This is a genomic window from Streptomyces sp. NPDC046881, from assembly GCF_040645015.1.
Lineage (GTDB): Bacteria > Actinomycetota > Actinomycetes > Streptomycetales > Streptomycetaceae > Streptomyces.
This window is the reverse complement of the sequence record NZ_JBEYXJ010000048.1, coordinates 1-55,547: the sequence shown is the minus strand read 5'-3', so window position 1 is coordinate 55,547 and position 55,547 is coordinate 1. Positions and strand designations below refer to the sequence as shown.

The 55,547-nt window shown below is 72.8% G+C and carries 51 protein-coding genes, 1 pseudogene and 1 riboswitch (1 of these 53 running past the window's edge); of the genes and pseudogenes, 12 read left to right on the top strand and 40 right to left on the bottom strand.

Going from position 1 to position 55,547, the window contains the following annotated elements; all coding sequences use genetic code 11:
• The 9 genes and pseudogenes from ABZ923_RS22840 to ABZ923_RS22800 all read right to left on the bottom strand — a co-directional run.
• Positions 1 to 120 carry the start of an XRE family transcriptional regulator gene (locus ABZ923_RS22840; protein ID WP_361474777.1) on the bottom strand. Its footprint begins 447 nt before the window's first position, so only the first 120 of its 567 coding nucleotides appear in the window; its start codon is at positions 118 to 120; its stop codon lies beyond the left edge, outside the window.
• A 46-nt stretch (positions 121 to 166) separates the two neighbouring features.
• A complete protein-coding gene (locus tag ABZ923_RS22835) occupies positions 167 to 1,069 on the bottom strand; it encodes a LysR family transcriptional regulator (RefSeq protein WP_361474775.1) in 903 nt (300 codons plus the stop codon).
• 30 nt (positions 1,070 to 1,099) lie between these two features.
• Entirely contained in the window at positions 1,100 to 2,293 is a 1,194-nt protein-coding gene (locus ABZ923_RS22830; RefSeq protein ID WP_361474773.1) for a glycine C-acetyltransferase, read from the bottom strand.
• Between the two features lie 36 nt (positions 2,294 to 2,329).
• Complete coding sequence (gene tdh, locus ABZ923_RS22825) at positions 2,330 to 3,358, bottom strand: L-threonine 3-dehydrogenase (protein WP_361474771.1); 1,029 nt, start codon at positions 3,356 to 3,358, stop codon at positions 2,330 to 2,332.
• Between the two features lie 164 nt (positions 3,359 to 3,522).
• Positions 3,523 to 4,098 carry a GAF domain-containing protein gene (locus ABZ923_RS22820; RefSeq protein WP_361474769.1) on the bottom strand — a complete coding sequence of 192 codons (576 nt, stop codon included), beginning with the start codon at positions 4,096 to 4,098 and terminating at the stop codon, positions 3,523 to 3,525.
• A 61-nt stretch (positions 4,099 to 4,159) separates the two neighbouring features.
• Positions 4,160 to 4,759 (bottom strand): ATP/GTP-binding protein, encoded by a 600-nt coding sequence (locus tag ABZ923_RS22815; RefSeq protein ID WP_361474767.1) that lies wholly within the window; start codon positions 4,757 to 4,759, stop codon positions 4,160 to 4,162.
• Positions 4,737 to 5,108, bottom strand: coding sequence for a DUF742 domain-containing protein (locus tag ABZ923_RS22810; protein ID WP_361474795.1), 372 nt, complete (start codon positions 5,106 to 5,108; stop codon positions 4,737 to 4,739). The genes ABZ923_RS22815 and ABZ923_RS22810 overlap by 23 nt, the downstream gene beginning before the upstream one ends.
• A 2-nt stretch (positions 5,109 to 5,110) precedes the next feature.
• Positions 5,111 to 5,545, bottom strand: a complete 435-nt coding sequence (locus ABZ923_RS22805; RefSeq protein WP_361474765.1) for a roadblock/LC7 domain-containing protein — start codon at positions 5,543 to 5,545, stop codon at positions 5,111 to 5,113.
• A gap of 1,154 nt (positions 5,546 to 6,699) precedes the next feature.
• Positions 6,700 to 8,499 (bottom strand): annotated as a pseudogene (locus ABZ923_RS22800) (ATP-binding protein); the annotation flags it as partial.
• 617 nt (positions 8,500 to 9,116) lie between these two features.
• Here ABZ923_RS22800 and ABZ923_RS22795 point away from each other — a divergent pair.
• From ABZ923_RS22795 to ABZ923_RS22785, 3 genes are read left to right on the top strand one after another with little or no spacing between them, the layout of a single operon-like run.
• Positions 9,117 to 9,317 carry an ABC transporter permease gene (locus ABZ923_RS22795; protein ID WP_361474763.1) on the top strand — a complete coding sequence of 67 codons (201 nt, stop codon included), beginning with the start codon at positions 9,117 to 9,119 and terminating at the stop codon, positions 9,315 to 9,317.
• Positions 9,318 to 9,350: 33 nt separating this feature from the next.
• Positions 9,351 to 10,109, top strand: a complete 759-nt coding sequence (locus ABZ923_RS22790) for a hypothetical protein (protein ID WP_361474761.1) — start codon at positions 9,351 to 9,353, stop codon at positions 10,107 to 10,109.
• Positions 10,110 to 10,115: 6 nt separating this feature from the next.
• Positions 10,116 to 11,510, top strand: coding sequence for a hypothetical protein (locus ABZ923_RS22785; protein WP_361474759.1), 1,395 nt, complete (start codon positions 10,116 to 10,118; stop codon positions 11,508 to 11,510).
• A gap of 88 nt (positions 11,511 to 11,598) precedes the next feature.
• On the opposite strand, the gene ABZ923_RS22780 is transcribed toward ABZ923_RS22785, so the two are convergent.
• The 3 genes from ABZ923_RS22780 to ABZ923_RS22770 form a co-directional block, all read right to left on the bottom strand.
• Positions 11,599 to 12,672 carry a M14 family metallopeptidase gene (locus ABZ923_RS22780; RefSeq protein WP_361474757.1) on the bottom strand — a complete coding sequence of 358 codons (1,074 nt, stop codon included), beginning with the start codon at positions 12,670 to 12,672 and terminating at the stop codon, positions 11,599 to 11,601.
• An 18-nt stretch (positions 12,673 to 12,690) separates the two neighbouring features.
• Positions 12,691 to 12,999, bottom strand: coding sequence for a hypothetical protein (locus ABZ923_RS22775; protein ID WP_361474755.1), 309 nt, complete (start codon positions 12,997 to 12,999; stop codon positions 12,691 to 12,693).
• A gap of 113 nt (positions 13,000 to 13,112) precedes the next feature.
• Positions 13,113 to 13,856, bottom strand: coding sequence for a TetR/AcrR family transcriptional regulator C-terminal domain-containing protein (locus ABZ923_RS22770; RefSeq protein WP_361474753.1), 744 nt, complete (start codon positions 13,854 to 13,856; stop codon positions 13,113 to 13,115).
• Positions 13,857 to 14,020: 164 nt separating this feature from the next.
• Between ABZ923_RS22770 and ABZ923_RS22765 the strand changes: the two genes are divergently transcribed.
• Together ABZ923_RS22765 and ABZ923_RS22760 are read left to right on the top strand one after the other, a co-directional pair.
• A complete protein-coding gene (locus tag ABZ923_RS22765; protein WP_361474751.1) occupies positions 14,021 to 14,560 on the top strand; it encodes a winged helix-turn-helix domain-containing protein in 540 nt (179 codons plus the stop codon).
• A complete protein-coding gene (locus ABZ923_RS22760; RefSeq protein ID WP_361474749.1) occupies positions 14,557 to 15,852 on the top strand; it encodes an MFS transporter in 1,296 nt (431 codons plus the stop codon). The genes ABZ923_RS22765 and ABZ923_RS22760 overlap by 4 nt, the downstream gene beginning before the upstream one ends.
• A gap of 97 nt (positions 15,853 to 15,949) precedes the next feature.
• On the opposite strand, the gene ABZ923_RS22755 is transcribed toward ABZ923_RS22760, so the two are convergent.
• Positions 15,950 to 17,134, bottom strand: a complete 1,185-nt coding sequence (locus tag ABZ923_RS22755) for an MBL fold metallo-hydrolase (protein WP_361474747.1) — start codon at positions 17,132 to 17,134, stop codon at positions 15,950 to 15,952.
• 229 nt (positions 17,135 to 17,363) lie between these two features.
• Between ABZ923_RS22755 and ABZ923_RS22750 the strand changes: the two genes are divergently transcribed.
• Entirely contained in the window at positions 17,364 to 17,984 is a 621-nt protein-coding gene (locus ABZ923_RS22750) for a TetR family transcriptional regulator C-terminal domain-containing protein (protein ID WP_361474745.1), read from the top strand.
• 94 nt (positions 17,985 to 18,078) lie between these two features.
• Here ABZ923_RS22750 and ABZ923_RS22745 read toward each other — a convergent pair whose 3' ends face one another.
• From ABZ923_RS22745 to ABZ923_RS22735, 3 genes are all read right to left on the bottom strand, one after another.
• A complete protein-coding gene (locus ABZ923_RS22745; RefSeq protein ID WP_361474793.1) occupies positions 18,079 to 18,864 on the bottom strand; it encodes an SGNH/GDSL hydrolase family protein in 786 nt (261 codons plus the stop codon).
• 172 nt (positions 18,865 to 19,036) lie between these two features.
• Entirely contained in the window at positions 19,037 to 19,918 is an 882-nt protein-coding gene (locus tag ABZ923_RS22740) for a LysM peptidoglycan-binding domain-containing M23 family metallopeptidase (protein WP_361474743.1), read from the bottom strand.
• A gap of 5 nt (positions 19,919 to 19,923) precedes the next feature.
• Positions 19,924 to 20,081, bottom strand: a riboswitch (cyclic di-AMP (ydaO/yuaA leader).
• 303 nt (positions 20,082 to 20,384) lie between these two features.
• On the bottom strand, positions 20,385 to 22,457 hold the full coding sequence (locus ABZ923_RS22735) for an alpha-galactosidase (RefSeq protein WP_361474741.1): 2,073 nt from the start codon (positions 22,455 to 22,457) through the stop codon (positions 20,385 to 20,387).
• 171 nt (positions 22,458 to 22,628) lie between these two features.
• On the opposite strand from ABZ923_RS22735, the gene ABZ923_RS22730 reads away from it, so the two are divergent.
• Entirely contained in the window at positions 22,629 to 23,426 is a 798-nt protein-coding gene (locus ABZ923_RS22730; RefSeq protein ID WP_361474739.1) for a tyrosine-protein phosphatase, read from the top strand.
• 14 nt (positions 23,427 to 23,440) lie between these two features.
• Here ABZ923_RS22730 and ABZ923_RS22725 read toward each other — a convergent pair whose 3' ends face one another.
• The 20 genes from ABZ923_RS22725 to ABZ923_RS22630 form a co-directional block, all read right to left on the bottom strand.
• The gene (locus ABZ923_RS22725) at positions 23,441 to 23,563 is read right to left on the bottom strand and encodes a DUF6126 family protein (RefSeq protein ID WP_361474737.1); all 123 of its coding nucleotides are present in this window, start codon (positions 23,561 to 23,563) and stop codon (positions 23,441 to 23,443) included.
• On the bottom strand, positions 23,560 to 24,186 hold the full coding sequence (locus ABZ923_RS22720; RefSeq protein ID WP_361474735.1) for an XRE family transcriptional regulator: 627 nt from the start codon (positions 24,184 to 24,186) through the stop codon (positions 23,560 to 23,562). The genes ABZ923_RS22725 and ABZ923_RS22720 overlap by 4 nt, the downstream gene beginning before the upstream one ends.
• Positions 24,187 to 24,256: 70 nt before the next feature.
• Positions 24,257 to 25,642: an aspartate aminotransferase family protein gene (locus ABZ923_RS22715; protein WP_361474733.1), complete on the bottom strand. Its 1,386-nt coding sequence runs from the start codon at positions 25,640 to 25,642 to the stop codon at positions 24,257 to 24,259.
• A complete protein-coding gene (dxs, locus tag ABZ923_RS22710; RefSeq protein ID WP_361474731.1) occupies positions 25,639 to 27,537 on the bottom strand; it encodes a 1-deoxy-D-xylulose-5-phosphate synthase in 1,899 nt (632 codons plus the stop codon). The genes ABZ923_RS22715 and dxs overlap by 4 nt, the downstream gene beginning before the upstream one ends.
• A 36-nt stretch (positions 27,538 to 27,573) precedes the next feature.
• Positions 27,574 to 28,701, bottom strand: coding sequence for a flavodoxin-dependent (E)-4-hydroxy-3-methylbut-2-enyl-diphosphate synthase (gene ispG / locus ABZ923_RS22705; protein ID WP_361474729.1), 1,128 nt, complete (start codon positions 28,699 to 28,701; stop codon positions 27,574 to 27,576).
• Between the two features lie 4 nt (positions 28,702 to 28,705).
• Entirely contained in the window at positions 28,706 to 29,728 is a 1,023-nt protein-coding gene (gene hpnH, locus ABZ923_RS22700; RefSeq protein WP_361474727.1) for an adenosyl-hopene transferase HpnH, read from the bottom strand.
• Between the two features lie 5 nt (positions 29,729 to 29,733).
• The gene (locus ABZ923_RS22695) at positions 29,734 to 30,375 is read right to left on the bottom strand and encodes a 1-hydroxy-2-methyl-2-butenyl 4-diphosphate reductase (protein WP_361474725.1); all 642 of its coding nucleotides are present in this window, start codon (positions 30,373 to 30,375) and stop codon (positions 29,734 to 29,736) included.
• 2 nt (positions 30,376 to 30,377) lie between these two features.
• Positions 30,378 to 32,402: a squalene--hopene cyclase gene (gene shc, locus ABZ923_RS22690; protein ID WP_361474723.1), complete on the bottom strand. Its 2,025-nt coding sequence runs from the start codon at positions 32,400 to 32,402 to the stop codon at positions 30,378 to 30,380.
• Between the two features lie 116 nt (positions 32,403 to 32,518).
• On the bottom strand, positions 32,519 to 33,652 hold the full coding sequence (locus ABZ923_RS22685) for a polyprenyl synthetase family protein (RefSeq protein WP_361474721.1): 1,134 nt from the start codon (positions 33,650 to 33,652) through the stop codon (positions 32,519 to 32,521).
• A complete protein-coding gene (gene hpnE / locus ABZ923_RS22680) occupies positions 33,652 to 35,079 on the bottom strand; it encodes a hydroxysqualene dehydroxylase HpnE (RefSeq protein WP_361474719.1) in 1,428 nt (475 codons plus the stop codon). The genes ABZ923_RS22685 and hpnE overlap by 1 nt, the downstream gene beginning before the upstream one ends.
• Positions 35,076 to 35,270 carry a DUF6380 family protein gene (locus tag ABZ923_RS22675; RefSeq protein ID WP_361474717.1) on the bottom strand — a complete coding sequence of 65 codons (195 nt, stop codon included), beginning with the start codon at positions 35,268 to 35,270 and terminating at the stop codon, positions 35,076 to 35,078. Before ABZ923_RS22675 ends, hpnE begins: the two co-directional genes overlap by 4 nt.
• Positions 35,271 to 35,308: 38 nt before the next feature.
• Positions 35,309 to 36,271, bottom strand: coding sequence for a presqualene diphosphate synthase HpnD (hpnD, locus tag ABZ923_RS22670; RefSeq protein ID WP_361474715.1), 963 nt, complete (start codon positions 36,269 to 36,271; stop codon positions 35,309 to 35,311).
• Positions 36,268 to 37,164 (bottom strand): squalene synthase HpnC, encoded by an 897-nt coding sequence (hpnC, locus tag ABZ923_RS22665; protein ID WP_361474713.1) that lies wholly within the window; start codon positions 37,162 to 37,164, stop codon positions 36,268 to 36,270. Before hpnC ends, hpnD begins: the two co-directional genes overlap by 4 nt.
• Positions 37,165 to 37,524: 360 nt before the next feature.
• Entirely contained in the window at positions 37,525 to 38,313 is a 789-nt protein-coding gene (locus ABZ923_RS22660) for an ABC transporter ATP-binding protein (RefSeq protein ID WP_361474711.1), read from the bottom strand.
• Positions 38,306 to 39,235 carry an ABC transporter permease gene (locus ABZ923_RS22655; protein ID WP_361474709.1) on the bottom strand — a complete coding sequence of 310 codons (930 nt, stop codon included), beginning with the start codon at positions 39,233 to 39,235 and terminating at the stop codon, positions 38,306 to 38,308. Before ABZ923_RS22655 ends, ABZ923_RS22660 begins: the two co-directional genes overlap by 8 nt.
• An 83-nt stretch (positions 39,236 to 39,318) precedes the next feature.
• Entirely contained in the window at positions 39,319 to 40,191 is an 873-nt protein-coding gene (locus tag ABZ923_RS22650; protein WP_361474791.1) for a glycosyltransferase, read from the bottom strand.
• 8 nt (positions 40,192 to 40,199) lie between these two features.
• On the bottom strand, positions 40,200 to 40,979 hold the full coding sequence (locus ABZ923_RS22645) for a CDP-alcohol phosphatidyltransferase family protein (RefSeq protein ID WP_361474707.1): 780 nt from the start codon (positions 40,977 to 40,979) through the stop codon (positions 40,200 to 40,202).
• The gene (locus tag ABZ923_RS22640) at positions 40,957 to 42,018 is read right to left on the bottom strand and encodes an iron-containing alcohol dehydrogenase family protein (RefSeq protein ID WP_361474705.1); all 1,062 of its coding nucleotides are present in this window, start codon (positions 42,016 to 42,018) and stop codon (positions 40,957 to 40,959) included. Before ABZ923_RS22640 ends, ABZ923_RS22645 begins: the two co-directional genes overlap by 23 nt.
• A complete protein-coding gene (locus tag ABZ923_RS22635) occupies positions 42,006 to 42,758 on the bottom strand; it encodes a phosphocholine cytidylyltransferase family protein (protein WP_361474703.1) in 753 nt (250 codons plus the stop codon). The genes ABZ923_RS22640 and ABZ923_RS22635 overlap by 13 nt, the downstream gene beginning before the upstream one ends.
• The gene (locus tag ABZ923_RS22630; RefSeq protein WP_361474701.1) at positions 42,755 to 44,575 is read right to left on the bottom strand and encodes a DUF5941 domain-containing protein; all 1,821 of its coding nucleotides are present in this window, start codon (positions 44,573 to 44,575) and stop codon (positions 42,755 to 42,757) included. Before ABZ923_RS22630 ends, ABZ923_RS22635 begins: the two co-directional genes overlap by 4 nt.
• A gap of 265 nt (positions 44,576 to 44,840) precedes the next feature.
• Here ABZ923_RS22630 and galE point away from each other — a divergent pair, with 265 nt between their 5' ends.
• The 3 genes from galE to idi all read left to right on the top strand — a co-directional run bounded on the left by galE (position 44,841) and on the right by idi (position 47,656).
• The gene (gene galE / locus ABZ923_RS22625) at positions 44,841 to 45,812 is read left to right on the top strand and encodes a UDP-glucose 4-epimerase GalE (protein ID WP_361474699.1); all 972 of its coding nucleotides are present in this window, start codon (positions 44,841 to 44,843) and stop codon (positions 45,810 to 45,812) included.
• Between the two features lie 133 nt (positions 45,813 to 45,945).
• A complete protein-coding gene (locus ABZ923_RS22620; protein ID WP_361474697.1) occupies positions 45,946 to 46,887 on the top strand; it encodes a cation diffusion facilitator family transporter in 942 nt (313 codons plus the stop codon).
• A gap of 175 nt (positions 46,888 to 47,062) precedes the next feature.
• Positions 47,063 to 47,656, top strand: coding sequence for an isopentenyl-diphosphate Delta-isomerase (gene idi / locus ABZ923_RS22615; protein ID WP_361474695.1), 594 nt, complete (start codon positions 47,063 to 47,065; stop codon positions 47,654 to 47,656).
• Between the two features lie 3 nt (positions 47,657 to 47,659).
• Here the strand turns inward: idi and ABZ923_RS22610 are convergent, their stop codons facing one another.
• The gene (locus ABZ923_RS22610; protein WP_361474789.1) at positions 47,660 to 48,157 is read right to left on the bottom strand and encodes an ATP-binding protein; all 498 of its coding nucleotides are present in this window, start codon (positions 48,155 to 48,157) and stop codon (positions 47,660 to 47,662) included.
• A gap of 212 nt (positions 48,158 to 48,369) precedes the next feature.
• Between ABZ923_RS22610 and ABZ923_RS22605 the strand changes: the two genes are divergently transcribed.
• Entirely contained in the window at positions 48,370 to 49,125 is a 756-nt protein-coding gene (locus ABZ923_RS22605; RefSeq protein WP_361474693.1) for an enoyl-CoA hydratase/isomerase family protein, read from the top strand.
• Here the strand turns inward: ABZ923_RS22605 and ABZ923_RS22600 are convergent.
• Entirely contained in the window at positions 49,112 to 49,747 is a 636-nt protein-coding gene (locus tag ABZ923_RS22600; RefSeq protein WP_361474691.1) for a DJ-1/PfpI family protein, read from the bottom strand. The two genes, ABZ923_RS22605 and ABZ923_RS22600, sit on opposite strands and share 14 nt — an antisense overlap.
• A 10-nt stretch (positions 49,748 to 49,757) precedes the next feature.
• Positions 49,758 to 50,717: a GlxA family transcriptional regulator gene (locus ABZ923_RS22595; protein WP_361474689.1), complete on the bottom strand. Its 960-nt coding sequence runs from the start codon at positions 50,715 to 50,717 to the stop codon at positions 49,758 to 49,760.
• Positions 50,718 to 50,910: 193 nt separating this feature from the next.
• Here ABZ923_RS22595 and ABZ923_RS22590 point away from each other — a divergent pair, with 193 nt between their 5' ends.
• Complete coding sequence (locus ABZ923_RS22590) at positions 50,911 to 53,292, top strand: Tex family protein (protein ID WP_361474687.1); 2,382 nt, start codon at positions 50,911 to 50,913, stop codon at positions 53,290 to 53,292.
• 145 nt (positions 53,293 to 53,437) lie between these two features.
• Here ABZ923_RS22590 and ABZ923_RS22585 read toward each other — a convergent pair whose 3' ends face one another.
• Positions 53,438 to 55,459 (bottom strand): tetratricopeptide repeat protein, encoded by a 2,022-nt coding sequence (locus tag ABZ923_RS22585; protein ID WP_361474685.1) that lies wholly within the window; start codon positions 55,457 to 55,459, stop codon positions 53,438 to 53,440.
• Between the last annotated feature and the right edge of the window lie 88 nt (positions 55,460 to 55,547).

Here is a 55,547-nt window from a genome sequence, read left to right as displayed (position 1 = left end):
CAGGGTGGAGCGGCTGACCCCGCTGCGCTCCGCCAGCTCGCCGAGGGACCAGCCGTGCTGGGCGCGCAGTTCGGCCAGCCGGGTGCCGATGAGGACGTCTACGTGCTCCTCGTTTCTCATGTCCGGGACGCTATCCCGGATATGAGACGGCAGGGTTACGGAAGCCTCACGCCTGCGCCGCCTCGCCGAGCGCCTCCAGCACCGGGCGGATCAGCGGGTGCCCCTCGGCGCCCCGGCGGACGGCGGCGAAGACCCGGCGGGTCGGGGCGACGCCGTCGACGGGCCGCACGACCACACCGGCGAGGTCCATGCCGCGCAGCGCGGAGCGCGGGACGAGCGCCACCCCGGCGTCGGCCGAGGCCAGGGCGACGACGGCACGGAAGTCGTCGGAGGAGTGTTCGAGGCGCGGCTGGAAGCCGGCGCTCTCGCAGGCCAGGACGACCACGTCGTGGCAGGGGTTGCCGGGGTACGGGCCGATCCAGGGGTCCTTGGCCAGCTCGGCGAGGGGCACCTCGGGGGCGTCCGCCAGGCGGTGCCCCACCGGTACGACGGCGTCGAACGGCTCGGCGTAGAGCGGCACGTGGGTCAGGCGGGGGTCGTCGGCGGGCGGCGCGCCCCGGTACTCGACGGCGACCGCGACGTCGACCTGCCGGTCCAGCACCATGGGCAGGCTGGCGTCGCCCTCCGCGTCCTGCACACGGATCCTTATGCCGGGCGCGGAGTGGGCGAGGCGGGCCACGGCCGGGGCCACGACCTGGGCGATACCGGTCGCGAAGGCCGCCACGGTGACCGTGCCCGCCTCGCCGGATCCGTAGGCGGCCAGCTCGGCCTCGGCCCGCTCCAGCTGGGCGAGGACCGCGTTGGTGTGGCTGAGCAGGATCTCGCCGGCCGGGGTGAGCCGGACGCCCTTGGCGCCGCGCTCCACCAGGCGGTGGCCGGTCTCCTGCTCCAGGGCCGTCAACTGCTGGGAGACGGCGGAGGGGGTGAGGTAGAGCGCGGCGGCTGCCGCGGTGACCGTGCGGTGGTCGGCCACCGCACGGAGGATGTGGAGCCGCCGTGCTTCGATCATGACCTCAATTATCCCAGGTCACCCGGCCGGTCAGGCCGCCAGCGCGGCGCGCGCCGCGATGAACGCGTCGACCGCGCGGTTGACGTCGTCCGTGGAGTGCGCGGCGGACAGCTGGACGCGGATGCGGGCCTGGCCCTGCGGCACGACCGGGTAGGAGAAGCCGATCACGTAGACCCCGCGCTCCAGCAGCAGCTCGGCCATGCGGGCCGCCTCGGCCGCGTCGCCGATCATGACGGGGGCGATGGCGTGGTCGCCGGGGAGGACGTCGAAGCCCTCCTCGGTCATCCGGCGGCGGAACAGGGCCGTGTTCTCGGCGAGGCGCACGCGCAGGTCGTCGGCCGACTCCAGCAGGTCCAGGACCTTGAGGGAGGCGGCGGCGATGACCGGGGCGAGCGTGTTGGAGAACAGGTACGGGCGGGAGCGCTGGCGCAGCAGGGCGACGATCTCGGCGCGGGCCGCGACATAGCCGCCGGAGGCGCCGCCGAGGGCCTTGCCGAGGGTGCCGGTGATGATGTCGACCCGGTCCATGACGCCGTGCAGTTCGGGCGTGCCCCGGCCGGTGGGGCCGACGAAGCCGACGGCGTGCGAGTCGTCGACCATGACCATCGCGTCGTAGCGGTCGGCGAGGTCGCAGATCTCCGCCAGGGGCGCCACATAGCCGTCCATGGAGAAGACGCCGTCGGTGACGATCAGGCGGCGCCGGGCGTCGGACGCCTCCTTGAGCTTCGCCTCCAGGTCCGCCAGGTCACGGTTGGCGTAGCGGAAGCGGCGCGCCTTGGACAGCCGGATGCCGTCGATGATGGAGGCGTGGTTGAGGGCGTCGGAGATCACCGCGTCCTCCTCGCCGAGCAGGGTCTCGAAGACACCGCCGTTGGCGTCGAAGCAGGAGGAGTACAGGATCGTGTCCTCCTGGCCGAGGAACGCCGACAGCCGGGCCTCCAGCTCCTTGTGGACCTCCTGGGTGCCGCAGATGAAGCGGACGGAGGCCATGCCGTAGCCCCAGCGGTCCAGGGCGGCGTGGGCGGCGGCGACGACCTCGGGGTGGTCGGCGAGGCCGAGGTAGTTGTTGGCGCAGAAGTTGAGGACCTCGCCGGGGCGGCCGCCGGCCGAGACGTTGACGGTCGCGGACTGCGGGGTGTCGATGACCCGCTCGGGCTTGTGCAGGCCGGCGGCGCGGATCTCGTCGAGGGTGGCGCGCAGGTCCTCACGGACGGTTTCGAACATGGGGGCTCTCCTGAAGGTGCTTGCGGATGAAGGGGGTCACGCGGTCCAGTCGAGGATGACCTTGCCGCCGGTGCCGCTCGCCGCGTCGGCGAAGGCCGCCTCGAAGTCGCGGTAGCCGTACCGGCCGGTGATCACCGGGGCGAGGTCCAGGCCGCCCTCCAGCAGCACCGACATCGCGTACCAGGTCTCGAACATCTCACGGCCGTAGATGCCCTTGATGGTGATCATCGAGGTGACGATCCGGGCCCAGTCGACGGGGAACTCCTGGGCGGGCAGCCCGAGCATGGCGATCCGGCCGCCGTGCGTCATGTTGGCGATCATGTCCCGCATGGCCTCGCCGCGGCCGGACATCTCCAGGCCGATGTCGAAGCCCTCGCGCAGCCCCAGCTCGCGCTGGCCGTCGGCGATCGTCGTCTCGGCGACGTTCAGGGCGAGGCTGACCCCTATCTTGCGGGCCAGCTCCAGGCGGTCCTCGCTGACGTCGGTGATGACGACGTGGCGGGCGCCCGCGTGCCGGGCCACTGCGGCGGCCATCAGGCCGATCGGGCCGGCTCCGGTGATCAGCACGTCCTCGCCGACCAGCGGGAAGGAGAGCGCGGTGTGCACGGCGTTGCCGAACGGGTCGAAGATCGCGGCGACGTCGAGGTCGACGGGGACCCGGTGCACCCAGACGTTGGACGCGGGCAGCGCGACGTACTCGGCGAACGCGCCGTCGCGGCCGACGCCGAGGCCGACGGTGGCCCGGCACAGGTGGCGGCGGCCGGCCAGGCAGTTGCGGCACTTGCCGCACACCAGGTGGCCCTCGCCGCTGACCCGGTCGCCGATGCGGATGTCGGCCACGTCCCGGCCGACCTCGACGACCTGCCCGACGAACTCGTGGCCGAGCACGAGGGGCGTGCTGATCGTCTGCCGGGCCCAGCCGTCCCAGGCCCGGATGTGCAGGTCGGTGCCGCAGATACCGGTCCGCATGACCTTGATCAGAACATCACCGGGGCCGATGGCGGGCTCCGGGACGTCCGTCAGCCAGAGTCCCGGCTCCGCCTTCTCCTTGACGAGCGCCTTCAACGCTAGGGCTCCTGTGAGTGAGGCCCGGCCCACGGGCATGCCGAAGGAGCCCGCACCGGGTCAGAGGGGTGGAATCACCCTGCAATCTGCCGTATGCGCGGGCCGGGGTCCATCGAGCTTTTCTTAACCGGCGCCTCAGCTTTCCTACACGCTCTTTCCGCGTGTCAGATCGGCAGACCGTCCTCGGCGCCGCGTTCCAGGCGTACGACGAGTTCGGCGGCGAGCGCCTTGATGGTCTCCAGGCCCGGCCTGCCCCAGGCCCGGGGCGCTGTGTCGGCGGCGCACACGGTGCCGAGCGTCATGCCGGAGCTGTCGATGAGCGGCGCGCCGAGATAGGACCGGATGCCGTACTCGTCGACGACCGGGTTGCCCGCGAACCGGGGGTAGTCGCGGACGTCCTCCAGGACAAGAGCCTTTCGGCGGACGACCACATGGGGGCAGAAACCGTGGTCGCGGGGCAGCACCCGGCCGATCTCGGCCCTGCTGCCGTCGTCCCGGACGACCGGGGCGGTGGCGGGGGCGCTCAGACCCGCGAAGAACTGGTGGTCCTCGCCGATGAAGTTGACCATGGCGTAGAGCGCGCCGGTGAGCTGGGCGAGGTGGCCGGCGAAGGCGTCGAGCACGGGATCGGGCCGGTCCGCCAGGCCGAGCCGGCGCAGCCGGTGGACCCGGGCGGGGGCCTCCTTGTCCTCGGGGGTGAGCAGCAGACCCCGGACCGGCCGGGGCGGCTCGTAGCTCATGGCCGGGCTCCGGCGCGGTGGGCGTACCTCATATAGCGGCTCCGTGGGCGGTAGTACGGGATCACATGTGGGCGCCGTGGCTGGGCGCGGGCGCCGGGGCGTGGGCGAGGAGGTGACGGACGAGGACGAGCAGGGTCTGGACGCCGGAGCTGGAGATCCGGGCGTCGCAGCGCACCACCGGGATCTCCGGGTCGAGGTCGATGGCGGCCCGCACCTCCTCGGGGTCGTAGCGGTGGGCGCCGTCGAACTCGTTGACGGCGACGATGAAGGCGAGCCCGCGCTCCTCGAAGAAGTCCACGGCGGCGAAGCAGTCCTGCAGGCGCCGGGTGTCGGCGAGGATCACCGCGCCGAGCGCGCCCTCGGACAGCTCGTCCCACATGAACCAGAACCGCTCCTGCCCGGGCGTGCCGAACAGGTACAGCACGTGTTCCGGATCGAGGGTGATCCGGCCGAAGTCCATGGCGACCGTGGTCTCCATCTTGTTCTCGACGCCGTCGAGACTGTCCGTGCCGACGCTGACCGTGGTGAGCAGCTCCTCCGTGCTGAGCGGCGCGATCTCGCTGACCGCGCCCACGAAGGTGGTCTTGCCGGCCCCGAACCCGCCCGCGACCAGGATCTTCAGCGCGGTCGGGAACGGGTCAGAGCTGTCGTCGTAGTCCATCGAGCACTGCCTCCAGCAGGGACCGGTCAGTGGGTGTGTGGTGGTAGACGGGCGGCTTGGTGGTCAGCGCACCGCAGTCGACCAGGTCCGACAGGAGCACCTTGGTGACCACGGCGGGCAGTTTCAGCTGGGCGGCGACCTCGGCGACCGAGACGGGCGCGCGGCACAGGTCGAGTGCCTGGGCGTGTTCGGGCCCGAGGTAGCCGAGCGGGGTGACGCCGGTGGCCATCACCTGCGACATCAGGTCGAGGGCGATGCTGGGCCTGGTTCGGCCGTTGCTGACCGTGAACGGTCGCACCAGCCGCCCCGCCGCGTCGTCCAGCCAGGGCCCGTCGCCGGCTGCGGGCACGCTCAAGGCCTCGTCGCCGTGGATTCGACGGCGTGCTGCCGGGGAGCGGTCACCAGGTACGGGCGGACGCTCTTGACCAGCATCGCCATCTCGTAGCCGAGCACCGCCGCGTCGGCCTCGCGGCCGGCCAGCACGGCGAGGCAGGTGCCGGAGCCGGCCGTGGTCACGAACAGCAGCGTCGAGTCGAGCTCGACGACGACCTGGCGGACCTCTCCGCCGTCGCCGAACCGGACGCCCGCGCTGCGGCCGAGGGAGTACAGGCCGGAGGCCAGGGCCGCCATGTGGTCGGCGCTGTCGGCGTCCAGGCCGTGCACGGACTTCACCAGCCCGTCGCAGGACAGGAGCACCGCGCTGGAGGTGTGCGGTACGCGCTGCACGAGGCCGCTCAGCAGCCAGTCGAGGTCGGATGCGGGAACGGTCGGCGCGTCGCTCGCCATGGTGGATCGACTCCTTGGGGTACGAAGATCTGCGGGAGCGCTGGGGGTGGGGGTACGGCGTGGAGGTGCGGGGGCGGTCATCCGGCCGGGGCGCTCCCCTCGGACCGGCCGGCACCGCGGCCACCGTCGCCTGCGGGCGCGGGGGCGTGCGCTGGAGATATGGGGGCCGCGGACACGTCGTCCCGGGACAGGGGGGCCGGGGACGTGTGCGGCGGGGCCAGGTGCCCTGGCGGCGTGTGGAAGGGGGTTGTGGTGGGCCGGGCCATGTGGTGGGACGCCGTGTGGTCGGGGGACGTGTTGGGTTGAGCCACGTGCTCTGACGCCGTGTGGAGCGGGGCCGTGTGGGGTTGAGCCACTTGCCCTGACGCCGTGTGGAGCGGGGCCGTGTCGGGCCGGGCCATGTGCTCCGGCGCCGTGTGGTCCGGGGTCGTGGTGTGGGCGACGTGGCGTTGGGTCGCGTCACGCTGGGCCAGTTGACCCGGAGCTGTGGGGGCGGGGCCCGGGTAGTCCATGACCGTGGGACCCGTGTCCGTGTAGACCATGGGCGTCTGACCGGAGTCCGGGTGGCCCGACTCCGTGTTGCCCGAGTTCGTGTAGAGCACGCCCGTGTGACCGGAGTCTGTCTGGCCCGAGCCCATGTGGTTAGAGCCCATGTGGCCCGAGCCCGTGTAGCCCGAGCCCATGTGGCCGGAGGCCATGTGGGTGGGCCCCACGCGGTCGGACCCCTCACGGTCGAACCCCACGTGGTCGGACCCCTCACGGTCGGACCCAGCGCGGTCGGACCCCACGTACGGCGACCCCATGTGTTCGGACCCCATGTGCTGGGACCCCATATGTTCGGACCCCACGTGTTCGGGCCCCCTGGGGTCCGAGCCCCCGTGGTACGGGCCGCTGTGTGGGGCGCCCATGGGTTCCAGGCCGCCGTCGTGGTCGGGACGCACGCGGGCGGGCTCGGCGGAGTGGGGCGCGGGGGTCGGGAGGTGCGCATCGGTCATGGGCGCGTCCTCCATGGGAGCCGAGCCCAGGTGTCCGTGCCCCGGCTTCCCGTCCACCGGCGACGCCGCGTACTCCGGCCCCCGGTAGTCGGACGACACCCCGTTGCCCGGACCCTGGGGCTCCGGCGACACGCCGTACTCCGGCCCCCGGTGCTCCGGCTCCAGGCTCTGCTGGGTCTCGGCGAGGCCGATGCCGCGTTGGAAGGCGGCCATCAGGCCGGGGTCGTGGCCGGCGACGGTGTCGGAGTCCTGGCGGGGCGCCGGGCCGCCGCGCAGCTGGGGCACGATGTGCTCCTGAGCGCGCCGGCGGGGCAGTTGGGGCTTGTCCATGGTGCCGCGCACCGGGCCGACGCGCGGGGTGGGCAGCACGCCCGAGTGGGCCTCGACCGCCGCCCGGTCGTCGGCACTGATGCCGGGCACGGCCTCGGCGGGGGTGGGCCGCGTCTCCTGGGCGCCGCGCACGGGCAGCGGGGCGGGGGCGGCTCCGTGCCGCCCGTGCGCACCGCTGTCGGTCCCGCGCCGCCCGGAGCCGCGCTGGGCGTGCCGCCGTCGCCCGGAGCCCGCCCCGGCCTCGGCACCGGCCCCGCCTCCGGGAGCGTTCCCGGCTCCGGACGGGCCCCCGCCCCGCGGTGCCTGCGCGGGCACCGGCACGACCGCCCCTGCCTGGCGCGACGCCCCGGTGTCCGCCGCGGGCCGGCCCTGCGGCTGCGGCTGCGGTACGGCCGTCCCGGCATCCGTGCCCGGCACCCCGCGCGCGTTGCCCAGGAGGGCCTGCGGGACGACGAGCACGGCCTGCACACCGCCGTAGATGTTGGTCTGCAGCCGCACATGGATGTGGTGCCGGCGGGCGAGCTGGGAGACGACGTAGAGGCCGATGCGGCCGTCGGCCAGCAGGCTGGCCACGTTGACCTGGTCGGGGTCGGCGAGCAGGGCGTTCATCCGGCTCTGCTCGCCGACGGGCATGCCCAGTCCGCGGTCCTCGACCTCCACGGCGAGCCCGGAGGTGACGAGGTTGGCGCGCAGCAGGACCTGGGTGTGCGGGGCGGAGAAGACGGTGGCGTTCTCGATGAGTTCGGCGAGCAGGTGGATGACGTCGGCGACGGCGTGGCCGCGCAGTTCGCCGTCGATGGGGGGCACGAGCTTGACCCGGGAGTACTGCTCGACCTCGGCGATGGCGGAGCGCAGCACCTCGGTCATGCTGACCGGGTTGCTCCACTGCCGGCGGGAGACCGCGCCGCCGAGCACGGCGAGGTTCTCGGCGTGCCGCCGGATCCGGGTGGCCAGGTGGTCCACGTGGAACAGGCCCTTGAGCAGGTCGGGGTCCTCGATCTCGTTCTCGAGGTCGTCGAGGATCGAGATCTCCCGGTGGACGAGCGACTGGAGCCGGCGCGCGAGGTTGACGAACACCTCCAGCTTCTGTTCGCTGCCGGCCCGGCTGGAGAGCTGGGCGGCCCGGACGACGGCGGTGACGGCGCCGTCGTACGCGCGGGCCAGGTCGGCGGCGAGCAGTTCGAAGTCGTCGGCGTCCGCGGGCGGCCGGCGGCGCGGGCCGGGCTGCTGCGGGGTCTCGCCCTGGCGGAGCGCGTCGACCAGCGCGTGCAGGTCGGCCTCGCCGCGCGCGGCGGTGCGGCGCAGGGCGTCGACGCGGTCGGCGACCGAGCGGGCGGCGCGGTCGGCGGCCACGGCGGCGATGAGGATCGCGGCGACGGCCACGGTGACCGCTCCGGCGAGCACGGCCCACAGGAGGGGGCCGGTGCGGGTGCCGGCGGAGCGGATGCCGAAGAGGACCGCGGCGGTGGCGCTGAGCGCGACCGCGAGGGGCGGCAGGACGGCGAGCCGCATGAGCTGGGGCCGTATGTGGGTTTCGGGCAGTGCGGGAGCGGGTCGGGCGACCGGCCGCCCGTGCCGGCCGCCCTCGCGGCGGTCGGCGCGGGTGGCCGGTGCTCGGAGGTGAGACATCTGCGTCCTCGTACTGTCCGTCGGGCCTGTGTCCTCGTGCGGTGCGCCGCGGGCATGTGTCGATGCGGGCGTGCGTCATCACGGCGTCGGCCGACGGCACCGGCGGACCGGCCGCGCGTCGCCCGACGGCCACTCACAGTAGTTGCCTGAGCCTCATGTGCGGTGGGCAGTTGACAAAGTCCCCCGAGGAGCGTCCCGCTCTGGTATGAGCTGTCGTACGAAAGTCCGATGACCCGTCGAGGGCGTGCGATCGAACCTTCGACGGATCTGATCAGCCCTGCTCAGAAGTGGTCTTGAACGGAACGGGCGACGGAGCGCCCCGCGCTTCCGACCGACCCACCCGCACGGCCTCCCCCGGTGACGGATCACCGCCGGACCACCCCCGGGGCCCGTCTCCGACGCCGCTCCCCCACGGCCGATCGTCACGGAGTGTGCTCGCTTTGGCCTTGACCGGGGTGGGCGCCGAGCGGAGACTGGTGTACGGAGTACGTGTGCCCCGTAGGTGTCCCGCGGGCGCTCCGCCGGCAAGAGGGGAGGCATCCCCATGGCCTTTCACGCGCTGCACGCATCGGGCTCCCTCCGGACGCGTTTCTGGGCGGAAGCGGGCCTGGGCACCCTTGTCCGCACTGCTCTTCCTCGCCACGCTGATCCGGCCCGACTGGATCGAACTCGCCTTCGGCGTCGATCCGGACGCCGGCAGCGGGGCGGTGGAATGGCTGATCGTGGCCGCCGCCGCACTGGTCACCGCCCTGTGCGTGCTGGGCGCGCGCCTGGAGTGGCGCCGCGCCCACCCGGCCGCCGCGCATTCCCCGCGCTAGCGGCATCAGGCTGAGGCGAGCAGGGAGGACACCATGCCTGAAGACCTCGGCGAACTCGTCCGGAAGACCCCTCTGAGCTTCCTCGGCACGGTCGTGCGGCTCGGTGACTCGCGCGTGGCGAGCGTCCCGGCCGACGACCGTACGGCCGTGGTCCGGGTCTCCGAAGTACTGCACGCGCCCGACGCGTTGCGACGACTCGGCGGCAGCGAGGTCACCGTACAGCTGTCCGGCGACCTCGACCCGCCGGCCGTCGGCGACGCGGCGGCGTTCTTCACCGACGACGCGGTCTACGGCGAGGGCCTCGCCGTCAGGGAGGTCGGGCGGCTCTCCGCCGACTCCGTACAGCCGCACGTCTCCCGCGCGGCCCGCACCGCCGACGCCATGCCGTTCTCGGCGGTGGAACGCGACCTGCAGGACGCCGACATGGTCGCGCACGCCGACGGGGCGGACGCGGTCGTGGTCGGGGTCGTGGTGGGCCTGCGCCAGGCGGACACCGGGCCCGCCGCGGACGAGCGGGTCTCGGAGCACGCCCCCGACTGGTGGCTCGCGGAACTCGACGTGGGCCACGTGGAGCAGGGGGACGTGACCCCGGGGCCGCTCACCGTGCTCTACCCCAACAGCCGGGACTTCCGCTGGTACGACGCCCCGAAGCCGGAGGCCGCGCAGCAGGGCATGTGGTTCCTGCACGCGACCGAGGGCGAACCGGCCCGGTGGGCGCCCTTCCAGATCCTCCACCCGGACGACTACCAGCCGGTGCAGAGGCTCGAGACTCTGCAGGCAGCACGGAGGTGACCGGGCATGGCCACGCTCACAGTCGTCGACATCACCCCCGTCGCCCTGAGCGGGGACCGCACCCAGGACGCCGAGCCCAGCCTCGCCGTCAACCCCGAGCACCCCGAGCAGATCGTGGCGACCGCGTTCACCCCCGACCCGATGGGCGGCTCGCTCGCCCCCGTCTACGTGTCGACCGACGGCGGGCACACGTGGGTGATGCGCAGCATCGTCCCGGGCGGGACCGCGGACCTGGGCACCGGTGACATCTCGGTCGGCTTCGCCTCCGAGGGAGGTGCCCTGTACGCGGGCATCCTCAACGCCCAGGCCTCGCAGCACCGCATCCTGCGCATGCAGATCCTGCGCTCCGCGGACATCGCCTCCTCGGCAGCCATGGAGGTCCTGGTCAGCCGGGACGAGGTCGACCAGCCGTGGGTCCAGGCCGGCAGCGTCCGGGTGAACGGCACCGCCCGCGACCGCGTCTACGTCTCCAACAACGACCTGGGGCAGCAGCCCAGGTCCGCCGCCGTGGACGTGTCCGGCGACGCCCGCACGGACCCGGCGCCCGCCGGCTTCCGGCGCACCACCGTCGAACAGCGCACGACCTCCGGCCAGGACGGACCGCCCGTGCGCACCGCGCTGCACCCGGACGGCACGGTGTACGCGGCCTTCGAGAGCTGGTCGGACGCGGCCTCCGGCGGGGGCGGCATCGTGAACGTCACGTTCGACGTCGTCGTCACCCGCGACGACGGCGGCGGCGTCGGCGCGAACGCCTTCCAGGACCTGAAGGACGCCGACGACTCGGGCATCGGCCAGCGGGTGGCGGCCGAGCGGACCGAGCGGTTCAACGGGTTCATGGGCCAGGAGCGCCTCGGCGGCGACCTGTCGATCGCGGTCGACCCGACGGACGCGGCGAGCGTCTGGGTGGCCTGGTGCGACCGCGTCGGCAGCCAGACGGGCTGCACCCTGCACGTACGCCACTCGACCGACCGCGGGCAGACCTGGTCGCAGGACGTGCGTACCGTCACCGACGCCAAGAACCCGGCACTGGCCGTCAGCACCGACTCCCTGCTCGGGCTCGCCTGCCAGCAGTTCAAGCAGGGGCAGTGGGTGACCTCGCTGGAACTGACGTCCGACGACTGGGGGACGACGCCGGAGCGGCACGTGCTCCACCAGGCGCCGGCCAACGTGCCCGCCGCGCGGTTCCTGCCGTACCTGGGCGACTACATGCGGCTGCTCACCGTGGGCCGGGACTTCTACGGCGTGTTCTCCGGCAACAACACGCCCGACCTGGCCAACTTCCCGGAGGGAGTGACCTACCAGCGCCACGCCGACTTCGTGCACCACCAGTTGCTCGACCTGGACAACGTGACGCGGGTGCCGACGTCCATCGACCCGTTCTTCTACCACCGGACCGCGTAGCACACCGGACCGCGTAGCAGCCGAGAGCATCCCCCTGCCGGATCCGGCAGGGGGATGCTCAGGTGGTCGGGTGGTCGGGCCCGGGTGGTCAGGTGAGTGCCGTGAGGCAGAACCGGACGAGTCCGGCGTCGACGTCCAGGACGATCCGCTTCATCTCGTCCCAGGGCGGGTGGAAGCCGCCGGGCGCGTCGCCCCACTCGACGGTGAAGCCGAGGATCTTGCCCTGCTGCTCGTCGACGATGTGCCGTGAGTAGGCGTAGTCGTCGCTGGTGCCGCTGGTGGGGTACAGGTGGTAGCCGGACATCGGACGGTAGGTACGGCCGCGCACGCCGTGCAGCGCCGCGCAGAACTGCTCGGCGAGCACCACGGCGTCGTCGGCGTCGGCCTTGGCGAGATACTCCGCGTAGGAGTCCGCGCCGCGGCCGCGCCGGTGGTCGTAGTCCCTGTTGAGGAAGTTCTGGGAGGGGTCGTCGGACTGGTTCTCGTCGTCGCCCCAGACGGTCAGCATGTCCTCGGAGTAGCTGTGCACGTCGACGAACCAGCGGGTGCGCGGATACGTGTCGAACAGCCAGCGGACGTTGCGGGTCTCCGGTTCGGAGAAGGGCCGGGGTCCCTGGTAGACGAGGTCGCCCGGGTCGGTGGAGACGCGCGGTGCCGCGGCGGGGTCGAAGGCGGTCTCGAAGTCGAACAGGAAGTCGTAGTTGCGGTTGATGTCGACGCCGATGCGGTCCGGATCGCCGCCGGACTGCGCCGGGTTGCGGTTCTTGCGCCACATCGGCTCGACCGTCTGGCTGTAGTGCCGGCCGTCGGGATTGACCAGCGGGAAGACGACGAGGTCCAGTTCCCGCAGGAGCGTGCGGACGTCGTCGGCGGTGAAGGTGGTGCCGCCGTAGGCGAGTCCGGTGCCGGCGTCGTACGCCTCGAGCAGGTCGGCGGCGAGACCGACCAGGATCTCGCAGCTGCCCCATTCACGGGCGTGCACTCCGCCGATCAGCACGGCGCAGTCGTGGGTGCCGGCCGGTCCGGCTCCGATCCGCAGGGCGTGGCAGGCGCGGCCCTCGACCGAGGGCTCGGGCAGGTCGATGAGCGTGCTCGTGTCCGGGAAGGCGGTGGCCAGGCTGGTCACGGCGGACTCGACCTCGGTGACGTTCAGGTACGGCATGGTCTTCCTCCCGGCGCCCTAGACCTTGTCGGCCAGCCCGTGGGGCACCGCGTCGGCCGGGGCGAAACGGTCGCCGTGGCCGACCTCGGCCTGGCGGTCGTGTCCCACGGCCGTGGCGTCCTCGAGCCGGGTGACCGACACGCCCTCGCGCGCGAGGGCTTCGGCCTGCTCGGGGGACACATAGGCCTCGATGGTGCAGCTGCCGTCGTCGGCGCGGCGGGCGAGCCCTCCGACGTCGGGACGGACGTCGCGCAGGAGCGCGCGCAGGGTTTCGACGTCCCGGGTGGTGACACGCACGCGCAGGACGGTCTGGGGGGTGCTGGACATGACGGCTTCTTCCGCGCGGGAGACACGCGCCCGCCGGGCGCCCGGTTTTCCTCGCGGGACGGCGGGCGACTGACGGCTTCCACGGCTGCATGCCGGATATGTACGGTGTATCTTCAGGGTGCTCCGCGGTCGTAGAAGGCGTCAAGAGGGGCCTCGGGCATGCGGCTCAGCAGACTGTCCAGACCCTCCGTCAGCTCGCGTTCGTCGTCGTAGTCGGCGAAGTGCGGGACGAGGGCGCGCAGCCGTGGGTAGTCGGCGGCGGACAGCCGGTGCAGCCCCAGGCGCAGCACCGGGTCCGGCTCCTCGGGGTTGTCCACGACCTGGCGCTTGTCCACGAGCAGGCAGCCGAGGGTCCAGGCGACGAAGGTGCGGTAGATCGTGAGCGCGGTGGGGTCGTCGAATCCGGCGCGGGCGAGGACGGCGAACATGTGCTCGGTGAGCTGGAGCCAGGGCTCGGGCCGCCGGGCCACGGGCACGGCGAGCGGACGGACGGCCACTACGGGCAGCACTTCGGGATGGGCGTGCACGGCGCCCGCGAACGCCCGCGCGATGCGCCGCAGTTCGGTCCGCCAGGGCGGTTCGGCGGAGGCGGTGGCCGTGTCGGCGCGTACCTGCTCGACCGAGGTCCGCAGGCGTTCGTTGACCTCGGCGAAGAAGGCCTCCACCAGGCCGTCGAGCAGTCCTTCCTTGCCGTCGGTGTACCGGTAGAGGGCCATCGGCTCCACGCCCAGGTCCGCCGCCAGGCGGCGCATGGTCAGGGCCGCCAGCCCCTCCCGGTCCACCAGGGCGACGGCCGCGGCGAGCACCGCGGGGCGGCTCAGGCGCCGCCGCCTGTCGGGTTTGTTGCGCTCCACCATGACCGCACTCCGCACTCCGCGTACAGCGTACATTTCATTCACAATCGTACGTTTTATCCGCGGAAGGGTGTGGCGATGAGGCCCTGGAGGCTGCGGCAGCTGATTCCGGACGTCCGCGCGAAATTCCCTTGCCCAATGGTCAAGAATCGTTGACCATTGCTCGCATGCCTACCGATGATCTTCCCGAGACGTTCCACGTCACCACCGACGAGCAGCTACGCGCCGTTTCCAACCTCACGCGTCACCGGATCATGGCCGTGCTCCGCTTCGAGCCGGCGACGATCACGCAGATCGCCGAGCGAGTGGGCCTGGCGAAGGGGAGTTCCAGTTACCACGTACGGATGCTCGAACGGGCCGGCCTGGTGAAGGTGGTGCGAACGCGGAAGGTCCGGGGGGTCACCGAGCGGTACTACGCCATGGCCGCGCGGGCGATCGTGCTGCCTGATCCAGGCGAGGGAGGCCCCGATGTGCTGATGCGGCATGCGGTGGCGGACCTGGAGGCAGCGCCGGCGGACGGCGAGCGGTACGTGCGGATGGCGCATCTGCGGCTCACCGACGAGCAGTTCGCGGAGCTGGGTGCGCGGCTGCAGGCACTGGCGGACGAGTACCGGGAGCTGTCCGATCCGTCGCTGCCGGACGCGTCACTCGTCTTCGCGCTGTTTCACCCGGCATCGCGCGAGCGGGCCGAAGGGGACGCCAAGTGACCTCAGTCCTTCGGAAGCTGCCGGCCGGGTTCGGACGGCTGTGGACCGCGCAGACGATCTCCTCGCTCGGTGACGGGGTGACGCATGCCGCGCTGCCGCTGCTCGCGCTGACGTTGACGCGGGATCCGATGGCGCTCGCCGTCGTCACGGCCGCCGGAACACTGCCATGGCTGCTCTTCGGAGTGCTCGGCGGTGCGCTGGTGGACCGCTGGGACCGCCGGCGCACGATGTGGGTCACGGACGCGGCGCGTGCGGTGCTGCTCGCGATACCCGCGGCGGCAGCCGCGCTCGACGTGCTGAGCATTCCCCTGCTCGCGGCCGTCGCCTTCCTCCTGGGCCTCGGCGGACTCTTCTTCGACACGGCCGCCACGGCCTATCTACCGGATCTGCTCGGCCGCGACCCCGCACTCCTGGAGCGCGCCAACTCCCGCCTGCGCGGCGCCCAGACCGCCATGTCCGGCTTCGCGGGGCCGCCTGCGGGCAGTGCCCTGCTCGCGCTCGGGCGGGCGGTTCCACTGCTCGCCGACGCGGTCTCGTTCATGCTCTCCGCACTGCTCGTACGTACGCTGCCCGCCATGCCCCGGCCCGTGCCGGAGGTCCGCGAAGGGCTGCTTCGGCAGGCGCGGGCCGGGGCCTCGTACGTCTTCCGGGACCGGGTGCTCCTCGGGCTCGCGCTCCGCCCGGCGGTCGGGAACGTCGCCTTCCTCGCTGTGGAGACCGTCCTCGCCCTCTTCGCGCACGACCGCCTCGGCATCGACACCTACGGCTTCGGCCTGCTCCTCACGGCGGAGGCCACCGGCGGTCTGCTCGGTGCAGGCATCGCCTCCTTCCTCGGCCGACGACTCGGCACCGGCACCGCACTGACCTGCACAGCCGCAGTCGAAGGGCTTGCCGTCCTGGGCCTGGCCGCTGCCCCGAACCCGTACGTGGCCGGGCTGGCGCTCGCCGTCTGCGGGGCCGGCATGGGCGCCACCATGGTGCTCGCGCCCTCCCTCCGGCAGGCCATCGTCCCGGCCCACCTGATGGGCCGGGTGGCCTCCACCTCCCGCATGCTGGCCATGTGCGCCGCTCCCGTCGGGGCCTTCCTCGGCGGCTGGCTGGCCACCACCTACGACATCCGCACCCCGCTCTACGCCGCCGCCGTCCTCCTCCTGGCGATGACGGCCGTCACGGCATCCATGACCAGCAACCGCCGGGTCGAAGCGGCGCTGCGTGCAGCCGCCCCGGCCGGCGGTCCAGATCACCCGGCATCCGAAGATCCCGCCCGGGAGAGTGCGCCCGACTTGTTGTGACGCCTGCCGCGAAGGCGTCAGGCGAACCTCCTGGCCAGGGGGTTGAGCACTCAACGGGGCTCAGGGCACCTCACGGGATGTCGCGCATGCGGCGGGGTCAGTCCGCGCGGTCGCCGGTGGCGCGGGTGGGCGGCTCCGCGACGAAGGCGCCGACCGAGCGCCAGGTGCGCCGCACGTCCCCCGACACGCCGCGCCACCACGCCTCGGCGGGCAGCTTGCCGGCCGGTTCGAAGGGCTCGCCCGGCCGGGGCAGGGCCACCGCCTGGCCGGCCTCCTCGGCGGCTTCCTTGGTCCACTCCCCCGGCTCGGCCCACGGGTGCGGGGCGAGGTTGAAGGTGCCCCAGTGGATCGGCAGCAGCACGCCGTGCGGCGCCCCGCCCTGCAGGTCGAGGTGGGCGCGCAGGCCCTCCTCGGGGGTCATGTGGATGTCGGGCCAGAACTCGCTGTACGCGCCGATCTGGATCATCGTGGCGTCGAAGGGGCCGTGCGCGGCGCCGATGTCCTTGAAGCCGTCGAAGTAGCCGGTGTCACCGCTGTGGTAGATCCGGTGTTCGTCGCCGGCGACGGTCCAGGACGCCCAGAGGGTGTGCTGGGTGTTGCGCAGGCCGCGGCCGCAGAAGTGCCGGGCCGGGGTGGCCGTGAGGGTCAGTCCGCCGATCCTGGTGGACTCGTGCCAGTCCAGTTCGCGCAGCCGGTCCGCGGGGACGCCCCAGTGCTCCAGGTGGGCGCCGACGCCGAGCGGCACGGCGAACACGGTGTCCGTGTCCGCCAGCGCCTTGATGCTGGGCAGGTCCAGGTGGTCGTAGTGGTCGTGGGAGATGACGACGACGTCGACCGGGCCGAGCGCGGCCAACGGCAGCGGCACCGGGTGCAGCCGCTTGGGCCCGGCGAAGGGGAACGGGGAGCAGCGCTCGCCCCAGACGGGGTCGAACAGGACCCGGTGGCCGTCGATCTCGGCGAGCACGCTGGAGTGGCCCATCCAGGTCAGCCGCAGTCCCGTGGCGGGCGGTCCGGCCAGGTCGGCGAAGGTGGTGGGGTGCACCGGGACGGTGCCCCTGGGGGCGCGCAACGGCCGGGTGTCCTTGTCCAGGAACACCTTCGCCAGGTCCACGGTGGAGCCGGAGGGGCGGGTGCGGGCGGGGCCGCCGGGGTTCTGGAAGACACCGTTCCTGAAGTGGGGCGAGCGGCGGATGCGTGCCAGGCGCTCACCGCCCGGGTCCGCGCCGAAGGCCGCGGGCCGCAGCGCGCGGAGCCCGGAGCTCGGAGAACGCAAACCGGTCACGGTACCTCCCGGTGGAGTGGGTGAGGCCCTCCATTATGGTCGGCCTCTCCGGCAGTCCGGGCAGGCAGGGGCCGCGCGGGCCGTCGGGGGCCTGGGGCGGGGGGCAACTTCGGGACGGGCGGCTGGTGATGGTGGGCCGGGTTCGGCGGCCTCGGCGGGGAGGCCGAGGGGCGGGATCGTTTGCGACCGATGACGCTCACTTGCGATCGACTACGACTAGGGTGAGCGCGTGGCAAGAGTGCGGTTGAGCGTGGCCGAGCGGCGGGAGGAGCTGCTGCGGGCAGCCATCGGGCAGATCGAGGCGCGGGGTGTGGCGGCGGTGCGGATCGCCGACGTGGCCGCGGCCCTCGGGGTGAGCAACGCGCTGGTGCTGTACCACTTCTCCACGAAGGAGAAGCTGGTCGCCGCCGCGTTCGCGTACGCGGCCGAGGACGACCTGGCGCACCTGCGCAAGGTGGTGGGCCGGCGGACCACCGCACTGCGCCGGCTGCGGGCCGCGGTGCGCTGGTACGCGCCGACCGGGCAGGCCAAGGGCTGGCGGCTGTGGATCGAGGGCTGGGCCGTGGCCCTGCGCGAGCCGGCGCTGCGGGAGGTCACCCGGGAGCTGGACAAGGAGTGGAAGGCGGCGATCGCGGAGGTCATCGCCGAGGGTGTCGCGGCCGGTGAGTTCGCGTGCGCGGACCCGGCCGGCACGGCACTGCGGCTGACCGCGCTGCTGGACGGCCTGGCGGTGCAGCTGACGTCGTACCCGGGCGCGGTGGCGCGCTCCCGCGCACAGGAGTGGGTGGACGACGCCCTCGCCCGGGAACTGGGCCTGGACCGGGGGATGTTGACCGAACGGGCACGGTGACCACCGAACGGGCACGGTGAGCGCGGCGGCCGAACCGCGGTCACCGGGCCGCGCCCCGCCCGCCCACGGGGGCGGCAGGGCGCGGTCCGCCGGGTCAGGCCACCGAGGCGATGCGCATCTTGATGTCGTCCGGGGAGAGGGCGCCCTTGGCGGTGACGTGGTCGCCGGAGGACTCGCCGCGCAGGCGGCGGCCGATCCAGGGGACGAGGTACTCGCGGGCCCACTGGACGTCGTCGCGGCGGACGTCCAGGGTGCCCCGGGGCGGCAGCGGCGGCCACGGCTGCTCCGGGTCGGCCGGGACGTCCAGGCCGAGGACCTGTCCGGCGCGCAGCGCCACGCGCGTGTGGCCCTCGGGCGAGAGGTGCAGCCGGTCGTTGTCCCAGGCCCTGCGGTCCTGCACGGACTTCAGGGACCACAGGTCGAGGACGGGACAGCCGTACCGGTCGGCGATGGCCCGGACGTGCCCGTTGTAGGTGGCGATCTTGCCGCGCAGGTGCTTGAGCACGGGCACGCGCCGGGTGTCGAAGCCGGTCGTCACCATGACGGTGCCGACGGCCTCGGTCAGCCGGGCCACCGCGCTCTCGAAGCGCTCGGCGACCTCGTCGGGGTCGGTGCCGGGGCGGATGATGTCGTTGCCGCCCGCGCAGAAGGAGACCAGGTCGGGGGCGAGTTCGACGGCCCGGGGGAGCTGGTCGGCCACGATCTGGTCCAGCAGCTTCCCGCGCACGGCGAGGTTGGTGTACTGGAAGTCCCCCTCGGGGCGCCGGTCGGCGAGCAGTACCGCGAAGCGGTCGGCCCAGCCCACGAACGCCCCGTCGGGGCCGGGGTCGCCGACGCCCTCGGTGAAGCTGTCCCCCACCGCCACGTACGACCCGATCACTGATGCGTTGTCATTCTTCGAATCGTCTGCCACGTCGGACCATGATTCACCTTTCGATGTGGCCTACGCGACCGTAGGCGGGGGTTGACGAACGGTGAGATGAGCCACTCTTAAAACTCTTAAATAATGTGCCAAGTCAGGAATAGGCGGCGCCGGGCAGTGGGGGCGGGTGTCAGCCGACGGGGACGCCGTGCGCGCGGAGGTAGGCGACCGGGTCCAGGTCCGAGCCGTAGTCCGGCGTGGTGCGGATCTCGAAGTGCAGGTGCGGTCCGGTCACGTTGCCGGTGGCGCCGGACAGGCCGACCTGCCGGCCCGCGGTCACGGTCTGGCCGGCCGAGACGGAGAGCTGCGAGAGGTGGGCGTACTGGGCGTAGCGGCCGTCGTCCAGCCTGAGGACGACCTGGTTGCCGTACGCGCCGCCCCAGCCGGCGGAGACGACGGTGCCCGCGGCGACGGCCTTGACGGGGGTGCCGGTCGGGACGACGAAGTCGACGCCGGTGTGGTAGCCGCTGGACCACATGCTGCCGGCGACGTGGTAGCCGGTGCCGACGGTGGCGCCGGCCACCGGCAGGGTGTAGCCGGCGGAGGCGGTGGGCGCGGCGTCGGACCCGGCCGGCCGGGCGGGCTTCGGGGCGGCCGGGCGGGCCGGCTGGGCGGCGGACTCGGTGCGGGCCGGCGCGGCCTGCCCGCCGAGGCGGAGCTTCAGGCCCGGGCGGATGAGCGCCGGATCGGCGCCGACGGCCTGCCGGTTGTCGTCGTAGAGCCGCTGCCAGCCGCCGCTGACGTGCTGCTCCTCGGCGATCTTCGCGAGGCAGTCGCCACCGCGCACGGTGTAGGTGCGCACGCCCGCTTCCTGCTGGGCGGCGGTCTTCGCAGCGGTCTGCGGAAGGGACTGCACGGCCGCTTCGGACACGGGCTGTGCGGGGGTCGCGGCATGCGCTCCGGCGGCCCCGACGAGCGGGAGCGCGAGGGCGGCGCCGCCGGTTCCGGCGGCGGCGAGGGAGCGGGAGAGACGCGGGGTCTTGGGGCGTCGGTGCTTACCCTTTGCGGGCATGGCGCTGTTCCTCTCCGGCGCCTGCGAGGTCAGCTGTCGGGTTCGGGCTGGAGCTGCCCGGCCGTGCGCGCACGGCTGCACCCCTAGCCTGTCGCGGAGACCGGGACAGGCGGTCGTACCTGGTGGGTCCCCCGCTCCTGCCGAGACCGGTCATGTGTGGGCAGTCCGGACGGCGGCAGGATTCGGCGTTCCGTCCGGTTGGGTGGCGAACGTAAGCGAGCGGGACGCGTGAAACAAGCAGCCGATTCCGGCTGTTCGCGTTTTGGGTGATCCGACGCGGGAATCCACGGTCACCCTCGGTGAATTCCCGGCCCTTCGTTCCCTCAGTTTCCCTCGTGGCGACGGGTATTACGCGGACATGACGCGCGACGCTCGGTCACGGCTATGACGCTCCTCACGCGGTTCGGTCCTCTGCCCCCGCATTCCGCAGCGAGTTGGAACAAAGGGGGTAATCCGTACAGAGCGCTCAGATACGGCGGAGCCGGATGACCGTCGCATCCAGGTCGCCCTTCAGCCCGGTGTGCAGCCCGTGGTGCAGCAGTACGGCACCCCGGTGCACTTCGCCCGTTTCACGGCATTCGTACGATGCTGCCGGGTCGAGCCCGCGCAGCCGCACCGCCGGGACCGGCTCGCCGTGGCTCTGCGCCTGGAGCCAGGCGAGGACGACCGCCTCCTCGTCCCGGAGGTACTGCACGGCGCTCAGGCCGCCCGTGGGGGGCCGCAGCCGGTACAGCTCGCCGTGCTGCACGACCGGGCGGATCTCCTTGTACAGCTCCACCCACCGCCGGGCCTCGGCCAGCTCCTCCGCGCTCCACTCCGTCAGGTCCCCGCCCACCCCGAGCACGCCCGCCATGGCGCTGACGAACCGGAACCGCAGCGAGCTGACCCGCCCGTTGAGCTGGGTGTTGGGGCTGTCGGTGACCCAGGCCGCCATCACGCGCGCGGGATGGATCTGGGTGAAGCCGTGCTGGATGGCGAGCCGGTCCAGCGGGTCGGTGTTGTCGGAGGTCCACACCTGGTCGGTGCGGCCGAGCACACCGAGGTCGATCCGGCCGCCGCCGCCCGAGCAGGACTCGAAGGCGACACCGGGATGGGCCGCCCGCAGCCGGTCCAGCAGGGCGTACAGGGCGCGGACGTGGTCCACCCACAGGCGCTGCGGGTACGGTTCCCCGGGCCAGCCGGCGTCGGTGAAGCAGCGGTTGAAGTCCCACTTCACATAGTCGACCGGGGCGCTGGAGAGCAGGGTGTCCAGCCGCTCCCAGAGGTACTCCTGGACGTCCTCGCGCGCGAGGTTGAGAACGAGCTGGTTGCGCAGTTCCGTCCGCCGGCGTCCCGGCTGGTGCTGCACCCAGTCGGGATGGGCGCGGTACAGGTCGCTGTCGGGGTTGACCATCTCGGGCTCGACCCAGATGCCGAACTGCATGCCGAGGCCGTGCACCTGGTCGGCGAGGGGCTTCAGGCCGTGCGGGAAGCGGTCGGGGTTGGGGGTCCAGTCGCCGAGGCCGGCGCGGTCGCCGGTGCGGGTGCCGAACCAGCCGTCGTCGACGACGAACAGCTCGATCCCGATCTCGGCGGCCCGGCGGGCGAGCGCGAGCTGCTGCTCCTCGGAGATGTCGAAGAAGGTGGCCTCCCAGGAGTTGAACAGCACGGGCCGGTCCCGGTCGGCGTCCGGAACGACGTACGCGCGCTGGTAGGCGTGCCAGGCGCGGCTCGCGCCGCCGAAGCCGCCGTCGCTCCACAGGCCCGCGAAGACCGGGGTGGTGTACGACTCCCCGGGCGCGAGGAGCAGCAGGCCCGAGTCGTCGTAGCCGGCGCCGCCGGTGATCTGCACGCGCGCGTCCGGCAGCTGGGCGACCGCGATGCGCCAGGAGCCGGACCAGCCGAGCGCGCAGCCGTAGACCTCGCCGTGCTCCTCGGTGGCGTCGCTGTCGAGGGCGACCCAGGGCAGGTGCTGGTGGCCGGTGTGGCCGCGGCGGCTGCCGATGACCTTCTCGCCGTAGGTGAGGGGGGCGGCGGTGAGCCGGGACTCGGCGGCCCAGCGGCCGTGCAGCTGGGACAGGTGCCAGCCCTCGCGGTCGGGCAGCGTCCAGGTGGCCGCGTCGGCCCGCAGCAGCTCCACGCGCGCGTGGCCGCCGTTGACGACGGTCACCCAGCGCTCGACCACGTCGCCGCGCATCCGGTAGTGCAGCGTGATCCCCACGCCGTCGTCGTCGAAGCGCAGCCGCAGCTCGTCGCCCTCCGTGGCGCAGGCGACGAAGCGCCACTCGGTGCCACGCCGCTCCTCGGTGCGGACGGACAGGGCGGGGCGGACGAACCGGGGTCCGCCCTCGACGGGGTACTCCTCACGGCCGTCCAGCGGGGACTCGAAGGGCCGGTAGCCGGGCAGCGGGCGCACCGCGAGCGCCTCGGCGTCGGCGAGGGAGATCCGCGGCCCCCAGTGCAGGTGCAGCAGCTCGTCCGCGTCGGTGAGATGCAGGGCGTAGCTGCTGTGGGGCCCCGAAAGGAGCCACGTACGACCGTTTTCCGCGATGTCCACCATCGAGACCTCACAAGGGCCAACAGATCCGCTCAAGTCCCAACATCATCGGGGGCGCGCACCCCTCTGGCAATGCCTGTGGACAACTCATTGCCCGAGGAAATCGATGCCGTATGGTCGACGCAGCGCCCGCCGCCGAGCCGCGACGGCGGCGACCGACCGGGAGGAGCCCCCGTGACGCAGCAGGTCCCGTCGACCGAGCCGGAGCTGACCGGAGTGCGCAATTTCCGCGATGTGGGCGGGCTGCCGACCGTGGACGGACGACGGGTGCGTCACGGAGTGCTCTACCGCAGCGGCCACCTCGCGCACGCGACGCAGGAGGACGCGGCCTTCCTCGCCTCCCTGGGCCTGCACACGGTCTTCGACTTCCGCAACGCGGCCGACCAGAAGCTGGAGGGCCCCGACGTCGAGCTGCCCGGCGTGCGGAACGTGAACCTGCCGCTGAGCGACCCGGCGGACGGCGCCGAGTTCTGGAAGATGGTCCGCGAGGGCGACCTCGACCAGCTGCGCGCGATCCTGGACGACGGCAAGGGCGCGGCCCGCATGATCGCCTCCTACCGGAAGATCGTCGTCGAGCGCACCGCCGAGCACTCCCGGGTGCTGCACGCGCTCGCCGACGACAGCGTGCCCGCGCTGATGCACTGCGCGGCCGGCAAGGACCGCGCCGGCATCTCGATCGCGGTGACGCTGCTCGCCCTGGGGGTCGAGCGGGACGCGATCGTCGCCGACTACCTGGAGTCGGCCGCCGGGCACCGGCGCTACAAGGTCCGCCGCAGCGGCAGCGCGGACACCGCCTACACCCCCGAGGTGATGGAGCTGCTCGACCCGCTCTTCGACGCCCGCACCGAGTACCTGGAGGCGGCCTTCGCGAGCATCGAGCGGACCTGGGGCGACGTGGACACGTACCTCGCGCAGGGCCTGGGCCTGTCGGCCGAGTCCCGCGAGCGGCTGCGCGAGCGTCTGCTGGACTGACCCGGGTACCGGCGTCAGCCCTTGCCGCCCACCGCGAACAGCAGGTAGAGGAACGCGGCCAGGACGTGCCCGAGGGCGATGTAGATGATCAGCCGGACCCACAGGGAACGGGGGAACTTGGTCTCGTAGTTGCTCATGGCAGCTCTCCGGTCGGCGGACCCAGGCACAGCGTGGCCGTGGGGCTCTGCAGCAGGGTGTGGACGAACAGCAGCTCCACGCCGTCGTGGTCCTCGGCGGCGAGGCGGTGCGGGGTGAGCGAGTCGAAGTGCGCGCTGTCGCCGGGACCGAGCAGGTGCGCGGTGTCGCCGAGCCGCAGCCGCAGGCGTCCGGTGAGGACGTAGAGCCACTCCTCACCGGGGTGGACGCGCACGATGTCGCCCTGCGAGCCGTACGGCACCCGCACCCGCAGGGCCTGCATGCCGCGGCCGGGCGCGCCGGCCTGGACGTACGTCCAGCCGCCCGCCCGGGTCGGCTCCATGTCGGCGGCCCGCACGATCGCGTCCCGGTCGGCGACCGTCTCGCCGAGCAGCCCGGAGACGGTCGTACCGTAGATACGGGCGAGCGCGAGGAGCATCGGCAGCGACGGCTGGCGGTGTCCGGTCTCCAGCCGGGACAGATGGGCCGGCGAGAGGCCCGCGGCGCGGGCCGCGGCCTCCAGCGTGAGACCGGCGCGCCGGCGCAGGGCGCGCAGCTGCGGCGCGACGGCGGGCAGGCCGTCGTCCGGAGCCGGGCCCGCCGGCGCGGCGTCGGAGGTGTTCATGCCTCCATTGAGCCCCAGGCTTGCCTGTGAGGCAATTTTCTTGCCTCTCAGGCAAAAGCCGGCGCCGCCGTCAGCGGTTGGCCACCGCCTGCTTGATCAGCGTCTTGCCGAAGTCCCACATCAGGCCGCCGCCGCTGTGCGCCTCGTCCATCACCGCGGCGAAGGCGTCCACGAACCGTTCCACGTCCGCCTCGTCGACGACCAGCGGCGGGATCAGCTTGATCACCTCCAGGTGGTCGCCGGAGACCTGGGTGAGGATCCGGTGCTTCTGCAGCAGCGGTACGACGACCATCTGCGCGAACAGGCCCTTGCGGGCCGCCTGGAGCATGGTCCACCGGCTGCGCAGCTTCAGGGAGGACGGCTTGCCGAACTCGATGCCGATCATCAGGCCCCGGCCGCGGACGTCGGCGAGCAGCTCGTACCGGTCGATCAGCGCCGTGAGCCGGGACTTCAGCAGCTCGCCCGTCCGGCGCACACCGGCGACGATCTGCTCGTTCTCCATGACCGACAGCACGGCGAGCCCGCAGGCCATCGCCTGGGCGTTGGAGCCGAAGCTCGCCGAGTGCACCAGCACCCGGTCCATGGACGAGTAGACCTTCTTGAAGATCCACTCCCTGCCGAGGGTGGCGCCGACGGGCACGTAGCCGCCGGACAGGGCCTTGGCCACGCACACCAGGTCGGGTTCGACGCCGTCCTCGTGCTGGTAGGCGTAGAAGTCGCCGGTGCGGCCCAGACCGGTCTGCACCTCGTCGGCGATGAGCAGCGCCTTGTGCCGGTGCAGCAGTTCCTGCGCGGCCCGCAGATAGCCGGGCGGCGCCTCGTGCACGCCCTTGCCCTGGATCGGCTCCACGATCAGCGCGGCGACGTCGCCCTTCTTCAGCTCCCGGGCCAGGGCGTCGAGATCGCCGAGCGGTACGGCGGTGTCGGGCAGCAGCGGGGCGAACCCGTCGCGGAAGCCGCGCTCGCCGTTGACCGACAGGGAGCCGGTGGTCAGGCCGTGGAAGGCGTGGTCGCAGTAGAGGACGCGGGGCCTGCCGGTGGCGTACCGGGCGAACTTCAGGGCCGTCTCGACCGCCTCGGTGCCGCTGTTGCCGAAGAACACCCGGTCCAGGTGCGGGCTGTGGGCCAGCAGCCGCTCGGCGAGCAGGCCCGGCAGCGGCTGGCAGTCGAACCGGGTGAGGTCGGCGAGGTCCAGGTCCAGGACGTCGTGCAGCGCCTTGCGGACGACCGGGTGGTGGCGGCCCAGGCCCATCACCCCGAACCCGGCGAGCATGTCCAGGTAGTCGTTGCCCTCCGCGTCGAAGAAGTGGGCGCCCTCGGCACGCTCGTAGACCTTGTCGAAGCCGATGGTGTGCAGCATGCGCGGGAGCTGCGGGTTGAGGTGCCTCGCGTGCAGCTCGTAGCGCTCGGCTCCGCGCTCGGCGAGCAGGGCGCCGAGGTCGAACTCGGTGGTCATTCACTCTCCTTGACGGTGCCGCCCGCGTCCCTGACGGCCAGACTCCCACTGATCCGCCCGGCGATCTCCACCGGCGTGAGGCCGATGTCGGCCAGCACCTCGCCGCGCTTGGCGTGCGCGAGGAACTGCTCCGGGATCCCGAACCGCCGTACCGGCACGTCCACGTCGGCGTCCCCCAGGGCCAGCGCCACCGCCGAACCGACGCCCGCGGACCGGCTGTTGTCCTCGACCACGGCGACCAGGCGGTGCTCGGCCGCGAGGCCCGGCAGCGCGGGGTCGACGGGCTTGACCCAGCGCGGGTCCACCACCGTGCAGCCGATCCCGCGGGCCTGGAGCAGCTCGGCGGCCTGCAGGCACACGGAGGCCATCACGCCGACGGCCACCAGCAGCACCTCGGGGCGGCCGGCGCGGTGCAGCACGTCCATGCCGCCGACCCGGTCGAGCGCCGGGATGTTCGGGCCGGCCGACTCCTTCGGGAAGCGGACCAGGGTGGGCGCGTCGTCCACGGCGACCGCCTCGCGCAGCTGGGCGCGCAGCTGGTCGGCGTCGCGCGGGGCGGCGATCCTCAGTCCCGGGACGACCTGGAGCACGGACATGTCCCACATGCCGTTGTGCGAGGGTCCGTCGGTGCCGGTCACGCCGGCCCGGTCCAGGACGAAGGTGACCCCGCAGCGGTGCAGGGCGACGTCCATCAGCACCTGGTCGAAGGCGCGGTTGAGGAAGGTGGCGTAGACGGCGACGACCGGGTGCAGCCCGCCGGTGGCGAGGCCGGCCGCGGAGACGGCCGCGTGCTGCTCGGCGATGCCCACGTCCCACACCCGGTCCGGGAAGCGTTCGGCGAACGCGCCGAGACCGACCGGGTGCAGCATGGCCGCCGTGATCGCGACGACGTCCTCGCGCTCCTCCCCGATCTTCACGATCTCCTCGCCGAACACCGAGGTCCAGGAGGGCCCCTTGGACGGTGCGAGCGGCGCGCAGGTCAGCGGGTCCATCACGCCGACGGAGTGGAAGTGGTCCTCCTCGTGCGCGAGGGCGGGCTCGTAGCCGCGGCCCTTCTCGGTGAGGCAGTGCACCAGGACGGGGCCGTGGAAGCGTTTCGCCCGGCGCAGCGCGGACTCGACGGCCTGGATGTCGTGGCCGTCGATCGGGCCGAGGTACTTCAGCCCCAGGTCCTCGAACATGCCCTGCGGGGCGAAGGCGTCCTTGAAGCCCTTCTTCGCGCCGTGCAGGGACTCGTAGAGGGTGGTGCCGACGACCGGGGTGCGCTGGAGCACCTCCTTGCCCCAGGCGAGGACCCTCTCGTAGCCGTCGGTGGTGCGCAGGGTGGCCAGGTGGTTGGCGAGACCGCCGATGGTCGGGGCGTAGGACCGCTCGTTGTCGTTGACGACGATGATCAGCGGCCGGTCCCTGGCCGCGGCGATGTTGTTGAGCGCCTCCCAGGCCATGCCGCCGGTCAGCGCGCCGTCGCCGATGACCGCGACCACATGGCCCCTCTCCCCCCGCACCTGGCGGGCCTTGGCGAGGCCGTCGGCCCAGCCGAGCGCGGTGGAGGCGTGGCTGTTCTCGATGACGTCGTGCTCGGACTCCTCGCGCGAGGGGTAGCCGGACAGTCCGCCCTTGCCGCGCAGTTTCGAGAAGTCCTGACGGCCGGTCAGCAGCTTGTGCACATAGCTCTGGTGGCCGGTGTCCCACAGGATCCGGTCGACCGGTGACTCGAAGACCCGGTGCAGGGCGACGGTCAGTTCCACCACGCCCAGGTTGGGTCCGAGGTGACCGCCGGTTCTCGACACCGCGTGCACCAGGAACTCGCGTATCTCCTCGGACAGTTCGCCGAGTTCCGCCTCGGACAGCGCCTTCAGGTCGCGTGGTCCCCGGATGTTCTCCAGAATGGTCACGCTCGGGCCCCCTCTCGGTCCGTGCCTTGCCTCAACTCAACTGTCTGCGGGGCTCGTCCGCTCGGCGAGCTTCATGGCCTCCTCGATGAGGGTCTCCACGATCTTCGACTCGGGGACGGTCTTGACGACCTCGCCCTTGACGAAGATCTGCCCCTTGCCGTTGCCCGAGGCAACCCCGAGGTCGGCCTCCCGGGCCTCCCCCGGACCGTTGACCACGCATCCCATCACCGCGACCCGCAGCGGCACTTCCATGCCGTCCAGGCCCGCGGTGACCTCCTCGGCGAGCTTGTACACGTCCACCTGGGCCCGGCCGCAGGACGGGCAGGAGACGATCTCCAGGCGCCGCTGCCTGAGCCCCAGCGATTCCAGGATCTGGATGCCGACCTTGACCTCCTCGGCGGGCGGCGCGCTCAGGGACACCCGGATGGTGTCCCCGATGCCCCGGGACAGCAACGCCCCGAAGGCGACGGCCGACTTGATCGTGCCCTGGAAGGCGGGACCGGCCTCCGTGACGCCCAGGTGCAGCGGGTAGTCGCACTCCTCGGCGAGCTGCCGGTACGCCTCGATCATCACGACCGGGTCGTTGTGCTTGACGGAGATCTTGATGTCGCGGAAGTCGTGCTCCTCGAAGAGCGACGCCTCCCACAGCGCCGACTCGACCAGGGCCTCCGGGGTGGCCTTGCCGTACTTCTGGAGCAGGCGCCGGTCCAGCGAGCCGGCGTTGACGCCAATGCGGATCGGGGTGCCGTGCTCCTTGGCGGCCCGCGCGATCTCCTTCACCTGGTCGTCGAACTTCTTGATGTTGCCGGGGTTCACGCGGACCGCGGCGCAGCCGGCCTCGATGGCCGCGAACACGTACTTCGGCTGGAAGTGGATGTCCGCGATCACCGGGATCTGCGACTTGCGGGCGATGGTCGCGAGGGCGTCCGCGTCGTCCTGCGTGGGGCAGGCGACGCGGACGATCTGGCAGCCGGACGCGGTGAGTTCCGCGATCTGCTGCAGGGTGGCGCCGATGTCGGACGTGCGGGTCGTCGTCATCGACTGCACCGACACCGGGGCTCCGCCCCCGACCGCCACCGGCCCGACCTGGATCTGCCGCGACAGGCGCCGCTGCGCGACCGGACGGGCCGGTACCCCGGGAACGCCCAAGGGGACGGCGGTCATCGCGTCACTCCCGGTTCCCGGAGACGGTCTCGCGCATCGCCCGCAGCGACTCCTTCAGGGAGCCCATGGTGGCGAGGACGGCGGTGGGCTCGTAGCCGCAGTGCGCCATGCAGTTGGCGCAGCGCGGGTCCTTGCCGCGGCCGTACTTGTCCCAGTCGGTCTCCTCGATGAGTTCGCGGTACGTCGGCACGTACCCGTCGCTCATCAGGTAGCAGGGGCGCTGCCAGCCGAAGAGGGAGTAGTTGGGGATCGCCCACGCGGTGCACGGGAAGTCGACCTTGCCCTCCAGGAAGTCCAGGAAGAGCGGGGAGTGGTTGAGCCGCCACTTCCTGCGGTTGCCGCCCGCGAAGGCCTTCTTGAACAGCTCGCGGGTCTGCTCGACGCCGAGGAAGTGCTCCTGGTCGGGGGCCTTCTCGTAGGCGTAGGCGGGCGAGATCATCATCTCGTCGACCTTGAGGTCGTCGTTGAGGAAGTTGAGCACCTCGATGATGGTCTGCGGGGTGTCGGTGTTGAAGAAGGTGGAGTTGGTGGTCACCCGGAAGCCGCGCCGCTTGGCCTCCTTGATGGCGGCCACCGCCTCGTCGAACACGCCCTCCTTCGCAACGGACTCGTCGTGCCGCTCGCGCAGGCCGTCGATGTGCACGGCGAAGGCGAAGTAGGGCGAGGGCGTGAACTTGTCCATCTTCTTGCGCAGCAGCATCGCGTTGGTGCACAGGAAGACGTACTTCCGTTTCGCCACCAACTGCCGCACGATCTCGTCGATCTGAGGGTGCATCAGCGGCTCGCCGCCGGCGATGGAGACCATCGGCGCACCGGACTCCAGCACCGCGCCCACCGCCTGGGCGACCGGCATGCGCTGCTTGAGCACACCGGCCGGGTGCTGGATCTTGCCGCAGCCCTCGCACTTCAGATTGCAGGCGAACAGGGGTTCCAGCTCGACGATGAGCGGAAACTTGTCCCGCCTGCGGAGCTTCTGTTCAGCCAGGTACGTAGCGACCTTGATGGACTGGCGCAACGGCATGGCCATCTGGCTCACCTCCGGGGGAGCAGCAAGGAACGGTGCCATTCGAAAAATGCGGGAAGGATGGAACGGAGAACGCGGAAAGCGGATATTCCGCCGCGCACCGTGCCGATCCGGACGAGTTCGTGTTCGGGAGTGTCCACGACCACCCGGACGGCCGCGACCGGGCGCTCGCCCGTGCGGACGGCGGCCAGCAGCGTGGCGGCCGACTCCATGTCGACCGCGATCGCGCCGGTGGCGAGCAGGTCGGACCGCTCGGGTCCCCGGACGACGTGGTCGGAGCCGGTGAGTGGGCCGGTGTGGACCGTGCGTCCGGGCAGCAGGCGCACGAGTTCCTTGACCAGCAGTTCGGTGCCCACGCACGGGACGGTCCCGTGCGGGTCCCGGGTCTCCTCGGCGACGACCAGGTCGCCGGGGTGCATGCCGGGAGCGAGCCCGGCACAGAAGCCGGTGGCCAGCGCGGCCGTGCCGGCCGCCGCCGGACCGGCCAGGTGCCGGGTGACGGAGCGTTCCGCCGCACGGGGGCCCATGCCCGTGCGGACGAGGGTGACCGGCCCGCCGGCACCGCCGTGGTCGCCGGTGCGCAGGGCGAGGTGCTCGATGCCGAGCGCGCAGGCGATCAGCAGCGGGGCCGGGGCGGGCTGGTGGCTCACCTTCAGCCCGCCTTGGTCCCGGGCAGGGGCTTCCTGGCGAGCAGCTTGCGCTCGAAGGGGTCGCCGTGCAGGTACCGGCCGAGCGCGGTGAGCGGGAACACCTGCCGGTACAGGTGGTAGTTGATGGAGAAGTCCCAGGGGAAGCCGGTGCCGGTGAAGTACGGCTCGTCCCAGGTGCCGTCCTCCCGCTGGGTGTCGGCCAGCCACCGGACGCCGCGCTCGACGGCCTTGGACTCCTTCTCCCCCGCCGCGAGCAGCGCCATCAGCGCCCACGCGGTCTGCGAGGCGGTGGAGGCGCCCCGGCCGCTCCACTCCTTGGCGTACTTGTAGGAGCGCAGGTCCTCGCCCCAGCCGCCGTCGTCGTTCTGGACGCTCTCCAGCCAGGCCACGGCCCGCCGGACCGCCGGGTGCGAGCCGGGCAGACCGGCCGCCGTCAGGGCGGGCACCACGGACCCGGTGCCGTAGATGTAGTTCACCCCCCAGCGGCCGAACCACGAGCCGTTGGGTTCCTGTTCGGCGAGCAGCCAGTCGATGCCGCGCCGGGTGCGCGGGTCGTGGGCCAGGCCCTCGGCGGCGAGCATCTCCACGACGTGCGCGGTGACGTCCGCGGACGGCGGGTCGATGACCTCGCCGAAGTCGCAGAACGGCAGCCGGTTGGGGAACGGGCTGGTGTTGTCGACGTCGAAGGCGCCCCAGGCGCCGTTCTTCGACTGCATGCCGAGGTTCCAGCGCACCGCCCGCCCGATGGCCTTGTCCACGCGCTCCGGGTCGTGGTGGCGGACCCGGCGCAGTGCGAGGGCGACCTCGGCGGTGTCGTCGATGTCCGGGTAGTTGTCGTTGTGGAACTCGAACGCCCAGCCGCCCGGCGGGAGTTGCGGGCGGCGTACGGCCCAGTCGCCGGGCCGGACGATCTCCTCGCCGAGCATCCAGTCGGCCGCCTTGACCAGTTGCGGATGGTCGACCGGGAGCCCGGCGTCGACCAGGGCGATGGTGGCCAGGCAGGTGTCCCACACCGGGGACTGGCAGGCCTCGATCATCCGGGCGCCGTCCTCGCGCCAGACGGCGAAGCGGTCCAGCGAGGCGAGGCCCTCGCGCAGCACCGGGTGCTCCAGGTCGTAGCCGAGCAGGTGCAGGGCGATGACCGAGTACACGGCCGGGGGCTGGATGCCGCCCCAGCAGCCGTCGTTCTCCTGGCGTTCGATGATCCAGCGGGCCGCCGAGTTCATCGCGGCCCTGCGGAGTCTGCGGACGGCGACCCTGCGGTAGCCGCGGACCACCTTGTCGAGCCGCTGGAAGACGCCGTCCCAGCTCGCCACGGGGGCCAGCGGCTGCGGCGGGTTCGGGTTCGCCGGGTCGGTGTGCAGCTCGTCCAGGGCGAAGGGGGCCGGGCGGACGGGGCGCTTGGCGGAGACGATGGTCAGCGGCACGATGGTCTGCCGCGCCCAGCACCCGAAGTTGTAGATGTTGAGCGGGAACCAGGTGGGGAAGTAGATCAGTTCCGGGGGGAGTTCGGGCAGGTCCTCCCACTTCCACCAGCCGAACAGGGCGAGCCAGATCCGGGTGAAGACCCGGGCGGCCGCGATGCCCCCGCGCTCGCGGATCCAGGCGGAGGCCTTCGCCATGTGCGGGGCGTCGGGCGCGTCGCCGGCCAGGCGCAGGGCCACGTACGCCTCGACGGTGGTGGACAGTTCGCCGGGCCCGCCGTAGAAGGTGGCCCAGGTGCCGTCCTCGCGCTGCTCGCCGCGGATGAACTTCGCGGCGGCCTGCACGGTCTTCTCGTCCAGGATGCCCAGGAACTGACGGAGCAGCAGGTCCTCGGCGTCCATGGTGACGTTGGTCTCCAGGTCGCCCTTCCACCAGCCCTGGGCGTCCTGCGTGGCGAGCAGGAAGTCGGTGGCCCGGCGGGCGGCGCCGGCGGCGGCTTCGTGTACCCCGGCCGTCTCGGGGGTGGTGAGGGTGGTGTCGCTGGCCGCGGCAGCGCGGGACGGCAAGGTCGCCCCGGTGCTTCCGTCGGTCGTCGCTGTCATGGCTTCCCCTTCGTGCAGTCGTGCGAGTCGTGCTGCTGTGGGTCCGCCGTCGGCCGGTGCCCTGGACCCTTCGGCACCGGCCGGCGACTACGCGAGGCTTATCCAGCCAATACTGATCATCTCTTTCGTACGACGACGAAGTCCGCGAGCGCCGCGAAGGAGTCCCGCACCCGGTCGGGCATGTCGACGGCGTCGAGGGCCTCGATGGCGATGGCGTGCTGGCGGCGCGCTTCCTCGGCCGTCCAGGCACGGCCGCCGGCCTCCTCGATGAGCGCGGCGCGGGCCGCGAACTCCTCCTCGGAGAAGTTCTCGAAGTCGCTGCTCTTGGCGTCGGCGGCGAGGATCTCGCCGAGCTGCTCGGAGGCGGGGCCGCCGGCCGCGAGGGCGGCCACCACCGGCAGGGACTTCTTGCGCTGGCGCAGGTCGCTCCAGGTCTGCTTGCCGGTGGCCTCCGGGTCGCCCCAGATGCCGAGCAGGTCGTCCACGGCCTGGAAGGCGAGGCCGAGGTGGTAGCCGTACCGTTCCAGCGCGTCGGCGGTGGCGTCGTCCGCGCCGCCGAGGACCGCGCCGATGGAGGAGGCGCAGGCGAGCAGGGCGCCGGTCTTGTTGCCCTCCATCTCCAGGCACTCCTCGACGCTGACCCGGTCGCGGTGCTCGTAGGAGATGTCCTGGGCCTGGCCGTCGATCAGGGCACGGGTGGCGGTGGTCAGGCGGCGGGTGGCGCGGCCGGCCTCGACGGTGCCGAGTTCCAGCAGGACCTCGCCGGCGAGGGCGAACAGCGCGTCGCCGACCAGGATGGCCTGGGCGGGGCCGTGCACCTTCCAGACGGTGTCGCGGTGCCGGCGCTGCTCGTCGCCGTCCATCAGGTCGTCGTGCAGCAGCGAGAAGTTGTGCACGAGTTCGACGGCGACCGCGCCCGGGACGCCCACCTCGGGTGCGGCGCCGGTGACCTCGGCGGAGAGCACGGCGAGCGCGGGGCGGACGGCCTTGCCGCCGTCGCCGTCGGCGGGGTTGCCGGCGGCGTCGATCCAGCCGAAGTGGTAGGCGGCGACGGTGTCCATGGGAGGCGCCAGGCGGTCGACGGCCGCGCGCAGCACCGGTGTGGCCAGGGTCCGGCCGCGCTCCAGCAGCGCGGTGACGTCCACCGCGGCCCGTGGAGCGGGCGTCGAGGCCGGGGGCACAGTGGGCACAGTCTCTCCTCTTGTTGCGGTACCGGGGGTGCGGGGGCGTGCCGCCTGCTGATCGGGCATCAGGCCGCCTCCTCGCATGCGAAGAGGTGGCGGGGGCGGGGCCGGCCCAGGGTGCCGAGGGCGGCGTCGGCCGCGCTCACTCCGCTGCGGACCGCACTCTCCATGGTCGCGGGCCACCCGGTGGCGGTCCACGCTCCGGCCAGGTACAGGCCGGGGGCCTTGGTGCGGGCGCCGGGCCGCAGCCGCCCGACGCCGGGGGTGGGGGCGAACGTCGCGGTGCGCTCCCGGGTCACGAAGAAGTCCTCGACCACGGCCGCGCGCGTGCCCGGGATGAGACGTGCCAGCTCGGGCAGGTAGCGCTCGCGCAGCTCGGCGACCGGGGTGTCGATCTCGTCCTGCGCGGCCGACTGCGACAGCGCGAGGTACTGTCCCGTGCGCAGCCCGGAGGCGTGGGTGCGGTCGAACACCCACTGCACGGGGGTGCCGAGCGCGGCGAAGAAGGGCCGCGCGAGCACCGGGCGGTCGTAGACCACGTGGACGTTGAGGATCGGCGCGGTGCCGATCTCCAGCAGCCGCTCGGGCGCGTCGAGGGCGCCGGGCGGCAGCAGGTCGTGGGCCTCGCGCTGGGGTACGGCGAGGACGACCGCGTCGGTTTCCAGATTCTCGCCGGGAACCTGAACGCTCCACGTCCCGTTCTCGTTGAGGGAGACGGAGGTGACGCGTGTACGGACCTCGGTACGCACGCCCGCGGAGTCGAGCGCCTTGCGGGCCAGCCGGTCGTGCAGTTCGCCCAGCGGGACGCGGGCCCAGCCGATGTCGGCCGCTCCCGGGTCGGACAGCAGACCGGTCTTGAACACCATCGCGGCGAGCCCCAGCGAGGCGTCGCCCGCGACCGCGTTGAGAGTGGCGACGCCGACCAGGTCCCACAGGGCCTCGACGGCGCGGGCCGACTGGCCGTGCGCGGCCAGCCAGCTGCCGAAGTCCTGGGTGTCCAGGGCCGGATCGGCGAGGTCGAGCCCCTTCAGCGCGAGCGCGGCCCGCCCGACGGCAGCGCGCTCGGCGAGCGAGAGGTGCGGATAGGCGGCCAGGCTGCGCCCCAGGTGGAGGGGGACGGGCAGCGGGTCGCGCCGCAGCCTGCCGAGCCGCCGTCCCTCGGGCTTGGCGACGTCGACGACGGGCACGTCCAGGCGGTCCTGCAGCGGTGCCAGCGCCGTGGCCTCGATCCGGTCGAGGAACCAGCGGTAGGCGGTGCAGCAGCGCAGGTACACGTGCTGGCCGTTGTCGACGGTCAGTCCGCCGCGCTGGAAGGAGAAGGCGAGGCCGCCCAGCCTGGGCCTGCCTTCGAGCAGGGTGACCCGGACGCCCGCGTCGGCGAGGGCGAGCGCCGCGGTGACCCCGGCGAGGCCGCCGCCGACCACGACCGCGCTGCGGCCTGCCGTGCGCGCGGTGCCGGACCGCACCGGTGCGGGGGGTGAGCCGTCGCTCATCGTGCGTCCTTCCCTCCGTGCGCGAGCGTTCCGCGGGCCGGGCCGGGAGGGGCCGTGGGCCGTCCGCGGGCCGGCCGCATGTCCGGCAGCGCCTCGCGCCTCCTCAGGGCGCGCGTGTGCTGGTTGAACGGTGCACGCCCGGCCGTCGGAGTCAGGGACGCCACGCCGCGGGGAAGGGTTGCCTGTCGCATGCCGTCCGGTCCGGCCGGCTCTGGTGCGGTGCGCTGCATCAGGCGCGCCTCCGCACGGAGCGCCGGGAGACGGGGCGGGCCACGTGCCGGGTGTCGAGCCCGGACAGGCCGCGCACGGCGACGTAGGCCTTCTCGTGGCCGGGCAGCGAGACCCGGCCGCGCAGCACGGCCTCCGGGTCGCGCTCGATGCGGTCCAGCAGCCGGCGGTAGATGCCGGCCATCGCGGCCACGCAGGCGCCGCTGCGCCGGTCCAGCATGGGCAGCAGCCGGTAGCCCTCGGCGAACAGGGCCCGGGCGCGTCGCACTTCGAAGTGGACGAGGCCGGCGAAGTCGGAGCCCTCCGGCGGGGTCGGCCCGTGGAAGCCGGCCGAGCAGCCGAACTTGGCGAGGTCGTCGGCGGGCAGGTAGGTACGGCCGCCCGCCGCGTCCTCGCGGACGTCCCGCAGGATGTTGGTGAGCTGCAGGGCGAGGCCCAGCGTGTCGGCGTACTCGGCCGCGCGCTCGGCGCCGCGGGCTCCCGGTTCGGTGCCGAACACGCCGAGCGAGAGGCGGCCGATGGCACCGGCGACACACCGGCAGTACACCTTCAGGTCGTCCCAGGTCTCGTAGGTCTCCCCGCGTACGTCCATCTGGACGCCGTCGATCAGCTCGTCGAGGCCGCCGAGCGGGATCGGGAAGGCGTCCGCGGCGTGGCTGAGGGCGACGGCCACCGGGTCGGTGTCGTCCTCCTCGACGCCGCCCTCGCGGATCCGGGCGAGCAGCGCCCGGGTGTCCTCCAGGCGCGCCAGCTTGACCTCGCCGGCCAGGTCGCCGTCGCCGATGTCGTCCACGCGCCGGGAGAACGCGTACAGCGCCGACATGGCGCGGCGCTTGGCCGTCGGCAGCAGCCGGATGCCGTACGCGAAGTTGCGGGCCTGCTGCCCGGTCACGACCTCGCAGTAGCTGTAGGCGGCGAGTACCGGCGCGGACACGTGCGGCGGAGACTCCACGGTCCGGATCACCTCTCTCCTCGCAGGATCACGCCCACCTCACGCAGCAACTGGACCTTGCCGGGTCTGGGCGGGCCGGGAAGTACGTCGTATTCGGCGGCGGCGATCGCCCGGATCGCCGCCCTTCCTCCCGCCACGAACCCCGCGAGCAGCAGCTTCAGCCTTCCGTGGACGCTACCCACCAGGGGGGCGCCTTCATTCAGCAGATCGCGTGCGCGTTGTGCTTCATATGCAACCAGGGCGCGCACCGATGCGCTCGCGGTTTTCGCGGCGAGGTCCGCCTCCTGGACGTGGAAGCGCTTCATGTCGGCGGCGGGGAGGTAGATCCGGTCGCGGCCGAGGTCCTCGGCGACGTCCTGGAGGTGCTCCACGATCTGCAGCGCCGTGCAGACCGCGTCGGACAGCCGGATCCGCTCGGGCGTGGAGGTACCGGTGACGGCGAGGACGAGGCGGCCGACGGGGTTGGCGGACAGCTCGCAGTAGGCGAGGAGGTCGTCGTAGGTCTCGTACCGGGTGACGAGCTGGTCCTGGCGGTTGGCGGCGATCAGCCCGAGGAACGGCTCGGGGGTGAGGGCGCGGCGGCGGACGGTGGGCTGCAGGCGGCGCAGCAGCGGGTGGCGCGGGGTGCCGCCGAAGACGCGGCGCAGGTCGGCCTCGAAGGCGTCGAGGAGAACCAGCCGGTCCGCGGCCGCGGCGGGCGGCACGCCGAGCAGCCGGGCGTCGGTGCCACCGGGGGCGAGGTCGCCGTCGCCGATGTCGTCCACGAGGCGGGCGAAGCCGTAGACGGCCATGAGGTCCTCGCGCCAGGCCCTGGGAAGGAAGAACGGGGCCACGGGGAAGTTCTCGCCCGCGGCCTTGTCCAGCGTGGCGCGTTCCAGGTCGGGCGCCGTGCCGGTGGCCGTCATCGGGAGCTGCCCGGGGCGGGGACGGCACACGCTGCGCTGAGCAGGGGAGTTTCCGTAGCCATTGCCGTCACATCTCCCGTTCTACACTGCCGACCCAATACACACTATTTCGGACACGCCGCCCCGCACTGCGCGGGGCCGTCCCGTCGCAGGGTGTCGCGCATTATCGCCCCACTTGCCGCTTTCCGGCACCGGTACAGCTTACGTTGTACAACGCGGCACGGACCGTCGGGGTGTCCTGCACATCACAACAACACACCGATTGGCTCCAAGATTCCTTCCGCCAGGCCGAGTTGACGCTTCCTTTGCAGACGCAGGGCCCCGCCGGAGGAATTCCGGCGGGGCCCTGGCCGAAACGCGTCACTTGCCCGTGAACTTCTCGTACTCCTTCAGGACCTCGTCGGTCGGACCGTCCATGCGCAGTTCGCCGCGCTCCAGCCACAGCACGCGGTTGCAGGTGTCGCGGATGGACTTGTTGTTGTGACTGACCAGGAAAACCGTTCCGGCCTCCTTGCGCAGTTCCCGGATGCGCTCCTCGGAGCGCTTCTGGAACTTGCGGTCGCCGGTGGCCAGCGCCTCGTCGATCATGAGGACGTCGTGGTCCTTGGCTGCGGCGATGGAGAAGCGCAGGCGCGCCGCCATGCCGGAGGAGTACGTGCGCATCGGCAGGGTGATGAAGTCGCCCTTCTCGTTGATGCCCGAGAAGTCGACGATGTCCTGGTAGCGCTCCTTGATCTGCTCCCGGGACATGCCCATGGCGAGACCGCCCAGGATGATGTTCCGCTCGCCCGTGAGGTCGTTCATCAGGGCCGCGTTCACGCCCAGCAGGGAGGGCTGGCCGTCGGTGTAGACCTTGCCCTCCTCCGCGGGCAGCAGACCGGCGATGGCGCGCAGCAGGGTGGACTTGCCGGAGCCGTTGGAGCCGATCAGACCGATGGCCTCGCCGCGGTAGGCGACGAAGGACACACCGCGCACGGCGTGCACCTTGCGCACCCCGCGCGCCGCGTCGCCGGAGCCCCGCCTGAGGATCCGGCTCAGGGCCGCCGTCGCGCTGCCCTTGCCGGTCTTGGCGCCGTTGACCCGGTAGACGATGTGCAGGTCGTCCGCGATGACCGTCGGACGGCGATCCTGGATGTTCTGCTCAGCCACGGCCGTACCGCTCCTCCGCCTTCCAGAAGTACACGAAACCGCCCACGGCGAAGAGCACGGCCCAGCCGCCGGCCACGGCCCAGACGTGGTCGGGCAGGTTCCCGGAACCGTAGCCGTCGATCAGGGCGAAGCGCATCAGGTCCATGTAGACGGCGGCCGGGTTCCACTGCAGGACCGTCGCGATCCAGTGGGGCTTGTCCTGCAGCATGACCGGGATGGAGAACATCACGCCGGAGGCGTACATCCAGGTCCGCAGCACGAACGGCATCAGCTGCGCGAGGTCCGGCGTCTTGGCGCCCATGCGGGCCACGATCAGCGCCAGACCGGTGTTGAACAGGAACTGCAGCACCAGCACCGGCACGATCAGCAGCCAGGACGGGCCCGGGTAGCTGCCGAAGCCGATCGCCACGACGAACAGCACGATCATCGAGAACAGCAGCTGCTGGAGCTGCTGGAGCGAGAAGGAGACGGGCAGCGAGGCGCGCGGGAAGTGCAGGGCGCGCACCAGGCCGAGGTTGCCGGAGATCGCGCGGACGCCGGACATCACCGAACTCTGGGTGAAGGTGAACACGAACACGCCGGTCACCAGGAACGGGATGTACACGTCCCGGGACATGCCGCGGCTGGCGTGCAGGATCAGCCCGAAGATGAAGAAGTACACGGCCGCGTTCAGCAGCGGCGTGGCCACCTGCCAGAGCTGGCCGAGCTTGGCCTGGCTGTACTGGGCGGTCAGCTTCGCCTGGGAGAAGGCGAGGATGAAGTGGCGGCGTCCCCAGAGCTGACGGACGTACTCCACGAGCGAGGGCCGGGCGCCGCTCACGGAGAGGCCGTACTTGGCGGCGAGCTCGGCCGCCGTCAGTCCCTCGTCGGGCGACGGGGCCGCGGTCACCGCGACCGTGCCGTCGTGCGTGGTCTCACTCACAGGTGTGGAAACTTTCGTCTTCGGGTTCGCGTTCGCGTGCGTCCTGCCCTGCGCGGGCGCACCGGCGCACGGGGACGAGCTTGTCAGATGACCGGGGGACGGCCCAGTCGGGTGAGCCGCCACACGGTACGCCAGCGCATCGGGCGGCGCGGGCCGCAGGGCGTGGTCCAGCCTTCCCGGAAACCGCCGAACCATGCCTTCAGGGCCGGCCCCGAGGGACGGCGGAGCAGGGTGAGCAGCAGCCAGACGCCCAGGTAGACCGGCACCAGGAGGGCGGGGAGGTTGCGGCGGGCGAGCCAGACCCGGTTGCGGGCGACCATGCGGTGGTAGACCGCGTGCCGCGAGGGCGCGGTCGTCGGGTGGTACAGCACCATGTCGGACCGGTAGTCGATCATCCAGCCGGCGTCGAGGGCCCGCCAGGCCAGGTCGGTCTCCTCGTGGGCGTAGAAGAACTCGTCCGGGAGTCCGCCGACCTCGGCGAGGACGCGGGTGCGGACGGCGTTGGCGCCGCCGAGGAAGGTGGTGACCCGGGAGGAGCGCATCGGGTCGGAGGCGCGCAGCCTGGGCACGTGCCGGCGCTGGGTCTCGCCGGTGTCGGGGTCGGCGATGCGGAAGCTGATGATGCCCAGCTCCGGGTCGGCCGCGAAGGCCTCGCGGCACAGCTCGGCGGTGTCGTGCCGGGCGAGCAGGCCGTCGTCGTCGAGGAAGAGCAGGATGTCGACGTCGCGGCCGCCGGGCCCGAAGGCCTCTATGCCGACGTTGCGCCCGCCGGGGATGCCCAGGTTCTCGGGCAGCTCCACGGTCCGGACGCCCTCGGGGACGTCCGGGACGGGCGAGCCGTTGCCGACGACGACCACCTCGACCGGGTCGCCGTCCTGCTTGGCGACGGAGTCCAGCAGGGCCCGCAGTTCCTCGGGCCGGTTGCCCATCGTGATGATGACGGCGCCGACCTTCATGGGCGCGCTCACTTCAGCCTGCTGGAGGCGAGGATGGACACCAGGTGCAGCAGCGTCTGCAGCAGGGCGATGCCCGCGAGGACGGCCGTACCGAGGCGGGTGAAGAACAGGTCGCCGCGGGCCTGGTCCGCGATCGCGAGCACCAGGATGAGCAGCGAGGCCTCGATGCCGAGGATCAGCCGGTGGAACTTCAGCGCCGCCGCGGCCCGGCGGGCCAGCGCCATGCCGGAGGAGCGCAGCTCGGAGGCGGCCTCCTGCACCGGGGGCTTGCCGGTCTGGTGGCGGGCGACGCCGACCAGGTCGGTCTCGGCCTTGATCAGGATGGCGCCGAGCGCGGCGAGGGTGCCGAGGAAGGCCCACAGCCAGTCGATCCGGCCGGGGCCCCACAGGTCGGCGGCGCGCAGGCCGAGGCCGACGAGGACGGCCGCGTCGGTAAGGTAGGCGCCGACGCGGTCCAGGTAGACCCCGGCGAGCGAGTACTGCTTCTTCCAGCGGGCGATCTCGCCGTCGACGCAGTCCAGCAGCAGGTACAGCTGGGTGGCGACCACGCCGAGCACGGCGCCCACGATCCCCGGCACCAGCAGGGCCGGGGCCGCGAGCACCCCGCAGACGGTCATCAGGTACGTGAGCTGGTTCGGCGTGACCCTGGTGTTCACCAGGTAGCGGTCGACGCGCAGGGACACCTCGCGCATGTAGAGGCGTCCCGCCCAGTGCTCACCGCTGCGCCGGTCCTTCACCCCCGCGGGGTGGACGACCGGACGGAGTTCAGCTACCGATGGCCTTGACATAGTCGGCGTAGATGTCCTTGATCTGGTTCGTCTTGAGGTCGAGGTGTTCGAGGATCGTGTAGCGGCCGGGCCGGGTCTCGGGGGCGAACTCCACCGCGCGGACGAACTCGTCCACGGTGAAACCGATCTCGTCCGGCAGCACCGGAAGCCCGTGCCGGCGCAGCACCTCGGCCATGTACGCCGACTCCTCGTGGGCGCCGCGCAGGTACATGGCGAAGGCGGCACCGAGGCCGCACTGCTCGCCGTGGGCGGCGGCGCGCTTGGGGTAGAGCAGGTCGAAGGCGTGGTTGATCTCGTGGCAGGCACCGGAGGACGGGCGGGAGTCGCCCGACACGGACATGGCGATGCCGGTGAGCACCAGCGCCTCGGCGAGCACCTGGAGGAAGCCGTCGTCGCCGACTCCGCCGGGGTGCCGGAGCACCGCCTCGCCGGCCTGGCGGGCCATGGCGGCGGCCAGGCCGTCGATCTTCTCGCCGTTGACCCGGTTGGCCAGCTCCCAGTCCGCGACCGCGGAGATGTTGGAGACGGCGTCGCCGATACCGGAGCGGACGAACCGGACGGGTGCCTCGCGGATCACGTCGAGGTCGATGATGACCGCGATCGGGTTGGGCACGCCGTACGAGCCGCGGCCCGCGTCGTTGTCCAGGGTCGCCACCGGGGAGCACAGGCCGTCGTGCGCGAGGTTGGTGGCGACCGCGACCAGCGGCAGGCCCACCCGGGCCGCCGCGAACTTGGCGCAGTCGATGATCTTCCCGCCGCCGAGGCCGACGACCGCGTCGTAGTGGCCGGCCTTTATGTCGCTCGCCAGCCGCACCGCGTCGTCGATGGTGCCGCCGCCGACCTCGTACCAGCTGGCGCCGGGCAGCGAGGGGGCGATCCGTTCGCGCAGCCGGGCGCCGGAGCCGCCGCTGACGGCGATGGCCAGCCGGCCCGACTGGGAGATGCGCTCGTCGGCCAGGACGCAGCCCAGGTCGTCGAGGGCACCCGGGCGGATGTCCACGACGACCGGCGAGGGGATGAGCCGGGTCAGTACTGGCACGCGATCTCCCGTCCACGGGCGAGATCGTCGTGGTTGTCGATCTCGACCCACTTGACGTCGCCGATCGGCGCCACGTCGATGCGGAAGCCCCGGTTGACGAGTTCCTGGTAGCCGTGCTCGTAGAACTGCTGCGGGTCGGTCTCCCAGACCGTCTTCAGCGCGTCGGCCAGCTCCGGCGCGGCGTCGCCCTCGATCAGGGTGACGCCGATGTACTCGCCGGTGGCCTCGGCCGGGTCCATCAGCTTGGTGATCCTCGTCATGCCCTTGTCGGGGTCGACGACGACCTTCATCTCCTCGTCGGCCAGGTTCTTCACCGTGTCCAGGGCGAGGATGATCTTCTTGCCGTCGCCGCGGGCGGCGAGCAGGGTCTTCTCGACGGAGACCGGGTGCACGGTGTCGCCGTTGGCGAGGATCACGCCGTCCTTGAGGGCGTCACGGCCGCACCACAGGGAGTAGGCGTTGTTCCACTCCTCGGCCTTGTCGTTGTCGATGAGGGTGAGCTTGAGGCCGTACTTGGCCTCCAGGGCCGCCTTGCGCTCGTAGACGGCCTCCTTGCGGTAGCCGACGATGATCGCGACCTCGGTCAGCCCGATCTCGGCGAAGTTGCCGAGCGTCAGGTCCAGCACCGTGATCGAGTCCTCTATGCCCGCGGGCCCCACCGGCACCAGCGCCTTCGGCAGGCTGTCGGTGTAGGGGCGCAGACGCCGTCCGGCGCCGGCCGCGAGCACGAGGCCGATCATGCGGTTTCTCCTTCGTCGTGTACAGCGGGCGCCCCGGCGGACACCCAGAAGCGGATGCTCTCGACGAGCACCACCAGGGCGACGGCCACGGCGAGGACCGTGAGCGCGGCCTTGAACTGCGCGGCGGTGAGCAGCGCGGCGAGGACGGTGACGAGCAGGGTCCGCCCCTCGTGCCCCCCGATGGCGCGCACCAGCCGGGCCGGCGGCGCTCCGGCGTTGCCGCGGATGCGGTACACCGTGTCGTAGTGATGGTAGGCGACGGCCGCCACCAGGCCGAAAGCCGCAGGAAGCGCCCCGTTCACCCCGGCTTTGCCGGCCAGGGCGAGCACCGTGCCGTACTCGGCGGCCCGGAAGAAGGGCGGGACCAGCCAGTCGAGGGCGCCCTTGAGGGGGCGGGCGACGGCGAGGGCCGAGGTGAGGACGTACACGGCGGCGCCGGCGACCGGCAGCAGGCCGCCGAAGTCCGTGAGGGCCGAGGCGGCCGTCACCGCGGCGCCGCCGAGCAGGGCGACGGCGGGTACGGCGAGTCCGGGCAGCCCCTTGCCGGCCACGCGCCGCACGGCCCCGGCGAGCGGTCCCGAGTCGGCGAGGTCGGCGAGGGCCTGTGCGGCCCGGTCGGTCCGCCGCGCCTTGCGGGTCAGGGAGCGCAGCACCCGGCCCGCGGTCGTGTACGTGGCGGCGAAGGCGCAGCCGGCGAGCAGGACGTAGAAGGTGATCCGCGGGGTGGTCGCCGCGGTGAGGACCGCGATCATCGCCCAGCGCTCGCCGATCGGCAGCACGATCATGCGGCGCAGCCAGACCGTCCAGCCGACGCTGTCGAGCCGGTCGGAGAGGGCGGCGGTGGGGCTGGTGTTGGCGGTGGCGTCGTGGTTGGCCTCGTTGAAGGAGAAGTCGACCACGTGCCGGCAGGTCTGCAGGATCATCGCGCCGAGGGCGAGGGCCCACACGTCGTCGCCGCCGCGGGCCGCGCCGAGCGCGAGGCCGGCGTAGTAGGCGTACTCCTTGGCCCGGTCGAAGGTGGCGTCGAGCCAGGCGCCGAGGGTGGAGTACTTCAGGGCGTAGCGGGCGAGCTGGCCGTCGGTGCAGTCCAGGACGAAGGAGGCGATCAGCAGCACACCGGCCGCGACGAAGCCGCCGCGGGTGCCGGTCGCCGCGCAGCCCGCCGCTATCAGCGCGGTGAGCAGCGAGGCCGTGGTGACCTGGTTCGGGGTCAGGCCGCGGCGGGCGCACCAGCGGGCGAGGTAGCGCGAGTACGGGCTGATGAAGAACGTGGTGAAGAAGCCGTCGCGGGACTTCACGGCCGACTTCAGGCGAACCGCCTCGTCGTCGACGGCGGCCACGGCCTGCCGGGCCTCGTTGCGGGCCTGCGGGTCGGCCGGGACCGTGGCGACCAGGCTGCCGAGCTCGGGCCGGTGCACGGCGCCGCCGTCGGCGTCGAGCGCGGTGGCGACGCGGTCGGCGAGGCTGTCCACGGCGAGCGCGGGGGCGCCGCCGGCCTGGGTGGTGCCGCCGTCGGCGGAGGTCTCGCGGGCCACGGCCCGGGTGAGCGCCTGCCGGGCGGCGGGCTGGGCGGTGACGGCGCCGGGCACGGCGGCGAGCGGGAAGCGCGGGTCGGTCAGGCCGAGCCGCAGCGCGTGCGGGTGGCCGACGAAGCGGGCGTCGACCAGGGCCACGCGGCGGTCGGCCGGCACGGCGGCGAGCAGGGACTCGGTCTCGGCGGCGCCGGCCGCCACCCGCACCTCGAAGCCGAGGGACCGCAGATCGTCCTCCAGTGACGATCCGGGGACCGGCTGACCGGTGACGATGGCGGTCGACAACCGAACTCACTCCCTGGGTGCCGGCGCACGGGCGCCGGTCGTCTGCGTGGTGGGGCGCCCCTGCCTGCGGCACCCGGGCGGCATGTCGGCAGAGGCTATCGGATGGGCCGGGGGCCGTGTTCACCGGCCGTTCACGGCCCGGTCCTCGGGGGCTGCCCCGGCCTTTGCCGCGATCATCATCGGGGATCGGGGGCCCGGCCCACAAACCGATGGGGCAGACCCGGGCAACCGGGACACCGGACGGCTCGGCATAGGGTGGACGACCATGACGTGGCTGATCACCGGCGGAGCCGGATACATCGGGGCGCATGTGGCACGGGCCATGGCGGGCGCCGGGGAGAGCGTCGTGGCGCTGGACGACCTGTCGGCCGCCGTGCCCGAGCGGTTGCCGGCCGAGGTGCCGCTGGTCCGGGGCTCGACGCTGGACGGGGACCTGCTGAAGCGGGTCTTCGCGGAGTACGGCGTGACGGGCGTGGTCCATCTCGCGGCGCGCAAGCAGGTCGCGGAGTCGGTGGCGCAGCCCACCCGCTACTACCGGGAGAACGTGGGCGGTCTGGCCACCCTGCTGGACGCGGTCGCCGAGGCGGGCGTCGGCCGGCTGCTGTTCTCCTCGTCGGCGGCCGTGTACGGCAACCCGGACGTGGACCTGATCACCGAGGACACCCCGTGCGCCCCGGTGAACCCGTACGGCGAGACCAAGCTGGCCGGGGAGTGGCTGGTGCGGGCGGCGGGCCGGGCGCACGGGATCTCGACGGTCTGTCTGCGCTATTTCAACGTGGCGGGCGCGGCGGCGCCGGAGCTGGCGGACACGGGCGTGTTCAACATCGTGCCGATGGTCTTCGACCGGCTCACCCGGAACGAGGCCCCGCGCATCTTCGGCGACGACTATCCGACGCCGGACGGCACCTGTGTGCGGGACTACATCCACGTCGCCGACCTCGCGGACGCCCACCTGGCGGCGGCCCGGCGGCTGGCCGGCGGGGACGCGGCCGGCGATCTGACGCTGAACATCGGCCGCGGCGAGGGCGTCTCGGTGCGCGAGCTGATCTCGGTCGTCGGGGAGGTCACCGGGGACCGCCGGGCGCCCGTGGTGGAGGGCCGGCGTCCCGGTGACGCGCCGCGCGCGGTGGCCTCGGCCGAGCGGGCCGCCGAGGAGCTGGGCTGGCGGGCCCGGCGCGGGGTGCGGGAGATGGTCGAGTCGGCGTGGGCGGGCTGGCGGCTGCACCACGGCCGGTGAGCCGGGACCGCGCTGACCTGCGGAACGTTTCCGCAGGTCACGGCACATGACAACGGTGTTCAGTGCCGCGTTGCCCCGTACCCCCGCCCCATAGTTCACTGGCCTCCGGGCAGGCACACGGAAGGCGGTAGTCATGGGGGCAGGGCACGACCACGGGCACGCGCACTCCCACGCGCCGGCTCCGGGTACGGCCACGGCCGCGTACCGGGGCCGGCTGCGGATCGCGCTCGGCATCACGCTGACCGTCATGGTGGTCGAGATCGCCGGCGGTCTGGTCGCGGACTCGCTCGCGCTGATCGCGGACGCGGCCCACATGGCGACCGACGCGGTGGGCCTCGGCATGGCGCTGGTCGCCGTGCACTTCGCGAACCGCCCGGCGAGCACCAACCGCACCTTCGGCTACGCCCGCGCCGAGATCCTCGCGGCCCTGGCCAACTGCCTGCTGCTGCTCGGGGTCGGCGGATACGTCCTGTACGAGGCGGTGCAGCGGTTCGTGGAGCCCGCGGCGACCCGGGGCGGCCTGATGGTCGTGTTCGGCCTCGTCGGCCTGGTCGCGAACTCCGTCTCGCTGGTCCTGCTGATGCGCGGCCAGAAGGAGAGTCTGAACGTGCGCGGCGCCTTCCTGGAGGTGGCGGCGGACGCGCTGGGCTCGGTGGCGGTGCTGATCTCGGCGGCCGTGATCCTGGCCACCGGCTGGCAGGCGGCGGACCCGGTCGCCTCGCTGGTCATCGGGCTGATGATCGTGCCGCGGACGCTGAAGCTGCTGCGCGAGACGCTGGACGTGCTGCTGGAGGCGGCCCCCAAGGGGGTCGACATGGCGGAGGTCCGGGCGCACATCCTGGCGCTGGACGGCGTGGAGGACGTCCACGACCTGCACGCCTGGACGATCACCTCGGGCATGCCGGTGCTGTCGGCGCACGTGGTGGTCAGCTCCGAGGCGCTGAACGCCATCGGGCACGAGAAGATGCTGCACGAGCTGCAGGGCTGCATCGGACACCACTTCGACGTGGAGCACTGCACCTTCCAGCTGGAGCCGGGCGGCCACGCGGAGCACGAAGCACGGCTGTGCCACTGACCGACCGCACTCCCGTTCGACGCATCCCCGGACGGTTCCCCGCGCCGGACGCCGGGCACGATGATCTACCGGGTCCGACTCCCGGTGCCGCGCCGCGCGCCACCCCGTGGACGTGCCGGGAGTGCCGGATTCGTACGGCAGACTTGGGGTGCGAAGACCGAGGCGAAGGATGGGTATGCCGATCACACCTGCCACCGCGACGCACAGCTCGTCGGAGGGCACCGCAGAGGCGATTTTGCTGGAACTGGTCGACGAGAAGGGTGTGACGACCGGTACGGCGGAGAAGCTCGCCGCCCATCAGCCGCCCGGGCAGCTGCACCGGGCGTTCTCGGTGTTCCTCTTCGACGAGCAGGGCCGGCTGCTGCTCCAGCAGCGGGCGCTCGGCAAGTACCACTCCCCCGGTGTGTGGTCCAACACCTGCTGCGGTCACCCGTACCCGGGCGAGGCCCCGTTCGCGGCGGCGTCCCGGCGCACGTACGAGGAGCTGGGCGTGTCGCCGTCGCTGCTCGCGGAGGCCGGCACGGTCCGGTACAACCACCCGGACCCCGCCTCGGGCCTGGTGGAGCAGGAGTTCAACCACCTGTTCGTCGGCCTGGTGCAGGCGCCGCTCGGGCCGGACCCGGAGGAGGTCGCCCGGACCGCCTTCGTGACGGCGGCCGAGCTGGCCGAGCGGCATGCCCGGGACCCGTTCTCGGCCTGGTTCATGACCGTCCTGGACGCGGCCCGTCCGGCGATCAGGGAACTGACGGGCCCGTCCGCGGGCTGGTAGGCGTCACGGCAGTGCGGCGGGCTTGAGCGGCAGGGCGGCCCAGATCACCTTGCCGCCGCTCGCGGTGTGCTCCACGTCGACCACCCCGCCCGCCTCCCGGGCCACCTCGCGCACCAGGAGCAGTCCCCGGCCGCCGGTCTGGCCGTGGTCGGCCTCCAGGGCGGTGGGGCGGTAGGGGTGGTTGTCCTCCACGGACACCCGTACCCACTCGGCTCCGACGGCCACCTCCACGGCGAGCACCGGCGACAGCAGCGCCGCGTGCCGGACCGCGTTGGTGACCAGTTCGGAGACGATCAGCAGCAGGCCGTGCACCAGGTCGTCGGAGACCGGCACGCCCTGGCGCAGCAGCAGGTCCCGCACCGCGTGCCGGGCCTGCGGGACCGAGGCGTCCACCGCGGCCGCGGTGAACCGCCAGACACCTTCGTACGGCAGGGGGTCCGGCGGCCGTTCGGCGCCGTCCCCCGCTGGGCGCGGGCCGTCCCCGCGCCCATGGTCGTCCATCGTCCGGTCGCCACCCTCGCGCTCGATTGTCACCACACGTCGAGTGTTGGGAACGATGCGCTCAGGCCCGGATACCTGAACACAAGTCGGCGGGTATCGAACGGTTTCTGACCGACTCCGCATGACCTGGTCGCGGTGGGGACTGTTCCTGTTCCCCGGGCGCCGGTTCGCGAACTAGTCGGGTTGTACGAGGCCGACGATACGATCCCCGCATGGAGCCCCAGCTGTCCCACCAGGTCACCGACTCCGTCGCCACCGTGGTGATCCGCCATCCCGCCAAGCGCAACGCCATGACGACCGCGATGTGGCGGGCCCTGCCCCCGCTGCTGGACGCGCTGGCCCGCGACGGCGGGGTACGGGCGCTGGTGCTGACCGGCGAGGGCGGCACCTTCTGCGCGGGCGCCGACATCTCCACGCTGCGGGGCTCGCCGGAGGAGGCGCCGGCCCTCGCGGTCGCGGCCGAGGAGGCCCTGGCCGCGTTCCCCAAGCCGACCCTGGCCGCGGTGCGCGGGCACTGCGTGGGCGGCGGGGCACAGCTCGCGGCGGCCTGTGACCTGCGGCTGGCCGAGGAGGGGGCGCTGTTCGGGGTGACACCGGCGAAGCTCGGCGTCGTCTACCCGGCCTCCTCGACCCGCCGGCTGGTCTCGCTGGTCGGTCCGGCCACGGCCAAGTACCTGCTGTTCACCGGCGAGTTGTTCGACGCCGACCGGGCGCTGCGCACCGGCCTGGTGGACGAGGTGCTGCCCGAGGGCGACCTGGACAAGCGGGTCGCGGACCTGACCCGGGTGCTGGTGTCCCGCTCGCAGCTCACCCAGGCCGCCGCCAAGGAGTTCGCCGACGGCCGCACCGACCGCGACGCCTACTGGAGGGCGCAGGCGCGCGGCAGCGGCGACGTCGCGGAGGGGGTCGCCGCGTTCCTGGAGCGCCGGCAGCCGCGCTTCACCTGGAGCGTGTCTACGTCAGGCTGAACAGCCGGCCGGCGCGCAGTCCCTCGACCAGGTGCGCGGGCGCCTTGTCCGGGGAACCGGCGTCGTAGGGCGGCTGGGGGTCGTACTCGGTCAACAGTTGGACGGCCCGGGCGTGTTCGTCGCCCGCGATCCGGCCGGCCAGGGTGAGCGCCATGTCGATGCCGGCGGAGACCCCGGCGGCGGTGACGTACTTGCCGTCGGTCACCACCCGCTCCCCCGTCGGCTCGGCACCGAACGTCCCCAGCAGGTCCAGGGCGGTGAAGTGGCTGGTCGCGCGGCGGCCGCGCAGCAGTCCCGCGGCGGCCAGCAGCAGCGAGCCGGAGCAGACCGATGTCGTCCAGGTGCTCGTCGCGTCGGCCGCGCGCAGCCAGTCCAGCAGGACCGGGTTCTCCATCTGGGCCATGGTGCCGGGCCCGCCCGAGACCACCAGGAGGTCGGGTCCGGGCACCTCGTCCAGGGCCTGGTCGGCGGTGACGGCGAGGAATCCGGTGTCCGTGCGTACGGGGCCGGCCTGCTCGGCGACGAAGACGACGCGCGCGTCCGGCAGCCGGCTGAGGATCTCGTAGGGTCCCACGACGTCCAGGGCGGTGAAGCGGTCGTAGACGACCAGGGCGATCTGCATCGGCTTCCTCTCAGTGGGCGGGTGCCGGCCGGAACCGGCGCCGGTATTCGGCCGGAGCCGTGCCGAGCGCCTTGACGAAGGCGCGGCGCATGGCCTCCGGGGTGCCGTAGCCGCTGGCGCGGGCGACCTCCTCGACACCGTCGGGGGTGTCCTCCAGCAGCCGGCGGGCGTGTTCCAGGCGGACCCGGTCGACGTAGCGGCCGGGGGTCATGCCGGTCTCCTCCCGGAAGGCGCGGGCGAAGTGCCGTGGTGACAGCCGGGCCCTGGCGGCGAGCGAGTCGACCGTGAGGTCGCCGGCCGGGTGCTCGGTGATCCAGCGCTGGACCTCGCGCAGCGGTGCCCGCTGCGCGGTCTGGGCGGCGAGCTGGGCGCTGAACTGCGCCTGGTTGCCGGGCCGGCGCAGGAAGACCACCAGGTGCCGGGCGACCGCGAGGGCGACGTCCCGGTCCAGGTCCTCCTCGACCAGGGCGAGGGCCAGGTCGATGCCGGAGGTCACCCCGGCCGAGGTGGCGACGTGCCCGTCCCGGACGTAGATCGGCTCCGGGTCCACCTCGACGGCCGGGTGGTCGCGGGCGAGTGTGCCGCAGTACGCCCAGTGGGTCGTCGCCCGGCGGCCGTCGAGGAGCCCGGCGGCGGCGAGCAGGACGGCGCCCGTGCAGACGGAGACCAGGCGCGGGGCGCGCGGCCCGTGGGTGCGCAGCCACTCGGTCAGCCGCGGGTCGGGGGTGCGGGTGCCCTCGCCGCCGGGAACCAGCAGGGTGTGCGGGTCGGCCGCCGCGGTGAGCGCCTCGTCCGGTACGAGGGTCAGGCCGGAGGAGGTGCGCACCGGGCCGCCGTCCAGGGAGGCCGTACGGACCCGGTAGGTGCCCGGCGTGTGCTTCTCGGCGCCGGCGAACACTTCCAGCGGGCCGGTGACGTCGAGGCTCTGCACGCCGTCGAAGAGGACGAAGAGGAGGGTTCGCTGCGCCATGCCTCGATTCTTCGCGCCCCCGGTCATGGCCGCAATGACGTCTTTCCCACCTTTTCTGCCATCCGGCCGCGCGGGACGGACCGGGGCCCGCGAGCGGCCCGGCGCCCCGCCGGGTGCGCCCTGATCCCCGGGATGTCGGTGTCACCTGCCACAATTGCCGCGCAACCTTGAGTGGAGAAGGCGGTACGGGATCGTGACGACACCCGGGTCCCTCGGAGCAGGGTCCATCGAAGGCAGGATCGCCGAGGAACTCGGCGTACGGGAGCGGCAGGTGAAGGCCGCGGTGGAACTGCTCGACGGCGGTTCCACGGTGCCCTTCATCGCTCGCTACCGCAAGGAAGCGACCGAGATGCTCGACGACGCGCAGCTGCGCACCATCGAGGAGCGGCTGCGCTATCTGCGGGAGCTGGAGGAGCGGCGCACCGCGATCCTGGACTCGGTGCGGGAGCAGGGCAAGCTCACCGAGGAGCTGGAGGCGCGGATCCGCGGCGCCGAGACGAAGGCGCGGCTGGAGGACGTCTACCTCCCCTACAAGCCCAAGCGGCGCACCAAGGCGCAGATCGCCCGCGAGGCCGGTCTGGAGCCGCTCGCGGAGGGACTGCTGGGCGACCCGACGGTCGAACCGCTGGCGGCCGCCGCCGCGTTCGTCGACGCCGGCAAGGGCGTCGCCGACCCGCAGGCCGCGCTGGAGGGCGCGCGGGCGATCCTCACCGAGCGGTTCTCGGAGGACGCCGACCTGATCGGCGAGCTGCGCGAGCGCATGTGGGTGCGCGGGCGGCTGGCCGCCAAGGTGCGGGAGGGCAAGGAGGAGGCGGGCGCCAAGTTCGCCGACTACTTCGACTTCGCCGAGCCGTTCACCGAGCTGCCCTCGCACCGGATCCTGGCGATGCTGCGCGGGGAGAAGGAGGAGGTCCTGGACCTCGTCCTGGAGCCGGAGGAGGCCACCGAGGGCCCGTCGTCGTACGAGGGGATCGTCGCCCACCGGTTCGGGATCGCCGACCGGGGCCGCCCGGCCGACAAGTGGCTGACGGACACCGTCCGCTGGGCCTGGCGCACCCGCATCCTGGTCCACCTCGGGATCGACATCCGCCTCAGGCTGCGGACGGCCGCCGAGGACGAGGCGGTCAACGTGTTCGCGGCGAACCTGCGGGACCTGCTGCTGGCCGCGCCGGCCGGCACGCGCGCGACGCTGGGCCTGGACCCCGGTTTCCGTACGGGCGTGAAGGTCGCCGTGGTCGACGCCACCGGCAAGGTCGTCGCCACGGACGTGATCTACCCGCACGTCCCGGCCAACAAGTGGGACGAGGCCCTCGCCAAGCTGGCCCGGCTGGCGAAGGAGCACGCGGTCGAGCTGGTCGCGATCGGCAACGGCACCGCGTCCCGCGAGACCGACAAGCTCGCCGGCGAACTCCTCGCCCGGCACCCGGAGCTGAAGCTCACCAAGGTGATGGTGTCCGAGGCGGGCGCATCGGTGTACTCCGCCTCGCAGTACGCCTCGCAGGAGCTGCCGGACATGGACGTCTCGCTGCGCGGCGCCGTCTCCATCGCCCGCCGGCTCCAGGATCCGCTGGCCGAGCTGGTGAAGATCGACCCGAAGTCGATCGGCGTCGGCCAGTACCAGCACGACCTGTCCGAGGTGAAGCTGTCCCGCTCGCTGGACGCGGTCGTCGAGGACTGTGTGAACGGCGTCGGCGTGGACGTCAACACCGCGTCCGTGCCGCTGCTCGCCCGGGTGTCGGGCATCTCGGCCGGGCTCGCCGAGAACATCGTCGCGCACCGGGACCAGAACGGTCCGTTCACGTCCCGCTCCGAGCTGAAGAAGGTGGCGCGGCTCGGCCCGAAGGCGTACGAGCAGTGCGCGGGCTTCCTGCGCATCCGCGGCGGCGACCCGCTGGACGCCTCCAGCGTGCACCCCGAGGCCTACCCGGTGGTGCGCCGCATGGTGAAGACCACGGGCCAGGAGGTGGCGTCCCTCATCGGCAACACGGGCGTGCTGCGCTCGCTGCGGCCGGCCGACTTCGTGGACGACACCTTCGGCCTGCCGACCGTCACCGACATCCTCAAGGAGCTGGAGAAGCCGGGCCGCGACCCGCGTCCCGCGTTCCGGACGGCCACCTTCAAGGAGGGCGTGGAGAAGATCTCCGACCTGTCCGCCGGGATGGTCCTGGAGGGCGTGGTCACCAACGTGGCCGCCTTCGGCGCGTTCGTCGACGTCGGCGTCCACCAGGACGGCCTGGTGCACGTCTCGGCGATGTCGAAGACGTTCGTCAAGGACCCGCGCGACGTGGTCAAGCCCGGGGACATCGTCAGGGTGAAGGTGCTCGACGTCGACATCCCGCGCAAGCGCATCGCGCTGACGCTGCGGCTGGACGACGAGGCGGCACCGCAGGGCCAGGGCGGCGGCCGGCAGCAGCGCGGCGGCGGGGCCCGTCCGCCCCAGCAGCGGCAGGGCGGCGGCCAGCGGCAGGCCCGGGGCGGCGGCGACCGCGGCGGCCGGCAGGCGCCGGCACCGGCCAACAGCGCGATGGCGGACGCGCTGCGCCGCGCGGGCCTGCTGGACCCGAAGAAGCGCTGAGACGGCGGGGCAGGGGCCGTACGGCTGCGGCCCCTCGCCGGCCCACGGCCGGGGACGGCGCCGGTGTGCGGGCTCGGCCGGTGGCCCGTACGGCCGGTGGGCCCGTACGGGCCGGCGGGCCGGCGCGGTCAGTGGGTCGGGGCGGTCAGTGGTGGTGGCCGTAGACGGCGGCTCGGGTGCCCGCGCGGGCACAGGCTTCGTCGGCCAGGGCCCGGGCCTGCGCCGCCTCGGTGTGCCGGCCCGCGGACTCCAGCGCCAGGGCGAGGTTCGACCCGGTCAAGCCGGTCGCGTACCAGTTGTCGTACTCCTGGCGGATGCGCAGCGACTCCTGCAGGGCGGTGATCGCCTCCGCCGTCCGGTCCGCCGCCAACAGGGCCCAGCCGAGACTGTTGAGGGAGTCGCCGTAGTAGATGCGGTCCCGTCCCTGGTGCAGGCCACGGGCGCGGTGCAGGGCGGCGGCCGCCTCGGTGTGCCGGCCCGCCGCGTCCAGGGCGAGCCCGAGATTGTGCTGGGCACGGCCCTCGTTCCACCGGTCGCCGAGGGCCTGGAAGCGGTCCCGGGCCCTGCGGTGCGTGTCGAGGGCCAGTGCAACGTTGCCGGCCCGGCGCTGGGCGAGGCCGAGGTTGTTCCAGGCCATGCCCTCGCCCCTCGCGTCCCCGATGCGCCGGAAGAGGCGGGCCGCACGGGTGAGCGGTTCGAGTGCTTCGTCGGGCCGTCCGCCACGGGACAGCGCGGCGCCCAGGTTGTTGCAGGCACTGGCCTCGGCCGGCTCGTCCCCCAGATCGTGCGCGAGGGTGCGGGCGGTGCGGCTGACGGCGACCCAGTCCTCGAAGAAGCGGCGCCACCGCAGATATCCGGCCAGGTGCAGGGCGAGGGCCACCCGGGCCTCCGGGTCCTGCCGGTCCGGCCACTGCACGGCGGCCACGAGATTCGCGCGCTCGCTGTCGAACCAGGCCAGGGCGCCGTCCCGGCGGGCGACGGCCGCCGGGGACGGGTCGTGCACCGGGGCGGGCAGATGGCGGTCGCAGAGTGCCGCCTGCCGCAGCAGGTGCTCCCGCACCCGGGTGCGCGCGGCCCGCGCCGCCGCGGCCAGTTCCGGGTCGGACTCCCCCAGCACGGAGGCGTGGCCGCGGACGAGATCGTGGATGCCCCAGCGTTCCCGGCCCTGCCCGTCGGGCTGCTCCCGTGTCACCAGATGAGCCCACGCGAGGTCGTCGAGCAGGTCCAGCGCCGCCCGCTTCGTCAGTTCGGTGATCACCGCCACGGTGTCCGTCTCGTAGTCCGCGCAGGGCACCTGTGCCAGCAGGCACAGGGCCCGGGCCCGGTCGGCGGGCAGCCGGCGCACGGAGGCCTCCAGTACGGGCGCGAGCGCGAGCGGCCTGCCGTACTGGTCGACGCCCCGGCTGCGCAGCGCGTCGGTGACACCCGTTCCTGAGCGGAGTTCCGCGACGAGGGACGCGACACGGCCACGGGACCGGCGGTGCCGCAGCAGGGCGGCCGCGATCTGGAGGGCCAGCGGCATGTGCCCGCACAGGCCGGTCAGTTCACCCAGGGATCCGGCCTCCCGTTCCAGCCGGTCGTCCCCGGCCTCGCGCAGGCGCAGTGCCCCGGCGACGAGCGCGGCGGAGTCCTGTGGGCACAGCGGGCCTAGCGACAGCTCCCGGGCGGGCAGCGAGGGGTGGGATTCCCGTGAGGTGAAGACGACGCAGTGCTCGGCGCTGCCGGGCAGCAGCGGCGGGAGCTGACCGGGTTCGCAGACGTTGTCGAACAGCAGCAGGACGCGTCTGCCCTGGTCGGCGAGGGTGGCCAGGCGACTGAGGTACAGGGCGTGCTGGTCGATCTCCTCGGAGGGCAGGTGGGCGTTGCCGACCCCGAGGGCGTACAGCAGGGCCGCGACGGCCAGTGTGGGCGTGACCGGCGTGTCGTCGTAGCCCGCGAGATCGAGGAAGAGAGTGCCGCCGGTGAACCAGCCGTTGCGCCGGGCGACATGGGCGGCCTGGAGTGCGAGAGCCGTCTTGCCCATGCCGCCGAGCCCGGTCACAGCCCACAGGACGGACGAGTCGGCGGCCGGAGCGCCGTCGGGTGGCCGTAACCCCTCCAGGAGCGCCGCGAGTTCGCGGTCGCGTCCGGTGAACCCGGCGGGGGCGGCCGGCAGCGCGGACAGCACGGTCGGCTCGTACGGCGGCCCGGGGGGGGGGGGGGGGGGGGCCGGCCCCCCCCCCGCGGGGCGCCCGCCCCCCCCCCCCCCCCCCCCG

Excerpts from the sequence above, each read along its gene's own strand:
- ABZ923_RS22835 (WP_361474775.1), bottom strand. The coding sequence starts at position 1,069 with ATGATCGAAGCACGGCGGCTCCACATCCTCCGTGCGGTGGCCGACCAC.
- ABZ923_RS22830 (WP_361474773.1), bottom strand. The coding sequence starts at position 2,293 with ATGTTCGAAACCGTCCGTGAGGACCTGCGCGCCACCCTCGACGAGATC.
- ABZ923_RS22820 (WP_361474769.1), bottom strand. The coding sequence starts at position 4,098 with ATGAGCTACGAGCCGCCCCGGCCGGTCCGGGGTCTGCTGCTCACCCCC.
- ABZ923_RS22815 (WP_361474767.1), bottom strand. The coding sequence starts at position 4,759 with ATGGACTACGACGACAGCTCTGACCCGTTCCCGACCGCGCTGAAGATC.
- ABZ923_RS22805 (WP_361474765.1), bottom strand. The coding sequence starts at position 5,545 with ATGGCGAGCGACGCGCCGACCGTTCCCGCATCCGACCTCGACTGGCTG.
- ABZ923_RS22790 (WP_361474761.1), top strand. The coding sequence starts at position 9,351 with ATGCCTGAAGACCTCGGCGAACTCGTCCGGAAGACCCCTCTGAGCTTC.
- ABZ923_RS22785 (WP_361474759.1), top strand. The coding sequence starts at position 10,116 with ATGGCCACGCTCACAGTCGTCGACATCACCCCCGTCGCCCTGAGCGGG.
- ABZ923_RS22780 (WP_361474757.1), bottom strand. The coding sequence starts at position 12,672 with ATGCCGTACCTGAACGTCACCGAGGTCGAGTCCGCCGTGACCAGCCTG.
- ABZ923_RS22775 (WP_361474755.1), bottom strand. The coding sequence starts at position 12,999 with ATGTCCAGCACCCCCCAGACCGTCCTGCGCGTGCGTGTCACCACCCGG.
- ABZ923_RS22770 (WP_361474753.1), bottom strand. The coding sequence starts at position 13,856 with ATGGTGGAGCGCAACAAACCCGACAGGCGGCGGCGCCTGAGCCGCCCC.
- ABZ923_RS22765 (WP_361474751.1), top strand. The coding sequence starts at position 14,021 with ATGCCTACCGATGATCTTCCCGAGACGTTCCACGTCACCACCGACGAG.
- ABZ923_RS22740 (WP_361474743.1), bottom strand. The coding sequence starts at position 19,918 with ATGCCCGCAAAGGGTAAGCACCGACGCCCCAAGACCCCGCGTCTCTCC.
- ABZ923_RS22735 (WP_361474741.1), bottom strand. The coding sequence starts at position 22,457 with ATGGTGGACATCGCGGAAAACGGTCGTACGTGGCTCCTTTCGGGGCCC.
- ABZ923_RS22725 (WP_361474737.1), bottom strand. The coding sequence starts at position 23,563 with ATGAGCAACTACGAGACCAAGTTCCCCCGTTCCCTGTGGGTCCGGCTG.
- ABZ923_RS22720 (WP_361474735.1), bottom strand. The coding sequence starts at position 24,186 with ATGAACACCTCCGACGCCGCGCCGGCGGGCCCGGCTCCGGACGACGGC.
- ABZ923_RS22715 (WP_361474733.1), bottom strand. The coding sequence starts at position 25,642 with ATGACCACCGAGTTCGACCTCGGCGCCCTGCTCGCCGAGCGCGGAGCC.
- ispG (WP_361474729.1), bottom strand. The coding sequence starts at position 28,701 with ATGACCGCCGTCCCCTTGGGCGTTCCCGGGGTACCGGCCCGTCCGGTC.
- hpnH (WP_361474727.1), bottom strand. The coding sequence starts at position 29,728 with ATGGCCATGCCGTTGCGCCAGTCCATCAAGGTCGCTACGTACCTGGCT.
- shc (WP_361474723.1), bottom strand. The coding sequence starts at position 32,402 with ATGACAGCGACGACCGACGGAAGCACCGGGGCGACCTTGCCGTCCCGC.
- ABZ923_RS22685 (WP_361474721.1), bottom strand. The coding sequence starts at position 33,652 with ATGCCCGATCAGCAGGCGGCACGCCCCCGCACCCCCGGTACCGCAACA.
- hpnE (WP_361474719.1), bottom strand. The coding sequence starts at position 35,079 with ATGAGCGACGGCTCACCCCCCGCACCGGTGCGGTCCGGCACCGCGCGC.
- ABZ923_RS22675 (WP_361474717.1), bottom strand. The coding sequence starts at position 35,270 with ATGCGACAGGCAACCCTTCCCCGCGGCGTGGCGTCCCTGACTCCGACG.
- hpnC (WP_361474713.1), bottom strand. The coding sequence starts at position 37,164 with ATGACGGCCACCGGCACGGCGCCCGACCTGGAACGCGCCACGCTGGAC.
- ABZ923_RS22650 (WP_361474791.1), bottom strand. The coding sequence starts at position 40,191 with ATGAAGGTCGGCGCCGTCATCATCACGATGGGCAACCGGCCCGAGGAA.
- ABZ923_RS22645 (WP_361474707.1), bottom strand. The coding sequence starts at position 40,979 with ATGTCAAGGCCATCGGTAGCTGAACTCCGTCCGGTCGTCCACCCCGCG.
- ABZ923_RS22635 (WP_361474703.1), bottom strand. The coding sequence starts at position 42,758 with ATGATCGGCCTCGTGCTCGCGGCCGGCGCCGGACGGCGTCTGCGCCCC.
- galE (WP_361474699.1), top strand. The coding sequence starts at position 44,841 with ATGACGTGGCTGATCACCGGCGGAGCCGGATACATCGGGGCGCATGTG.
- ABZ923_RS22620 (WP_361474697.1), top strand. The coding sequence starts at position 45,946 with ATGGGGGCAGGGCACGACCACGGGCACGCGCACTCCCACGCGCCGGCT.
- idi (WP_361474695.1), top strand. The coding sequence starts at position 47,063 with ATGCCGATCACACCTGCCACCGCGACGCACAGCTCGTCGGAGGGCACC.
- ABZ923_RS22610 (WP_361474789.1), bottom strand. The coding sequence starts at position 48,157 with ATGGACGACCATGGGCGCGGGGACGGCCCGCGCCCAGCGGGGGACGGC.
- ABZ923_RS22605 (WP_361474693.1), top strand. The coding sequence starts at position 48,370 with ATGGAGCCCCAGCTGTCCCACCAGGTCACCGACTCCGTCGCCACCGTG.
- ABZ923_RS22600 (WP_361474691.1), bottom strand. The coding sequence starts at position 49,747 with ATGCAGATCGCCCTGGTCGTCTACGACCGCTTCACCGCCCTGGACGTC.
- ABZ923_RS22595 (WP_361474689.1), bottom strand. The coding sequence starts at position 50,717 with ATGGCGCAGCGAACCCTCCTCTTCGTCCTCTTCGACGGCGTGCAGAGC.